The organism is Ensifer sp. R1-3 (assembly GCF_056739175.1).
The window spans coordinates 2542662-2598638 of record NZ_CP096515.1; the positions used below are offsets into that span (position 1 = coordinate 2542662).

General features: G+C 64.1%; 54 protein-coding genes, 1 tRNA gene and 1 other RNA gene (2 of these 56 running past the window's edge). 24 read left to right on the forward strand and 32 right to left on the reverse strand.

Features of this window, described 5'->3' with window-relative positions; genetic code table 11:
- The 10 genes from M1D43_RS12280 to rimP all read right to left on the reverse strand — a co-directional run.
- Window positions 1-441, reverse strand: the start of a protein-coding gene (locus M1D43_RS12280; RefSeq protein WP_153313210.1) for a class I SAM-dependent methyltransferase. 576 nt of this gene lie to the left of the window's left edge; the window shows 441 of its 1017 coding nt (coding positions 1-441); the start codon lies at window positions 439-441; the stop codon falls past the left edge of the window.
- A 79-nt stretch (window positions 442-520) separates the two neighbouring features.
- Window positions 521-2674 (reverse strand): polyribonucleotide nucleotidyltransferase, encoded by a 2154-nt coding sequence (gene pnp, locus M1D43_RS12285; RefSeq protein ID WP_027990437.1) that lies wholly within the window; start codon window positions 2672-2674, stop codon window positions 521-523.
- Window positions 2675-3041: 367 nt separating this feature from the next.
- Window positions 3042-3311: a 30S ribosomal protein S15 gene (gene rpsO, locus M1D43_RS12290; protein WP_003534369.1), complete on the reverse strand. Its 270-nt coding sequence runs from the start codon at window positions 3309-3311 to the stop codon at window positions 3042-3044.
- A 238-nt stretch (window positions 3312-3549) separates the two neighbouring features.
- Window positions 3550-5268, reverse strand: a complete 1719-nt coding sequence (locus tag M1D43_RS12295; protein WP_010968446.1) for a sensor histidine kinase — start codon at window positions 5266-5268, stop codon at window positions 3550-3552.
- A gap of 308 nt (window positions 5269-5576) precedes the next feature.
- The gene (gene truB / locus M1D43_RS12300; RefSeq protein ID WP_153313212.1) at window positions 5577-6512 is read right to left on the reverse strand and encodes a tRNA pseudouridine(55) synthase TruB; all 936 of its coding nucleotides are present in this window, start codon (window positions 6510-6512) and stop codon (window positions 5577-5579) included.
- Between the two features lie 12 nt (window positions 6513-6524).
- Window positions 6525-6932 (reverse strand): 30S ribosome-binding factor RbfA, encoded by a 408-nt coding sequence (rbfA, locus tag M1D43_RS12305; RefSeq protein ID WP_003534366.1) that lies wholly within the window; start codon window positions 6930-6932, stop codon window positions 6525-6527.
- Between the two features lie 159 nt (window positions 6933-7091).
- Entirely contained in the window at window positions 7092-9761 is a 2670-nt protein-coding gene (gene infB, locus M1D43_RS12310) for a translation initiation factor IF-2 (protein WP_027990434.1), read from the reverse strand.
- Window positions 9762-9866: 105 nt separating this feature from the next.
- A complete protein-coding gene (locus M1D43_RS12315; RefSeq protein ID WP_003534364.1) occupies window positions 9867-10559 on the reverse strand; it encodes an RNA-binding protein in 693 nt (230 codons plus the stop codon).
- Between the two features lie 5 nt (window positions 10560-10564).
- Window positions 10565-12193, reverse strand: coding sequence for a transcription termination factor NusA (nusA, locus tag M1D43_RS12320; RefSeq protein ID WP_010968444.1), 1629 nt, complete (start codon window positions 12191-12193; stop codon window positions 10565-10567).
- Window positions 12194-12238: 45 nt separating this feature from the next.
- Complete coding sequence (gene rimP, locus M1D43_RS12325) at window positions 12239-12856, reverse strand: ribosome maturation factor RimP (RefSeq protein WP_003534362.1); 618 nt, start codon at window positions 12854-12856, stop codon at window positions 12239-12241.
- A gap of 222 nt (window positions 12857-13078) precedes the next feature.
- Between rimP and M1D43_RS12330 the strand changes: the two genes are divergently transcribed.
- Window positions 13079-14734, forward strand: a complete 1656-nt coding sequence (locus M1D43_RS12330) for an MFS transporter (RefSeq protein WP_010968443.1) — start codon at window positions 13079-13081, stop codon at window positions 14732-14734.
- 207 nt (window positions 14735-14941) lie between these two features.
- On the opposite strand, the gene M1D43_RS12335 is transcribed toward M1D43_RS12330, so the two are convergent.
- From M1D43_RS12335 to ffs, 6 genes are all read right to left on the reverse strand, one after another.
- Window positions 14942-16180: a lytic murein transglycosylase gene (locus tag M1D43_RS12335; protein ID WP_027990394.1), complete on the reverse strand. Its 1239-nt coding sequence runs from the start codon at window positions 16178-16180 to the stop codon at window positions 14942-14944.
- 37 nt (window positions 16181-16217) lie between these two features.
- A complete protein-coding gene (recR, locus tag M1D43_RS12340; RefSeq protein ID WP_003533410.1) occupies window positions 16218-16823 on the reverse strand; it encodes a recombination mediator RecR in 606 nt (201 codons plus the stop codon).
- A 50-nt stretch (window positions 16824-16873) separates the two neighbouring features.
- Entirely contained in the window at window positions 16874-17485 is a 612-nt protein-coding gene (locus tag M1D43_RS12345; RefSeq protein WP_107607899.1) for a LysE family translocator, read from the reverse strand.
- Between the two features lie 75 nt (window positions 17486-17560).
- Window positions 17561-17884 carry a YbaB/EbfC family nucleoid-associated protein gene (locus M1D43_RS12350; RefSeq protein WP_003533413.1) on the reverse strand — a complete coding sequence of 108 codons (324 nt, stop codon included), beginning with the start codon at window positions 17882-17884 and terminating at the stop codon, window positions 17561-17563.
- 108 nt (window positions 17885-17992) lie between these two features.
- Window positions 17993-19873, reverse strand: a complete 1881-nt coding sequence (locus M1D43_RS12355) for a DNA polymerase III subunit gamma/tau (protein ID WP_107607898.1) — start codon at window positions 19871-19873, stop codon at window positions 17993-17995.
- Between the two features lie 97 nt (window positions 19874-19970).
- Window positions 19971-20068, reverse strand: an RNA gene (gene ffs / locus M1D43_RS12360) — signal recognition particle sRNA small type.
- 64 nt (window positions 20069-20132) lie between these two features.
- Here ffs and M1D43_RS12365 point away from each other — a divergent pair.
- The 4 genes from M1D43_RS12365 to M1D43_RS12380 all read left to right on the forward strand — a co-directional run bounded on the left by M1D43_RS12365 (window position 20133) and on the right by M1D43_RS12380 (window position 22722).
- Window positions 20133-20579: an HIT domain-containing protein gene (locus M1D43_RS12365; protein WP_013844995.1), complete on the forward strand. Its 447-nt coding sequence runs from the start codon at window positions 20133-20135 to the stop codon at window positions 20577-20579.
- Window positions 20580-20581: 2 nt separating this feature from the next.
- Complete coding sequence (gene nudC, locus M1D43_RS12370) at window positions 20582-21562, forward strand: NAD(+) diphosphatase (protein WP_003533418.1); 981 nt, start codon at window positions 20582-20584, stop codon at window positions 21560-21562.
- Window positions 21563-21568: 6 nt separating this feature from the next.
- On the forward strand, window positions 21569-22261 hold the full coding sequence (locus M1D43_RS12375; RefSeq protein WP_027990396.1) for a helix-turn-helix transcriptional regulator: 693 nt from the start codon (window positions 21569-21571) through the stop codon (window positions 22259-22261).
- Window positions 22262-22353: 92 nt separating this feature from the next.
- Window positions 22354-22722, forward strand: coding sequence for a VOC family protein (locus tag M1D43_RS12380; protein WP_027990397.1), 369 nt, complete (start codon window positions 22354-22356; stop codon window positions 22720-22722).
- Between the two features lie 131 nt (window positions 22723-22853).
- Here the strand turns inward: M1D43_RS12380 and M1D43_RS12385 are convergent, their stop codons facing one another.
- The 3 genes from M1D43_RS12385 to M1D43_RS12395 all read right to left on the reverse strand — a co-directional run bounded on the left by M1D43_RS12385 (window position 22854) and on the right by M1D43_RS12395 (window position 24793).
- Window positions 22854-22991, reverse strand: coding sequence for a DUF1127 domain-containing protein (locus M1D43_RS12385; protein ID WP_003533421.1), 138 nt, complete (start codon window positions 22989-22991; stop codon window positions 22854-22856).
- A 170-nt stretch (window positions 22992-23161) separates the two neighbouring features.
- On the reverse strand, window positions 23162-24016 hold the full coding sequence (locus M1D43_RS12390; RefSeq protein WP_127597058.1) for a prephenate dehydratase: 855 nt from the start codon (window positions 24014-24016) through the stop codon (window positions 23162-23164).
- Between the two features lie 24 nt (window positions 24017-24040).
- Window positions 24041-24793 carry a 3-deoxy-manno-octulosonate cytidylyltransferase gene (locus tag M1D43_RS12395; RefSeq protein WP_027990398.1) on the reverse strand — a complete coding sequence of 251 codons (753 nt, stop codon included), beginning with the start codon at window positions 24791-24793 and terminating at the stop codon, window positions 24041-24043.
- Between the two features lie 155 nt (window positions 24794-24948).
- Between M1D43_RS12395 and M1D43_RS12400 the strand changes: the two genes are divergently transcribed.
- Both M1D43_RS12400 and M1D43_RS12405 read left to right on the forward strand, forming a co-directional pair.
- Window positions 24949-25719: a c-type cytochrome gene (locus M1D43_RS12400; protein WP_027990399.1), complete on the forward strand. Its 771-nt coding sequence runs from the start codon at window positions 24949-24951 to the stop codon at window positions 25717-25719.
- 171 nt (window positions 25720-25890) lie between these two features.
- Window positions 25891-26988 (forward strand): branched-chain amino acid aminotransferase, encoded by a 1098-nt coding sequence (locus M1D43_RS12405; protein WP_028011506.1) that lies wholly within the window; start codon window positions 25891-25893, stop codon window positions 26986-26988.
- Window positions 26989-27209: 221 nt separating this feature from the next.
- On the opposite strand, the gene M1D43_RS12410 is transcribed toward M1D43_RS12405, so the two are convergent.
- Window positions 27210-28154, reverse strand: a complete 945-nt coding sequence (locus M1D43_RS12410; RefSeq protein WP_127597060.1) for an AEC family transporter — start codon at window positions 28152-28154, stop codon at window positions 27210-27212.
- Between the two features lie 203 nt (window positions 28155-28357).
- On the opposite strand from M1D43_RS12410, the gene M1D43_RS12415 reads away from it, so the two are divergent.
- Entirely contained in the window at window positions 28358-28627 is a 270-nt protein-coding gene (locus tag M1D43_RS12415; protein ID WP_010968434.1) for a BON domain-containing protein, read from the forward strand.
- A 13-nt stretch (window positions 28628-28640) separates the two neighbouring features.
- Here the strand turns inward: M1D43_RS12415 and M1D43_RS12420 are convergent, their stop codons facing one another.
- The gene (locus M1D43_RS12420) at window positions 28641-29567 is read right to left on the reverse strand and encodes a LysR family transcriptional regulator (protein ID WP_153313213.1); all 927 of its coding nucleotides are present in this window, start codon (window positions 29565-29567) and stop codon (window positions 28641-28643) included.
- Window positions 29568-29699: 132 nt separating this feature from the next.
- Between M1D43_RS12420 and M1D43_RS12425 the strand changes: the two genes are divergently transcribed.
- Window positions 29700-31178, forward strand: coding sequence for an MFS transporter (locus M1D43_RS12425; RefSeq protein ID WP_107607894.1), 1479 nt, complete (start codon window positions 29700-29702; stop codon window positions 31176-31178).
- 86 nt (window positions 31179-31264) lie between these two features.
- On the opposite strand, the gene M1D43_RS12430 is transcribed toward M1D43_RS12425, so the two are convergent.
- Genes M1D43_RS12430 through M1D43_RS12440 form a run of 3 tightly spaced genes read right to left on the reverse strand, consistent with a single transcriptional unit; the run spans window position 31265 to window position 35708 of the window.
- Window positions 31265-32425 (reverse strand): FAD-dependent monooxygenase, encoded by a 1161-nt coding sequence (locus M1D43_RS12430; RefSeq protein WP_127597063.1) that lies wholly within the window; start codon window positions 32423-32425, stop codon window positions 31265-31267.
- A gap of 11 nt (window positions 32426-32436) precedes the next feature.
- Window positions 32437-34437, reverse strand: coding sequence for a TonB-dependent receptor (locus M1D43_RS12435; RefSeq protein ID WP_127597065.1), 2001 nt, complete (start codon window positions 34435-34437; stop codon window positions 32437-32439).
- Entirely contained in the window at window positions 34434-35708 is a 1275-nt protein-coding gene (locus M1D43_RS12440) for an MFS transporter (protein WP_164819174.1), read from the reverse strand. Before M1D43_RS12440 ends, M1D43_RS12435 begins: the two co-directional genes overlap by 4 nt.
- A 108-nt stretch (window positions 35709-35816) precedes the next feature.
- On the opposite strand from M1D43_RS12440, the gene M1D43_RS12445 reads away from it, so the two are divergent.
- Complete coding sequence (locus tag M1D43_RS12445; RefSeq protein WP_127597068.1) at window positions 35817-36839, forward strand: helix-turn-helix transcriptional regulator; 1023 nt, start codon at window positions 35817-35819, stop codon at window positions 36837-36839.
- Window positions 36840-36857: 18 nt separating this feature from the next.
- Here the strand turns inward: M1D43_RS12445 and M1D43_RS12450 are convergent, their stop codons facing one another.
- Window positions 36858-37079, reverse strand: coding sequence for a hypothetical protein (locus tag M1D43_RS12450; RefSeq protein WP_027990407.1), 222 nt, complete (start codon window positions 37077-37079; stop codon window positions 36858-36860).
- Between the two features lie 17 nt (window positions 37080-37096).
- On the opposite strand from M1D43_RS12450, the gene M1D43_RS12455 reads away from it, so the two are divergent.
- Window positions 37097-37225, forward strand: a complete 129-nt coding sequence (locus M1D43_RS12455) for a toxin-antitoxin system HicB family antitoxin (RefSeq protein ID WP_153313214.1) — start codon at window positions 37097-37099, stop codon at window positions 37223-37225.
- A 125-nt stretch (window positions 37226-37350) separates the two neighbouring features.
- Here the strand turns inward: M1D43_RS12455 and M1D43_RS12460 are convergent.
- A tRNA-Ser gene (locus M1D43_RS12460) sits at window positions 37351-37440 on the reverse strand.
- A gap of 229 nt (window positions 37441-37669) precedes the next feature.
- Here M1D43_RS12460 and M1D43_RS12465 point away from each other — a divergent pair.
- From M1D43_RS12465 to M1D43_RS12475, 3 genes are all read left to right on the forward strand, one after another.
- Window positions 37670-37987, forward strand: a complete 318-nt coding sequence (locus tag M1D43_RS12465; protein ID WP_153313215.1) for a hypothetical protein — start codon at window positions 37670-37672, stop codon at window positions 37985-37987.
- Window positions 37988-38039: 52 nt separating this feature from the next.
- The gene (msrA, locus tag M1D43_RS12470) at window positions 38040-38693 is read left to right on the forward strand and encodes a peptide-methionine (S)-S-oxide reductase MsrA (RefSeq protein WP_003533440.1); all 654 of its coding nucleotides are present in this window, start codon (window positions 38040-38042) and stop codon (window positions 38691-38693) included.
- 284 nt (window positions 38694-38977) lie between these two features.
- On the forward strand, window positions 38978-39970 hold the full coding sequence (locus M1D43_RS12475) for a BMP family lipoprotein (protein WP_003533441.1): 993 nt from the start codon (window positions 38978-38980) through the stop codon (window positions 39968-39970).
- 75 nt (window positions 39971-40045) lie between these two features.
- On the opposite strand, the gene M1D43_RS12480 is transcribed toward M1D43_RS12475, so the two are convergent.
- Window positions 40046-40255, reverse strand: coding sequence for a SlyX family protein (locus M1D43_RS12480; RefSeq protein ID WP_003533442.1), 210 nt, complete (start codon window positions 40253-40255; stop codon window positions 40046-40048).
- Between the two features lie 79 nt (window positions 40256-40334).
- Complete coding sequence (locus tag M1D43_RS12485) at window positions 40335-41069, reverse strand: sulfate transporter family protein (RefSeq protein ID WP_153313216.1); 735 nt, start codon at window positions 41067-41069, stop codon at window positions 40335-40337.
- Window positions 41070-41454: 385 nt separating this feature from the next.
- Between M1D43_RS12485 and M1D43_RS12490 the strand changes: the two genes are divergently transcribed.
- From M1D43_RS12490 to M1D43_RS12500, 3 genes are read left to right on the forward strand one after another with little or no spacing between them, the layout of a single operon-like run.
- Window positions 41455-42816, forward strand: a complete 1362-nt coding sequence (locus tag M1D43_RS12490) for an amidase (protein ID WP_153313217.1) — start codon at window positions 41455-41457, stop codon at window positions 42814-42816.
- Window positions 42813-43724, forward strand: a complete 912-nt coding sequence (locus M1D43_RS12495; protein WP_010968421.1) for an ROK family protein — start codon at window positions 42813-42815, stop codon at window positions 43722-43724. The genes M1D43_RS12490 and M1D43_RS12495 overlap by 4 nt, the downstream gene beginning before the upstream one ends.
- Window positions 43721-44458 (forward strand): copper homeostasis protein CutC, encoded by a 738-nt coding sequence (locus M1D43_RS12500; RefSeq protein ID WP_153313218.1) that lies wholly within the window; start codon window positions 43721-43723, stop codon window positions 44456-44458. Before M1D43_RS12495 ends, M1D43_RS12500 begins: the two co-directional genes overlap by 4 nt.
- A gap of 283 nt (window positions 44459-44741) precedes the next feature.
- Here M1D43_RS12500 and nagA read toward each other — a convergent pair whose 3' ends face one another.
- The 4 genes from nagA to M1D43_RS12520 all read right to left on the reverse strand — a co-directional run bounded on the left by nagA (window position 44742) and on the right by M1D43_RS12520 (window position 48659).
- The gene (nagA, locus tag M1D43_RS12505) at window positions 44742-45902 is read right to left on the reverse strand and encodes an N-acetylglucosamine-6-phosphate deacetylase (RefSeq protein ID WP_153314798.1); all 1161 of its coding nucleotides are present in this window, start codon (window positions 45900-45902) and stop codon (window positions 44742-44744) included.
- Window positions 45899-46921: an SIS domain-containing protein gene (locus M1D43_RS12510; RefSeq protein ID WP_127597080.1), complete on the reverse strand. Its 1023-nt coding sequence runs from the start codon at window positions 46919-46921 to the stop codon at window positions 45899-45901. The genes nagA and M1D43_RS12510 overlap by 4 nt, the downstream gene beginning before the upstream one ends.
- A gap of 92 nt (window positions 46922-47013) precedes the next feature.
- Window positions 47014-47778, reverse strand: coding sequence for a GntR family transcriptional regulator (locus tag M1D43_RS12515; RefSeq protein WP_127597082.1), 765 nt, complete (start codon window positions 47776-47778; stop codon window positions 47014-47016).
- Window positions 47775-48659, reverse strand: a complete 885-nt coding sequence (locus M1D43_RS12520; RefSeq protein WP_010968417.1) for a glucosamine kinase nucleotide-binding domain-containing protein — start codon at window positions 48657-48659, stop codon at window positions 47775-47777. Before M1D43_RS12520 ends, M1D43_RS12515 begins: the two co-directional genes overlap by 4 nt.
- A 199-nt stretch (window positions 48660-48858) precedes the next feature.
- Between M1D43_RS12520 and M1D43_RS12525 the strand changes: the two genes are divergently transcribed.
- The 7 genes from M1D43_RS12525 to M1D43_RS12555 all read left to right on the forward strand — a co-directional run.
- Window positions 48859-49755, forward strand: coding sequence for an N-acetylmuramic acid 6-phosphate etherase (locus M1D43_RS12525; RefSeq protein WP_127597084.1), 897 nt, complete (start codon window positions 48859-48861; stop codon window positions 49753-49755).
- Window positions 49756-49810: 55 nt separating this feature from the next.
- Window positions 49811-51070, forward strand: coding sequence for an ABC transporter substrate-binding protein (locus M1D43_RS12530; RefSeq protein ID WP_010968416.1), 1260 nt, complete (start codon window positions 49811-49813; stop codon window positions 51068-51070).
- 267 nt (window positions 51071-51337) lie between these two features.
- A complete protein-coding gene (locus M1D43_RS12535; protein ID WP_027990416.1) occupies window positions 51338-52285 on the forward strand; it encodes a carbohydrate ABC transporter permease in 948 nt (315 codons plus the stop codon).
- A gap of 12 nt (window positions 52286-52297) precedes the next feature.
- A complete protein-coding gene (locus tag M1D43_RS12540; RefSeq protein ID WP_003533465.1) occupies window positions 52298-53137 on the forward strand; it encodes a carbohydrate ABC transporter permease in 840 nt (279 codons plus the stop codon).
- Window positions 53134-54198 (forward strand): Gfo/Idh/MocA family protein, encoded by a 1065-nt coding sequence (locus M1D43_RS12545; protein ID WP_003533467.1) that lies wholly within the window; start codon window positions 53134-53136, stop codon window positions 54196-54198. Before M1D43_RS12540 ends, M1D43_RS12545 begins: the two co-directional genes overlap by 4 nt.
- 16 nt (window positions 54199-54214) lie before the next feature.
- Window positions 54215-55225 carry an ABC transporter ATP-binding protein gene (locus tag M1D43_RS12550; RefSeq protein WP_018093823.1) on the forward strand — a complete coding sequence of 337 codons (1011 nt, stop codon included), beginning with the start codon at window positions 54215-54217 and terminating at the stop codon, window positions 55223-55225.
- Window positions 55226-55716: 491 nt separating this feature from the next.
- Window positions 55717-55977, forward strand: the 5' end (the start) of a protein-coding gene (locus M1D43_RS12555; RefSeq protein WP_481133378.1) for an efflux RND transporter periplasmic adaptor subunit. The gene runs 951 nt beyond the window's last position; 261 of the gene's 1212 nt are visible here — the first part of the coding sequence; the start codon lies at window positions 55717-55719; the stop codon falls past the right edge of the window.

Below are 55977 nucleotides of genomic sequence, written 5' to 3' on the forward strand. Positions count from 1 at the left end.
CTCCGGCCGCGTGAACCAGAAGGCGACGCCGTGATATTTCGGCATCGAGTCGCCATCCCAGCCGAACTTGTCGATCCTCTTGCGCAGCGACTGAATGCCGTCCTCCTTGCCGCCGGCGACTACGATCAGGGCACCGGCGCGGGTGCGTTCCAAAGCCTGTGCAATGCGGTCTTCGTTCTCGCCCTTGTGCCTGCCGCAGAGAACGAGGGCAGCGTCGTAGCCGTCGCCGGCCGCGACGGGCACCACATCGGCGCGAGCGGCCGCCAGCGCGCGGTAGAGCGGCTTGAGCGGCTGCACCGCGGAGACGTCCGCAGCAAAGCCTTCCGGCAGGCGGTAGCCCGCCTCGGCGCCGAGGAAGAGTACCCGCTCGCCCTCTCCCGGCGGATCGATGATCCCCATTGCGAAGGGATGGAACAGTGTTTTCAGCGCGTCGCGGCTCATGGTTCGATTCCGTTTTCGTCACAAGAAAGGGCGCGAAGCGATCCGCTCCGCGCCCTGAATGGTTTCAGCCGAGGCCGGCTTACTCGGCGGCTTCGCCGCCGTCCTTCTTTTCGCTCTTCTCGGCAACGATTTCCTTGCCGGTCGCCTGGTCTACGACCTTCATGGAGAGGCGAACCTTGCCGCGCTCGTCGAAGCCCATCAGCTTGACCCAGACCTTATCGCCTTCCTTGACGACGTCGGTGGTCTTGGCAACGCGCTCGGAAGCGAGCTGCGAGATGTGGACGAGGCCGTCGCGGGCGCCGAAGAAGTTGACGAAGGCGCCGAAATCGGCCGTCTTGACGACAGTGCCTTCATAGACCTGACCGACTTCCGGCTCGGCGACGATCGAGTGGATCCACTTGCGGGCGGCCTCGATCTCCTTGGCGGAAGCCGACGCGATCTTCACTGTGCCGTCGTCGTCGATATTGATCTTGGCGCCGGTCTTTTCGACGATTTCGCGGATGACCTTGCCGCCCGAGCCGATGACTTCGCGGATCTTGTCGACCGGAATGTTCATGACTTCGATGCGCGGTGCGAACTCGCCGAGCTGGCCGCGGCTCTCGGAGATGGCCTTGGCCATTTCGCCGAGAATGTGCAGGCGGCCTCCCTTGGCCTGGTTGAGGGCAACACCCATGATTTCTTCGGTGATGCCTTCGATCTTGATGTCCATCTGCAGCGAGGTGATGCCGGCATCCGTGCCCGCGACCTTGAAGTCCATATCGCCGAGGTGGTCTTCATCGCCGAGAATGTCGGAGAGGACGGCGAAACGGTCGTCTTCCTTGATGAGGCCCATGGCAATGCCCGCAACCGGCTTGGCGAGCGGAACGCCCGCGTCCATCAGTGCAAGCGACGTGCCGCAGACGGTTGCCATGGAGGACGAACCGTTGGACTCGGTGATCTCGGAAACGACGCGCAGCGTGTAGGGGAACTGTTCCGCGGTCGGCAGCATCGGATGGATGGCGCGCCAGGCGAGCTTGCCGTGGCCGATTTCGCGGCGGCCCGGAGAACCCATGCGGCCGGTTTCACCGACCGAATAGGGCGGGAAGTTGTAATGCAGCATGAAGTTTTCCTTGTACATGCCAGTCAAGGAATCGACATACTGCTCGTCTTCGCCGGTGCCGAGCGTGGCAACGACGATCGCCTGCGTTTCACCGCGGGTAAAGAGCGCCGAACCGTGCGTGCGCGGCAGGATGCCGACTTCGGCGACGATCGGGCGAACCGTGACGAGGTCGCGGCCATCGATGCGGCTCTTCGTGTCGAGGATGTTCCAGCGAACGATCTTGGCCTGCAGGTGCTTGAAGACAGCGGCGATCTCTTCTGCGGTATGGGCCGGGTTCTCGACGCCTTCCGGCAGGAAGTGTTCCTTGACCTTTGCCTTTACCGCATCGACGGCGGCATAGCGCGCGGCCTTCTCGGTGATCTTATAGGCGTTGCGCAGCTCGTCTTCGGCGATCGAGAGCATCGCATTTTCGAGAGCGGAGTGATCTTCCGGATTGAATTCGCGCGGCTCCTTGGCGGCAACTTCCGCAAGCCTGATGACAGCGTCGATCACCGGCTGGAAGCCCTTCTGGCCGAAAACGACGGCGCCGAGCATGACATCTTCCGGCAGCTCTTTCGCTTCCGATTCCACCATCAGCACCGCTTCCTGCGTGCCGGCGACGACGAGGTCGAGCGTGGATTCGTCCATTTCGTCGAGATGCGGGTTGAGAACGTACTGGCCGTTGATGTAGCCGACGCGGGCACCGCCGACCGGGCCCATGAAGGGAACGCCGGAAAGCGTCAATGCAGCGGATGCCGCAACCATAGCGACGACGTCCGGGTTGTTCTCGAGGTCATGCTGCATGACCGTGATGATGACCTGGGTGTCGTTCTTGTAGCCGTCCGGGAAGAGCGGACGGATCGGCCGGTCGATCAGACGCGACACCAGCGTCTCGTTTTCGCTGGGGCGGCCCTCACGCTTGAAATAGCCGCCGGGGATCTTGCCCGCAGCGTAGGTCTTTTCCTGATAGTTGACGGTGAGCGGGAAGAAATCCTGGCCTGGCTTCGGTGCCTTCGCCGAAACCACCGTGGCGAGCACGACGGTTTCGCCGTAGGTCGCGAGAACGGCACCATCGGCCTGACGCGCGATTTTTCCGGTTTCGAGCTTGAGCGGACGCCCAGCCCATTCGATTTCTACCTTGTGTGTCTCGAACATGTTCTGTCCTTCGTGTGCGACAGACCTTCCGCGGCTCATTAAGCGCGGGCGATCTCAAAGCCGCCTGGTGGCGCATCACGGGCAAGACAACGGGAGGCTTCAAAGAAAACCGGCCGCATACCGCTTTGCCGCGCTGCGTATAGCAGCCGCTTCGGCAAGCAGGCGCCGAAGCATCCTGCAATCCTGCCCCATGACGGGCCATTGGTTGATCCGCGATCCCGGCCCATCCGGTCCGCTGGACGTTGCGCGTCCGATAAGACGCGCGGCGCTGTGGCGCCCTTTACAATACCCTAGGCTTTTTGAAGAGCGCACGGGCTGCAGAAAAAAAAGCCGGCGGGTTGCCGAGGCAACCCGCCGGACCAGTCGTTTAGCGACGGATGCCCAGGGCACCGATCAGCTTGGTGTAGCGCGCCTCGTCCTTCTTCTTCAGATAGTCGAGGAGCGACCGCCGGCTGGAAACCAGCGCGAGGAGGCCACGTCGGGAGTGATTGTCCTTCTTGTGGTCCTTGAAGTGTTCGGTCAGGTTGTTGATCCGTTCCGTCAGGATGGCAACCTGAACTTCCGGAGAACCGGTGTCGCCTTCTACGGTTGCGAATTCCTTGATGATCTGAGCTTTGCGCTCTGCAGTAACCGACATCGTTTGATCCTTTCGTTCGAGGATTTGAGGGTCGCCGGCAGCCGGGATGTCGTCCAGCTACGGCCGTTCGCACGAAGAGGCGGCGCCTTTCGCTGGCGTGCCTATAACCGAATCCGTTCCAAAAGGAAAGGGTCATGAAAGCGCTGCGCGGCACCGCCTCCCGCGCACCGTCAATTCCGGTTGCGCACAGATGCTCCGGCATCCATTTGAGGCGGTTTGCTGCAGGACGATCCGCCTCTCAACCGCCTGCCTCCTGCGAGGAATGATCCTTGCCGCGCGGGATGCGTATCCGCCATTCGATGCCATCCGCATGCATCGTCCTTTCCAGCTCCGCACGAAGGGCCAGGCCGAGCATGCGCTCGAGCACGACCGTGCCGAAACCTCTGCGGGCCTTCTTCCCCGAAGGCGCGACGATATCGGCACCGCTCTCGCGCCAGCGGATATCGATCGCACCCTCCCCCACCGACCACTCGACCTTGATCATACCGGTCTGGTTGGCGAGCGCACCATGCTTTATGGCGTTGGTAGCCAGTTCATGCAGCGCCATGCCGAGGGTCTGCGCCATCTGCGCGTCCAGCCGCAGGGCAGGTCCGCTGAGCACGACGCGGTCGGACTCGGCCGGCATGAACGGCTGAAGCTGGTTGCGCACGAGCTCGCGGAAGTCGACTCCGGAGGCGGCGTTCGCCACCATGAGGTCGGTCGAGCGCGCGAGGCCCGCAAGGCGCTTGCGAAACGCCTCGACGAAATCCGACGGCTCCTCCGCCGAATTGGCCGACTGCGCCAGCATCGACTGGATGACGGTGAGCTGATTCTTCGCCCGATGCGCGACCTCCCGCATCAGCAGGCGGATTTCGCTTTCGGCCTTGGCGCGGGCCGTAGCAGCGCTTGCGAGGGCGGTGGATACCGCTTCGACTTCAGTGATCATGTAGCGGCGCGGTTCCACCGGCTCGCCCGCCCCCAGCCGCCGGGCATCCATGGCCAAGAGCCGGACACCCTGCGTGAGCAGCCGCGCAATGGTCAACGAACCGGCGACCGCGATGCTTGCGAAGATGATCCCACCGAAGGACAGCCAGAGGAACGACCAAAGCATCGGCTGATCGACGATCTCGCTCGGCGCCCAGGCGACGATGCGCCAGCCGGTCACCACCGAAAACTCCGACGCGACGCGGTAGTCGACGCCGCCGGCACTGATATTGCCGACACCGATGCTGATCAACGGCAATTCGTCGAGAAAGAACGGGTCGCCGGACTTCACCGAGGAGTCCGAGGAGACGATGACCCTGCCTTTGCCGTCGACGAGCGCGGCATTCCATCCGGGAGAAAGCGTGTCACGATTGACGGCCCTCGTCATCCGTTCGGCATCCTGCCTGAGGCCCAGCAGATACTTCTTTCCGTCGGGCGTCGTCACCGGAAGATAGACGGTGAAGACCCAGCCCCTGCCCACTTCGGATGGAAACACGCCCGAGACAAGCGGCGCCGTACTCTGCAAAGCGAGATCGATCTCCGGATCCGATGCCCGCCCGAGCGGCGTACCGAAAGGAACGCGGGTGCTCAGAAGAAGGTCGTGGTTGCCGTCGACGATGATCAGGTGGGAATCGGTGTCCGCCAATGCGACCGATGCCCGTTCGTAGAGACCTCGCATGTCGGCGAGATCGACGGCGCCGGATTTCGCCAGGACCCGAAGCGTCGTCAGCATGCCGTCGACCTCGCGCTCGACGATGCGTGTGACCGACCCGGTAGAGGCGCGCAGCAGAGAAGTGACTTCTTCTCTCTGCGCGTCCAAATTGCGCTGCAGGATGACAAAGGAAAAGATGAAGGGCGGTATGATGGCTATCAGCAGCAGCGAAATCAGATAGAAGCTGAACGGCCGGCGAAGATAGTCGCGGACGAAGCCGGCGGCGGCCTGCAGGCTGCCCGATGAAGCATCTTCCCGGCTCTTCTCTGACGCTTCGACCATATTTTACCGCCTCTACCGATCACTACCGCGTTTTGCCGGAGCGGGTACCATGCGCTTCCTGCCCGCCGCCCCCGTTCCAGATTTCCCGAGCGCAGCCGGCGGCCCATGGCAACATGGGCTCCGGAGCACAACGAGTATACGCCGCGTCCGCCGCTCCGCTCGACTTTAGATCACGATGATTCAGTTCGGGTCGACCTGAATCATGAACGTGGTCGATTCTAGCAAGTTAGAGCGGAATGCGGGCGGAAAACCGCACGCACTTCCTCATCCCGCTCTAAACGCGTGAGATCGGTTTTCGACCAGCAGGATTATTGGGTGGCGAAAACTCGCTTCGGCCGGAACTCGCCCTCGGCGATTTCGCCGATCGCCACGAGCTTGCCTTGGGCCGTGGCATAGGCCTCTGGCGTGGGCAGCGGAGCGTCGCGTCCACGCAGGATGATCGGGTTGCCCATCCGCAGCCGGTGCGCCTGGTCGTCGTTGACGGCGATATGCGGCAGGTCGGACAGGGCCTCTCCCGTGTCGATCAGATACGCGTCGAGCGCGGCGAGACGTTCCGCATCGTCCTCGATCGCCTCCAGGGCGACGAGATCGGCGAGCGGTACCATGTCCTCCTCGCCGAAGGGGGCGACGAAGGTTCGGCGCAGCGACGCGATATGGCCGAAGCAGCCGAGATCGCGGCCCATGTCGCGGGCGAGCGAACGGACATAGGTGCCCTTGCCGCATTCGATCTCGAAATGAGCGAGATTCGGAGCCGATCCGATGAGCGACAGACGGAAGACCTCCACCTCGCGCGCCGGGATCTCGACGGTTTCGCCGTCGCGGGCGAGATCATAGGCGCGCTCGCCGCCGATCTTGATCGCAGAGAACTGCGGCGGCACCTGCGCGATTACGCCGGTATATTTCGGCAGCAGGGCGCGGATCGCCTCTTCCTCCGGACGCGCGGCGGAAGAGCGGACGGCTTCGCCTTCGAGATCGTCGGTGGAGCGCTCCTCGCCCCAGGCCACCGCGAATTCGTAGATCTTGCGGCCGTCCATGACGTAGGGAACGGTTTTCGTCGCGTCGCCGAGCGCGATCGGCAGCATGCCCGAGGCGAGCGGATCGAGCGTGCCGGCATGGCCCGCCTTCTGCGCCTTGAACAGCCACTTGATCTTGGATACGGCCTCGGTCGAACCGAAATCGAGAGGTTTGTCGAGGATCAGCCATCCCGAAATCGGGCGGCCCTTCGGTTTGCGGGGTCTGGACATTGGTTCTGTCGCTTACTCTTCGTCGTCGGCGTCGCGATCGAGGTCGCGACTGACCTCCGGCGAGCGCAGCAGCGAGTCGATCTTCTGATAGTTGTCGAAGCTGGTATCGTCCCGGAACCGGACGTCCGGCATGTATTTCATCTGCCGCAATTGCGGGCCGAGCCGTCCGCGGATGAATTTCGCATGCTTGTTCAGCGCTTCGATGACCGCCGCGTGGTCGGCGACCCCGAGTGGGGTCACATAGGCCGTGGCGATCTTCAGATCGGGCGACATGCGCACTTCGGAAATGGAAATCACCGTATTTTCGATCAGCGGATCGAGTACTTCACCGCGCTGCAGCACCTGCGTGATCGCTGCGCGCACCTGTTCACCGACGCGCAGCATGCGCTGGGACGGAGCGGAGGATGTGGATTTGGCCATCGTTTCACCCTGGACCGCGCCGATCGGACCGTATCAAGCCCCATCGAAACGCGATCGGTTCCAACATGCGAGAGGCGGGCGGCATCGCGCGCCTTCTCACTCAAAAAAAAGCGAGCGCCGGAGCCGATCCGGCGCTCGCCAATACCCTGCCGGATCGGATCAGAGCGTCCGCGTGACGTGTTCGACGCGGAAGCACTCGATCGTGTCGCCGGCACGGATGTCCTCGTAGTTCTCGAAGGCCATACCGCATTCCTGGCCGGACTGGACCTCGGAGACTTCGTCCTTGAAGCGCTTGAGCGTCTTGAGCTTGCCTTCGTGGATGACGACGTTGTCGCGTACCAGACGGACGCCGACGCCACGTTCGACCTTGCCCTCGGTGACGCGGCAACCCGCGACCTTGCCGACCTTGGTGATGTTGAACACCTCCAGGATCTCGGCATTGCCGAGGAAGGTCTCGCGCCGCTCCGGCGACAAGAGACCGGACATCGCCGCCTTCACGTCATCCACCAGGTCGTAGATGATGTTGTAGTAGCGGATCTCGATGCCGGCACGCTCGGACGCATCCCGCGCCTGCTTGTTGGCACGGACGTTGAAGCCGATGATGGCAGCGTTCGAAGCTTCCGCAAGCGAGACGTCCGACTCGGTGATGCCGCCGGCACCCGAATGAACGATGCGGGCGCGCACTTCGTCGGTGCCGAGCTTGTCCAGGGCGCCGGAAATCGCTTCGATCGAGCCCTGCACGTCGCCCTTGATGACCAGCGGGAACTCCTTGACGCCGGAGGTCTGGAGCTGGGTCATCATCTGCTCGAGCGAACCGCGCGAACCGGACTGGCGGGCAACCGCCTTCTCGCGGGCGAGCCGCTGGCGATATTCCGAGATCTCGCGCGCCCGGCTCTCGCTCTCGACGACGGCGAAGCGATCGCCCGCAGCCGGCGTTCCGGAGAGACCGAGAACCTCGACCGGTGTCGATGGCCCGGCGGCCTTCACATGTTCGCCCTTGTCGTTGACGAGTGCGCGCACGCGGCCCCACTGGTCGCCCGCAACGATGATCTGGCCCGGAGTGAGGGTACCCTTCTGTACGAGGACGGTCGCAACCGCACCGCGGCCTCGGTCGAGCTCGGCTTCCACCACCGTGCCTTCGGCCGTCCGGTTCGGATTGGCCTTGAGATCGAGGATTTCGGACTGCAGCAGGATCGCCTCGAGCAGCTTGTCGAGGTTGGTCTGGTTCTTCGCCGAAACCTCGACGTCGAGAACCTCACCGCCCATGGATTCGACGAAGACCTCGTGCTGCAGCAGCTCGGTGCGGACCTTCTGCGGATTCGCGGACGGCTTGTCGATCTTGTTGATCGCCACGATGATCGGAACGCCGGCCGCCTTGGCATGGTTGATCGACTCGATCGTCTGCGGCATCACGCTGTCATCGGCCGCGACGACGAGGACGGCGATGTCCGTCGCCTGGGCGCCGCGGGCGCGCATGGCCGTAAAGGCCGCGTGGCCGGGCGTGTCGATGAAGGTGATCTTCTGGCCGTTCTGCTCGACCTGGTAGGCACCGATGTGCTGCGTGATGCCGCCTGCCTCGCCGGCAACCACGTTGGCGTGGCGGATGGCGTCGAGCAGCGACGTCTTGCCGTGGTCGACGTGACCCATGATCGTCACGATCGGCGGCCGCGACTGCATGTCGTCGTCCACGTCGGAGATATTGAAGATGCCTTCCTCGACGTCCGATTCGGAAACGCGCTTGACCGTGTGGCCGAATTCGCCGGCGATGAGCTCCGCGAGATCGGCGTCGATCAGGTCGCCGGGCTTCATCATCTGGCCTTCCTTCATCAGGAACTTGATGACGTCGACCGCGCGCTCGGACATGCGCTGCGACAGTTCCTGAATCGTGATGGTTTCCGGCAGGACGACTTCGCGGGAGATCTTCTCGCGCGTTTCCTGCATCTGGCTGCGCTTGAACTTCTCCTGGCGGCGGCGCATCGCTGAAAGCGAACGGCCGCGCTGGCTGCCATCCTCGTCGACGGCAGCCGTCGTAAGCGTCAGCTTGCCCTGGCGTCGGCCCTCGTCACCCTTTGCACGGGGAGCAGGCTTTGCCGGCTCCGGACGCACGACCTTGCCGCGGGGAGCACCGGCACCGCTGCGGCGGCGTTCGTCTTCCTCGCTCTCGGTCCCGCGGCGGCCGCGAAGTGCTGCACCGTCCGGCGCCGCCGGCGTTGCAGCCGGAGCCGGGCGTCCCGGCTGCGGGCGCGTCTCGGCACGACGTTCGCCGACTGCGGGACTTGCAGCCTCGACCTTCTCCTCGGTCTTTTCAGCCTCTACTGGCGGACGTGCGGCCTCTTCGGCGGCACGGCGCGCGGCCTCTTCCTTCTCGCGGGCGAGACGCTCTTCCTCTTCGCGACGGCGGCGCACTTCGTCCTCGGCGCGGCGTTTGGCTTCCTCGGCGTCGCGAATCTGGGCTTCCGCCAGGGCGCGACGGCGGGCTTCCATCTCACCGGCAGAGAGATCGTTCAGGACAACACCGCCGCGGGGGCGGTTCTGTTCCTGGCGCGGCTGATGCGGCTGCGGCTGAGGAGCCGGACGACCCGAGGGCTGCGGCGGCATCGGACGCTGCTCGGCCGGGCGGGCGGCAGGCGTCGCGGCAACCGGCGTGATCGGGCGCTCGTCCTTGTGCTTCAGCGGGCCGCGCGTTCTCTTGGTCTCGACCACGACCGCCTTGGTGCGACCGCGGCCCATATCCTGACGCACCGTACCCTGTGTCACCCCGGAGGGCTTCAGGGTCAGCGTCTTCTTGCCCGCTACGCTGAGTGTCTTGTCGTCTTTGTTGTCCGTCATTCCGTTCCGTTCCTAGCGATCAGGGCCGGATACGAAACCCCTGACCCTGTCTTCCAAATTGTCTCAAACAATGCTCGCTATGCCGGCCTCTGCCGGTGACGCGCTTCATTGCTGTGGCTTGCCAGCGCCGCCTTCGGCCCGGACCGGGACGGATCCTCGGTACTTTTCGAGCATGATTGCGCGCTTCACTACACCTTCACCGGCCTGCCCTGCAAGCGCTGCGGCATGGATAAAGGCATTACTTCCCAAAAGTCCCTCCATTTCCGCCCCCGTGAAGGGGCGGAAAGCGGGTATTTCCGTTTCGTCCTCGCTGACGAAGCTCATCGCCTTGCGGGCCTGATCGATCTTGCGGACGCCATCCGCGGCCGCATCGATCGCATGAAAGACAGCTAGCGCGGCAAGGCCGCGCACCGCCTGCTCCGTCTTCGTCGCGCCGGAGATGAACTGGCCCGCCTTGCGCGCCATGTTCATCATGCCCGCGAGCTGCTCGGCGAGAAGTCTCTCGACCTCGTCCGCGAGCCCGGCATTCGCCTTTACTTCGGCGCGAAGAGCGCGGGCGAAGAGCTTCTTCGCCACCGCTTTTTCCACGAGCTGCCGCTCGGACTTGACCCAGCATCCGCGCCCCGGGAGCTGCCGCTTCAGATCCGCGACGACGACGCCGTCGGGTCCGGCGACGAAGCGGATCAACTCTTCAGGAGAGCCGCTCTCACGCGTGACGATGCAGGTCCGGTTGTTGCCGTTCCGGTCCTTCGGACCCTTGTCCGCAGGCAGGCTGTCGGCATCGATCTCGACGATCATCGCGATCAGGCGTCCTGATCCGCGCCTTCGGCGACCTCGATCGTCTCATCCTGCTCCTGTTCCTCCTCCTGCTGCTTGACCAGGTCCTCTTCGGTGATCCAGCCGGCGGCCAGACGAGCCTGCACGATCATCGTTTCGGCCTCTTCCCGGGTGACTTCGAACTTCGAGAAGATGCCTTCGAAGCGCTTGGTCTCGCCATCCTTGCGCTCGGTCCAGCCGACCAGGTCGTCGGCGGCGCAGCCGGCAAAGTCCTCGATCGTCTTGATGCCTTCCTCGCCGAGAGCGACCAGCATCTGGCTGGTGAGGCCATCGATCGTGCGCAGCTCGTCGGAAACGCCGAGCTCCTTGCGCTTGGCATCCATTTCCGCCTCGATCTTTTCGAGATATTCGCGGGCGCGGGTCTGGAGCTCGTTTGCCGTATCCTCGTCGAAGCCCTCGATCGAGGAGATTTCGTCGAGTTCGACATAGGCGAGCTCTTCGACCTGGGCAAAGCCCTCGGAGGCGAGCACCTGACCGACCATCTCGTCGACGTCCAGCGCATCCATGAAGAGCTGCGTGCGCTCGTTGAATTCCTTCTGGCGACGCTCGCTCTCCTCCTGCTCGGTGAGGATATCGATGTCCCAGCCGGTCAGCTGCGACGCAAGGCGCACGTTCTGGCCGCGGCGGCCGATGGCGAGCGAAAGCTGCTCGTCCGGAACCACGACCTCGATGCGTTCCGCGTCCTCGTCGAGAACCACCTTGGCCACTTCCGCCGGCTGCAGCGCATTGACGATGAAGGAAGCCGGATCCGGCGACCAGGGAATGATATCGATCTTCTCGCCCTGGAGCTCGCCGACCACGGCCTGCACGCGCGAGCCGCGCATGCCGACGCAGGCGCCGACCGGATCGATCGACGAATCGTTGGAGACGACGGCGATCTTGGCGCGCGAGCCCGGGTCGCGGGCAACCGACTTGATCTGGATGATGCCGTCGTAGATTTCCGGCACCTCCATGGTGAAGAGCTTCACCATGAACTGCGGATGCGTGCGCGACAGGAAGATCTGCGGTCCGCGCTGCTCGCGGCGGACGTCGTAGACGAAGGCGCGGACGCGGTCGCCATAGCGCATGTTCTCACGCGGGATCATCTCGTCGCGGCGGATGATGCCCTCGCCGCGGCCGAGATCGACGATGACGTTGCCGTATTCGACGCGCTTGACAGTGCCGTTGACGATCTCGCCGACCCGATCCTTGAACTCGTCGTACTGACGATCGCGCTCGGCTTCGCGCACCTTCTGCACGATTACCTGCTTGGCGGACTGGGCGGCGATACGGCCGAAGTCCATGGGCGGCAGCGGATCGGCGATGAAATCGCCGAGCTTTGCATCGGGATTGCGGTCGCGGGCGAGCTCGATCGGGATCTGGGTCGAATAGTCCTCGGCCTTCTCGACCACTTCCAGGAGACGCTGCAGACGGATTTCACCGGTCTTCGGATTGATGTCGGCGCGGATGTTCGATTCCGAACCGTAGCGCGAACGAGCCGCCTTCTGGATCGCGTCCGCCATCGCGGCCAGAACGATCTCGCGGTCGATCACCTTTTCGCGTGCCACAGCATCTGCGATCTGCAGAAGTTCGAGCCGGTTAGCACTGACTGCCATGTCTTGTCTCCGTCTGTTGCAGGCGCATCGAAAGCGCACCCAGCCTTATTCGTTATCCGTGTCTTCGTCTTCGAAGTTTTCGTTGGCGGCGCGCGCGGCCTTGGCTTTCTTGTCGGCCGTCAGCGCGTCGCGGATGAGCTCGTCCGTCAGGATCAGCCGCGCCTCCGAAAGCGCCGTGAACGGGATCGCGACTGCCGCCTCTTCGCCATAGGCGGGCTGATCGCGCTCGAGCCGGAAACCATCCTCGTCCACCGAAACGATCTTGCCGCGGAAGCGCTTGCGCCCGTCGACCATGACCGACGTCTCGCACTTCACAAGATGGCCCTGCCAGCGGATGAAGTCGGACCTGCGCACCATGGGGCGATCGATGCCCGGGGACGACACTTCGAGATGATACGCCTTGTCGATCGGATCTTCCACATCGAGAACCGGCGAGATCGCTTTGGAGACCTCCTCGCAATCCTCGACGGTCATGGTGCCGTCGTTGCGTTCGGTCATGACCTGCAGCGTCAGGCCGTTCTGACCGGACATACGCACGCGCACCAGGCGGAAACCCATATCCACGAGCACCGGCTCGATGATGTCGGCAACACGCCGGTCGAGGCCTGTTTCGGTAATCAGCCGGGGTTCATTCGTATTTTCAGCCGTTGTCGTGTCGGACAAACGATCCTCTCCTCGTCGGACCGGCTAATAAAAAAGAGCGGGTCCTCACGGCCCCACTCTTCATCTAACCGATCAAGAATTTGAGGCTCATATACGCTTCATCGCCGTAAATTGCAAGGGTCGCGCAGGCGCCGGGCCGGACCTTTCGGCCCGATCGCAAGTTTCAGCGTCTGGCGCATCGCATTTCGAGGTTTATAACGAAGCAATCCAGAAGCAATCCATATTACGATCAACCGAAAGAGATCAGAGGTGACGAACCGCATATCGCCGTTGGCGCCCTTCAGGCACGACATCTTCCGCACCATCTGGATCGCGAGCCTTGCCTCCAATTTCGGCGGGCTGATCCAGGCCGTGGGTGCGGCCTGGCTCATGACGTCCATTTCGCAATCGGTGAACATGGTGGCGCTGGTGCAGGCGTCGACCTCGCTGCCGATCATGCTCTTCTCGCTGGTTTCCGGCGCACTTGCCGACAATTTCGACCGGCGGCGGATCATGCTCGTCGCGCAGAGCTTCATGCTCGCCGTCTCGGCGCTGCTCACCGTCTGCGCCTATTACGGTATCGTTACGCCGTGGCTCCTGCTCATCTTCACCTTTCTCCTCGGCTGCGGCACGGCTCTCAACAATCCGTCCTGGCAGGCCTCGGTCGGCGACATGGTTCCGCGCGACGACCTGCCGGCGGCGGTGGCGCTGAACAGCATGGGATTCAATCTTACCCGCAGCGTCGGTCCGGCGATCGGCGGCGCCATCGTCGCGGCCGCGGGTGCGGCGGCCGCCTTCGCCGCCAATACGCTCAGCTATTTCGCGATCCTTTTCGCGCTCGCCCGATGGAAACCGGTCGCTCCGGAAAACCGGCTGCCGCGCGAGACGCTCGGGCGCGCCGTTTCTGCAGGGCTGCGCTACGTGGCGATGTCGCCCAATATCGGCAAGGTGCTCGTGCGCGGCTTCGCCTTCGGCCTTTCGGCGAGCGCCATACTTGCACTGCTGCCGCTGGTGGCACGCGACCTCGTCGGCGGCGGCCCGCTCACCTATGGCGTCATGCTCGGCGCCTTCGGCGTCGGCGCGATCGGCGGCGCGCTCCTGAGCGCAAGACTAAGGGAATTCCTCACGAGCGAGGCGATCGTGCGCTATGCCTTCGCCGGCTTCGCCTTCAGCGCCCTGGTCACGGCCATCAGCCCGCAGGCCTGGCTGACCTGCCTCGTGCTCGCCGTTTCCGGCGCCTGCTGGGTGCTGGCGCTGTCGCTCTTCAACACGACGGTGCAGCTCTCCACGCCGCGCTGGGTCGTCGGCCGGGCGCTTTCGCTCTACCAGACCATGACCTTCGGCGGGATTGCCGGCGGCAGCTGGCTCTGGGGCGTCACTGCCGAACAATACGGCGCGGCAAACGCACTCATCGGCTCCTGTCTTCTGATGCTCGCGGGGGCGGCAATCGGACTGCGCTTCGCCCTGCCGGAGTTCAAGTCGCTCAATCTCGACCCGCTCAACCGCTTCAACGAGCCGCTGCTCGAGCTCGACCTGAAGCCGCGCAGCGGCCCCATCGTCGTCATGATCGACTACGAAATCGCCGATGAGGATATCCCCGAATTCCTGAAGACCATGGCGGAGCGGAGGCGTATCCGCATCCGCGACGGAGCCGGCCACTGGGCGCTGATGCGCGACCTCGAGAACCCGACCACCTGGACCGAGACCTACCACGTGCCGACCTGGGTCGAATATGTCCGCCACAATCAGCGGCGCACCCAGGCCGATGCCGCCGTCGGCGACAAGCTGACCGCATTCCATCGCGGCCCGAACCCGCCGCGTGTCCATCGCATGATCGAGCGCCAGACGATCGTCCCCGATCACTACGAGCGCTACAAGCGGTCCGTCGAGATGCATTGAGACCGAGGGGCGTGATCAAGCCCCTCTCCTCGGGTTTAACCCGAGGACTAACCCTCTTCCCGCATGCGGGGAGAGGGAACGTGGCACCGTGAAACGCTGGTGATTATGATGGCCGAGGCGATCGCCGCTTGTGCCTTCGCCCCGCCTGCGGGGAGAAGGTGCCGGCAGGCGGATGAGGGGCGGACGCATGCCGCACCCAACCGAAGATCACCGCAGCTTTGCTTTCAGCGAAACATCCGGAAAGCAGGTCGGCTCGAGGCCGCTCTTCGCCTGCCAGTCGCCGAGCGAGCGGCGCGTCTTGTAGCCCGGCAGCCCGTCGGCCTTGCCGACGTCGTAGCCTTTCGCGACCAGCGCCTTCTGCATGCCGAGCACATCGGATCGCAGCATGCCGCCGACGTCGCCCCATCTGCCGCGGAAGGCACCGCCTCCGGAAGCGATGCGATCGGCCAAATTGCCGATGTAAAGCGCGTAGAGATCGGAATTGTTGTATTCCTTGATCACGTAGAAATTCGGCGTGACGATGAATTGCGGTCCATGGGTCCCCGCCGGGACGAGCATCATGCCTGCGGCGGCACGTTCTGCTGCCGGGAAGGCCTTGCCCGAAATACGGCCGATCCCCATGCCGGCCCATTCGGCGATCGGGCGGGCAAGGTCCGGGCCCTCCTGGGCGCAGGAGACGCCCGAGGGGATCGCAACCTCGAAACCCCAGTCGCGCCCGCTCTGCCAGCCCTTCTGCGCCAGATAATTGGCAATCGAAGCGAGGCTGTCCGGCACGGAATTCCAGATGTCGCGGCGTCCGTCCCCGTCGAAATCGACCGCATATTTCAGAAAGCTCGAAGGCAGGAACTGCGGCTGGCCCATGGCACCCGCCCAGGAGCCGCGCATCTGCGCCTCCTTGACGTCACCGCTGTCGAGAATGTGCAGCGCCGCGATCAGTTCGCGCCGGAAAAGCTCCGGCCGGGTCGACATGAAAGCCTTGGTCGCCAGCACATCCATGATCGGATGCGGGATCTTCGCCCGACCGAAGCCGGATTCCTTGCCCCATATGGCAAGGACGATCTGACCGGGAACACCATAGGTCCGCTCGATCCGCTTCAAGGTCGAGGCGTGGGCGGAGGCGAGGCTGCGGCCCGTCGCAGCAAGACCCTGCAGGCGCTTTTCCGAGAAATAGGATCCGGGAGAGGAAAACTCGGCCTGGCTCTGCTTGCGCTGCTTCGGTTTCGGGAAGCCGGGCGGCGCGAGGTCGGGCAGATCCCAGTCGAGCCTGACGCCCTTGAAGGCTGCTTCGAAGGCCGCGTTCGATATGCCGGCCTTCTGCGCCTCCGGCCAGAGATCGTTTCGAAGCCACTGCCGGAACTGCGTTTCGACGTCGGCCTTGGAAGCGGCGAAGGAGAAGGTGGCGAAAGACAGGCAGGCCAGGAGCAGAACGGAAAGGAATCTCAGCATCTCTTTTCCTTGAAACTGAAGCTGCGGAGGCGAATGCTCAAATCACCGTTCTCGCCCTAAGCGCGGCGGCCAGCGTTCCCTCGTCGAGATAGTCGAGCTCGCCGCCGACGGGCACGCCATGGGCGAGGCGCGTGATTCTCACCTCCATGCCTTCGAGTTGATCGGTGATGTAGTGCGCCGTCGTCTGGCCCTCGACGGTCGCGTTGACGGCGATGATCAGCTCGCGCACGCCACCCTTGGCGACGCGGTCGATGAGGCCCCTTATGTTCAGATCCTCAGGCCCGATGCCGTCGAGCGGCGACAGCGTGCCGCCGAGCACGTGATAGGCGGCATTCATGGCGCCGGCGCGCTCCAGCGCCCAAAGATCGGCGACGTCCTCGACCACGATGATCACCGCCTGGTCGCGCCGTTCGTCGGTGCAGACCGTGCAGGGGTCGATGGTGTCGACATTGCCGCAGCAGGAGCAGATCTTGACCTTGCGATGGGCTTCGCCCATAGCCTCGGCAAGGGGGCCGAGCAACTGCTCCTTCTTCTTGACGAGATGCAGCGCCGCGCGGCGGGCGGAACGGGGCCCGAGGCCCGGGACTTTCGCCAGGAGCTGGATGAGTTTCTCGATTTCCGGACCGGTGACTCGCTTTGCCATGCCCGGCTTTTAGACCAACCGTCTATCGCCGCCAATCGGAATCGTAGCGTTTAGCGGGTGGCGATAGCCACCGCCGCGCCGGCCATCGTGCCCGCACTGGCACGGTTGACGATCCTGACCGCGCGGCGGCTCCTCAGGAACTGCCGTGCCTTTGCGGCCATCAGCACCCAGGCGAGATCGATGACGACGAGGACGACGAACATGGTGGCGACCAGCTCGGCCCAGCCGAAGAGGCCGACCGAGCCGAGATCGATGATCGAGGGCAGCAGCGCCACATAGAACATCATGATCTTGGGATTGCCGAGCGTAACCGTCAGCCCGGCGAAGAACATCTTCGATGCCGATCGCGACTCCGGCAGGCTTTCGCCCGGCATTTGAGGCTCAGCCGACCACATCTTCCAGGCGAGGAAGAGGAGATAGGCGACGCCCGCCCATTTGATTGCGACGAACATCCAATGGAACGTCTCGGCGATCGCCGCGAGACCGGCAACCGCAAAGGAAAGCCAGATCGCCTCGCCGATCCACATCGCCGAGAGGAAAGGCAAGACGTCGCGCGCGCCCTTGGACAGCACCCGGGCGACAAGCGCGGCAATGCTCGGCCCCGGCGACCCGGCGGCAATCAGCAGCGCCCCGGCAAAGACGAGCAGCGATGCGACGGTCATGTCATTCCCTCCTCCGGAAAACGGTCCGCAAGATAGCACGCATCTCGGCTGGCGCCAGCCTCTGCGGGGCGAGGATCAGAACGGCAGCTTCATGCCCGGAGGAATCGGCAGCCCGGCCGTCAGTTCGCGGGTCTTTTCCGCCTGCACCGCCTCGGCCTTGTCCTTGGCATCCTTATGGGCCGCGACGATCAGGTCTTCGAGGATCTCGACATCGTCTTCCTTGAAGAGCGAGGGATCGACCTTCAGGCTCTTCATGTGGCCCTTGCCGTCGAGACGGACGGTGACGAGCCCGCCGCCGGAGGTGCCGTCGATTTCGAGCGCGGCGATCTCCGCCTGCATCTTCTCCATCTTGGCCTGCATTTCCTTGACCTTGCCCATCATGCCCATGATGTCGCGCATCGTCGTCTCCTGTTCTCTGGTATTCTTTGTCCCTATGCACTTCCGGACGGAAAACCGTTACACATTTTTCCTGGAAATGCTCTGAAGCGCCGCGTCTGTACGACGCGGCTACTCGATGTCGTCGCCCGGGACGATGTCGCCGTCCTCGGATTCGGCCGCGGCCGGAGCGAGGCTCTCGAGCTCCTCATCCGCCGCGCGGATGCGCACGTCGGTGATCCTGGCCCCGGGAAAGCGCGCAAGAATGGCAGCGACGTCCGGGTCCTGGCGCGCATCGTTGACGCGCTGCTCCTGCGCGCGCTGCTCTGCCTCGACAAGGGTCGGCTCGCCCTGCTCCCGGCTGTAGCTCACGACCCAATGGATACCCGTCCATTCCTTGAGCTTGACGGCGAGTTCGTTCAGCAGCGTCTTCGGTGCGTCGTCGGGCAGATTGACGTCGAGCCGGCCGGGTTCGATATGCACGAGCCTCAGGAAACCGCGCACCATCGTCTTCAGCTTGATGTCGCGATTCTTGGCGCAGAGATCGGCGATGTCGCCGATGGAATTGACGGGAACCTTCGGTTCGGGCTTCGCAGCGGCGCTCGCGACCGTGCGCTCTTCGATGCGGCCGACACTGATCGGCTGGGGCGGCGCGGAGCTCGGCACGGCGCGCAGCATGGTCGCGCCATTACCGCTTGGACGCGAGACTGCCGTCTCCACGGCGCGAGCCTCGACGGGGGTGCCTGCAGGCGCCTGCGCACCGCCGCCGCCACCACCGCCGTTCGGGGCCGGGCGACCGCCGCCTTCGCCGCCCGAAAGATCGAGAAGCCGCCGCGCGGCCTCTTCGGGCGAAGGCAGATGGGCGGCATGGGCGAGCCTGATCAGCACCATCTCGGCAGCACCTGCGGGGCGCGCCGAGCTCTCCGCCTCGGGAATGCCCTTGAGCAACATCTGCCAGACGCGCGAAAGCGTCGTCACGGCAACGCTGCCGGCGAATTCGGCCCCGCGCGTGCGCTCGATCTCGCTCAGCGACTGGTCGTTGACCGCGTCCGGCACATATTTCAGCCTTGTCACGAGGTGGGTGAAGTCGGCAAGGTCGGTGAGGACCACGGTCGGATTGGCGCCGGCTTCGTATTGCGCGGCGAACTCGTCGAGCGCGCCGGCGACATCGCCCTTGATGACATGCTCGAACAGGTCGACGATCCGCGCCCGATCGGCAAGGCCGAGCATCGAGCGCACGGTTTCGATCTCGACCGAACCGCCGCCATGGGCGATCGCCTGATCGAGCAGCGACAGGCCGTCGCGCGCCGAGCCTTCCGCTGCCCGCGCCACCATCGCCAGCGCCTCCGGATCGAAGGGCACGCCCTCCTTGCCGAGAATGGTGGAGAAGAGGCCGACCAGATCGGAAGCGCTGATGCGCCGGAGATCGAAGCGCTGGCAGCGCGACAGGACGGTAATCGGAACCTTGCGGATTTCGGTCGTGGCGAAAATGAACTTCACATGCTCCGGCGGCTCTTCGAGCGTCTTCAGCAGGCCATTGAAGGCCTGCGTCGAGAGCATGTGCACTTCGTCGATGATATAGACCTTGTAGCGCGCGGAGACCGGCCGATAGCGTACCTGCTCGATGATCTCGCGGATATCGTCGATCCCGGTATGCGAGGCGGCGTCCATCTCGATCACGTCGACATGGCGGCCGTCCATGATCGCCTGGCAATGTTCGCCGGGGACGCGCAGGTCGATGGTGGGCTTGTCGATCTCGGCGGTCTTGTAGTTCAGCGCCCGTGCCAGGATACGCGCCGTCGTCGTCTTGCCGACGCCGCGAACGCCGGTCAGCATGTAGGCCTGGGCGATGCGGCCGGTTTCGAAGGCGTTGGTGAGCGTGCGCACCATCGGCTCCTGGCCGACCATCAGGTCGGAGAAGTCCTTGGGGCGGTATTTGCGCGCCAGAACACGGTAGGCGGCCGGTTTCTCGACGGGTAAAATCGGGGATGAAGTGGGCGCTTCGTCGCTCATCGACCCTGCCGCTGTTCGAACTCTTGCCCCGACAGGGACAAAGAAAGTGGTGCCCCGACAGGGACGAAGAAGGTGGTGTCCCGACAGGACGGAGAAGGTGGGAGGCTGGCACGATGACCCGTGCCGGGGCTCGTTAGGGCTGCTTCCTTCCGGACCTGACCCGGTTGGCGAGTGGCTCGTCCACCACCAACCTCCCGGCTTTCATATCGGCAATATCCGCAGCAAATGCAAGCCAAGCCTTCAAAAAACTGGTATCGATATGCAAAACAAAGCGAATCCGTTTGATGCCGAGGAGAATTTCTTGACGACCTTCACGCTTGACGAGCGACTTGAGCGCGACGGCATCCCGATCGGCACGCTCGGGCTGTGCCAGATGCGGCTGATGAACGATCGGCGCTGGCCTTGGCTGATCCTCGTACCCCAGCGCGCCGACATAAAGGAGGTCTTCGAACTGACGCCGCTCGACCAGGCGATGCTGACCTTCGAGACCAATCTGGTGGCGGCGGGCCTGAAGAAGGCGACCGGCGCCGAAAAGATCAATATCGGCGCGCTCGGCAACATCGTCCGGCAGCTTCACGTGCATGTCATCGCCCGCCGCGAAGGCGATCCGAACTGGCCGGGCCCGGTCTGGGGCTTCGGCAAGGCCGAGCCGTGGCCGGAGGAGGAGCATAGGACATTCGCAGCACGCATCATGGAAAATCTCTGAGCATGACGAAAACGATTTTCGACCTTCACAGCCCGCACCCCGAGCCGAGCACGCTCGTCGCCTTCGCGGAGAACCACCTGGATCGCAAGTCCGAGCATCGTCCCGACGATTGCATCGAGGCGGCGCTCAAGCATCCCGGCGCGCATTTCCTGGCTTTCTCCGGGGCGAAGCTGATCGTCAAGCACGACGAGAAGATCATCGATCCGCTTTTCGCGCCCTATGAACTGGCGGGGCTCGAGCCGACCATGGACGATGCGGTCCTGCTCGGCTTTCTGCCGAACGGCGAGCCGCGTCTTGCCGTGCCTTCGGGGCTGACGGAGGAGACGGTGCCGGAGCCCTTCAAGATCGCCGATGCCCGCATGCTCTATCGCCAGCAGATGCTGCCGGAGAACCTGCTGGGACAGTTTGCGCAAGCGTCGAGCCTGATCGTCTGGAACGCCGGCAATCGGTTCTGCGGCCGCTGCGGCGGCCCGATGGACGGTGCGGCCGGCGGCTACAGGCGCATCTGTACGGCCTGCGGGCACATGGTCTTCCCGCGTACCGATCCGGTCGTCATCATGCTGACGATCGATATCGAGCGCGATCAATGCCTGCTCGGCCGCAGCCCGCATTTTACGCCGGGCATGTATTCCTGCCTCGCCGGTTTCGTCGAACCGGGCGAGACGATCGAAAATGCGGTGCGGCGGGAAACGCTGGAGGAGTCCGGCATCCGGATCGGGCGCGTGCGCTATCATGCGTCGCAGCCCTGGCCGCTTCCCCATTCGCTGATGATCGGCTGCTATGCGGAAGCGAAGTCGACCGCCATCAAGCGCGACGAACAGGAACTGGAAGACGTCCGCTGGTTCACGCGGGCGGAAACCGAGGCGATGCTGGAGCGTGCCACGGGCGTCGCCGACACCGGAGACGAGCACATTCCGCCGCCGAAGGGCGCCATTGCGCACCAGCTCATGCGCGACTGGCTCGCCTGGCCCGAGCGCAGCTGAGGTGCCATGTCCCGATCGGAACGCCTGCTCGATCTCATGCAGGTGCTGAGGCGTTATCGCCAGCCGGTCAGCGGCCGGCGGCTCGCCGAGGAAACCGGCGTCAGTCTCAGAACCCTCTACCGGGACATAGCCAGCCTGCAGGCCCGGGGCGCGCACATAGAAGGCGAGCCCGGCATCGGCTACGTGCTCAGGCCCGGCTTCATGCTTCCCCCCATGATGTTTTCCGAGGAGGAGATCGAGGCTCTGGTGCTAGGGTCACGCTGGGTCGCCAAACGCGGCGATCCAAGGCTCGCGGCCGCAGCCGCCGATGCGCTGGCGAAGATCGGCTCGGTGCTTCCGGCGGACCTGAAAGAGAAACTCGAGCATTCGACCCTACTGGTGGGCCCGCGAAAACCGGGTGGCGAAACGATCGACCTCAGCCTCTTGCGCAAATCGATCCGCAGCGAACACAAGCTCGCACTGCGCTACGTCGACAATGACGGCCGCGATAGCCGCCGGACGGTCTGGCCCTTCGCACTTGGTTTCTTCGAAGAGGTCCGGGTGCTCGCGGCCTGGTGCGAACTGAGGCAGGATTTCCGGCATTTCCGGACGGACCGGATTGCAGAAGCGGCGATGCTCGACGATCGCTATCCGCGCCGCCGCCAAGCCCTGCTCAAGGACTGGCGCGCCGTGAACAGCATCGATCCCGCCGGAATCTGATCCCCGGAGATTTCTTTGCTGCCCCGCACACTGCTGACAGAAACTGGCAGCATGCCGGGCTAGCCTTCAGGTCTCGAAACAAGGAGACCATCATGGCAACACCCAATCTCATCGTCCTCTACGTCATGGACCCACCGGCCAGCGTCGAATTCTACAGGAAGCTCCTGGGCAAAGAGCCGACCGCCACCTTTCCGACCTTCTCATCCTTCGAGATGCAGGACGGTTTCGTTCTCGGCCTGTGGGCAAGGGAGAAAGTGCAGCCTCAGCCTATCGGCGACGGCAGCCGAGCCGAAATCGCCTTCATGGTAAAGGGGGAAGAGGCTGTGCGTGCGCGTTACGAGGAATGGCGCGCAATGGGCCTGCCGATCGCCCAGGAACTGACACGGATGGATTTCGGGCCGACCTTCGTCGCACTCGATCCGGACGGGCATCGCCTGCGTGTCTGCCTTTACGACGAGTAGCCATGCCGCGTGAGAAACGTTGAACGCCCGTAAGCAACCGTGCGTATAAAACGCTCACACCCCGCACGGAGGCGGGGTGTGGAAGACTTCGGATGTCGCGCGGTCAAATGCGGCGCGCGGTCATCCCGGTATTAGCGGCCGTAAACGGCAGCCTGAATCTGGGAACGGGAAATACCGATATCGCTCAGGGCGTGATCGTCGAGGGCGTTCAGCTCGCGGACCGCACGGCGCATCTTTACGTATTCCGTAATCTTCTGACGGATTTTCATCTTTTTAGCTCCTTCTTTGTACGAGAGCTAAATAGGCATTTGCCCAAGATTTAAGTAGTTCCATGATTGCAAATTAGGCATGCACTGGACGCGTAGCCGGTTAACGAGTTTTGCCATTTTCTTGTGCCGCCCCGAAGGTGGCGTGGGTCGGTCGAAACCGCACCGCGTGGTCAGAGCACGCCGCGCATCGGATGCGCCGGATAGGTGCCGAGGATGCGCACATTTTCCGAGAAGAAGCGCAGCTCGTCCATCGCATGGCGCACGCCTATATCGTCCGGATGCCCCTCGATGTCCGCATAGAACTGGGTGGCCACGAACTTGCCGCCGAGCTGGTAGCTCTCGAGCTTGGTCATGTTGATGCCGTTCGTCGCGAAACCGCCCATCGCCTTGTAGAGCGCCGCCGGGATATTGCGCACGTTGAAGACGAAGGTCGTGATGATCAGTTCGTCCTTCGAGGTGCGGGCGACCCTGCTCTCCTCTCTGGACAGCACGACGAAGCGCGTTACGTTGCTGTCGGTATCCTCGACGTTCTCGGCAATGATGTCGAGGCCGTAGAGGTCGGCGGCAAGGCGCGGAGCAAGCGCCGCCATCGAGCGGTCGCCCACTTCCTTGACGAGCTTGGCGGCGCCGGCCGTATCGCCCGCGACCACCGGCTTCCACCCGTTGGCACGCACGATCTTGCGGCACTGGCCGAGCGCGTGGATATGGCTGTGCACGGTGTGGATTTCCTCGCGCCCGACGCCGGGCAGCACCATCAGCTGGAAGCGAATCGGCATGAAATATTCGCCGACGATATGCAGGCGCGATTCCGGCAGGAGGTGATGGATGTCGGCGACGCGTCCGGCAATCGTGTTCTCGATCGGGATCATGGCGAGATCGGCCTCGCCGTTTTCCACCGCCAGGAAAGCGTCCTCGAAGGTCTGGCACGGCAGCGGTTCCATCGACGGGAACATGTCGCGGCAGGCCATGTCGGAATTGGCGCCGTAGTCGCCCTGGAATGAAATCCGGTTGGTCTTGGCGGTCACTTTGGTCCCCTTGCTGTCGGAATGTCAGACGCGGGCGGAAAGGATGCGGCGGGCCTTGTCGAGATCGGCCGGCGTGTCGACCCCGAGCGGCACTGAGTCCACGATCTCGACATCGATGCGCATGCCCGCTTCGAGCGCCCGCAATTGCTCCAGCGATTCGCGCTTCTCGAGCATCGACGGCTTCAGCGAAACGAAAGTCTCCAGCGCCTTGCGACGATAGGCATAAAGCCCGATGTGGTGATAGAGGGGCCCTTCGCCATAGGGCGCGGTGGCGCGGGTGAAATAGAGCGCGCGAAAGCGACTGTCGGAAAGCGGGGAGCCGACGACCTTGACGACGTTGGGATTGGTCTTTTCGTGTTCGTCGGTGATCGCCACGGTCAGTGTGGCGATGTCGGTCGAGGGATTTTCCAGCGGCTTCAGCGCGGCACGAATCGGACCGGGCTCGATGGTCGGAAGATCGCCCTGCACGTTGATGACGATTTCCGCTTCGCCATGCGGATCGGCCTTCAGGAGCGCCTCGTGGATCCGGTCGGAGCCGGACTGGTGATCGACACGCGTCATGATCGCCTCGAAGCCGGCGCCGGTCACGGCCGCGAAGACATCGGGATGATCGACCGCCACCACGATCCGCCCGACCTCGGCTTCCGCCGCCCGCCTTGCCACCTGCACGATCATCGGCAGGCCGCAAATATCGGCAAGCGGCTTGCCGGGAAGGCGCGTCGACGCCATGCGCGCCGGAATGAGTACGAGGGTTTTGCCCGTTTGTTCACGATTCATCGTCCGGCCTTCAAAAACCCGGAGAAAGTGTCAAAACGTCTCACTCCGGGGTTGATAATCTCTGTTGCAACGCAGAGCCAAAAGACATAGGTTCCGCGCGATTTCAAGATGGGCCGGCTTTTTGTTTGTGCCGGTGGCTAAGGGAGCGTTTGCAGATGAATCCATATGTGAACATGGGTGTGGGTGCCTTGTTGGGTACGGTCTTCGTTCTGATGTCCGTATCCATTGCGTCGGAAGGCATTTTCCATTCCGAAGCTCCCGAGAAGGAAGGGTTCGCCATCGTCGCCGAGGAAACGGCAGGCGAGGCGGGTGCTGCCGGCGGCGAGGAAGCGAAGTCCGAGCCGATCGGGCCGCTGCTCGCCAGCGCCGATGCCTCCGCCGGCGAGGCCGTGTTCAAGAAATGCGCAAGCTGTCACACCGTGGAGAAGGGCGGACCGAACAAGGTCGGCCCGAATCTCTGGAGCGTCGTCAACCGCCCGGTCGCCTCGCATGAGGGCTTCAGCTATTCCGCGGGCATGCAGACCTTCGCAGAAGGCGGCAAGGTCGTGTGGGACTACGATCATCTGAGCTACTTCCTCGAAGCGCCGAAGAAGCACGTGCCCGGCACGGCGATGGGCTTCGCCGGCATCAAGAAAGTCGACGAGCGCGCCAACCTGATCGCCTGGCTGCGTGAGCAGGCGGACAGCCCGGCCCCGCTGCCGGACGCCGGCGCGGCAGGCTCGACCGAGGCGGCACCGGCAGCTGGTCAGGAGGGACAGGCCCCCGCCGCTGCCGAAGGTGCCGCAGCTCCCGCTCCAGCTGAAGGCGGTGCGGCCCCTGAAGCCAGCCCGGCCCCGGCCGAAGGCGGAGAAGCTCCCGCCCCGGCTGAAGGCGAGGCTGCTCCGGCAGGTCAGACCGGCGCTCCAGCGCCGGCTCCGGCAAACTGATTGCGGCCAGCACACGGCCAGTCTTCCTGAAAACCCGGTCGGTCGATCGGGTTTTTTCACATCCCGCAGGTGTGATGAGCCTGGGCGCATCATGATATAGAATGGCCTCCACCATTCGACATATGCAATGCGAGCGACACCAACCGCTCGGAACGAAGGAGCAGACGACAGATGACCGGTAGCGGTGAGCAGACTTTCCTGTTCGAGCAGAACCCGACCAGAGTGGCGACCAGCGAGCGCGATGCGCTGCTTGCGAATCCGGGCTTCGGGCGCGTGTTCACCGATCACATGGCGACGATCCGCTATTCCGAGGGGCGCGGCTGGCACGATGCGAAGATCGGCCCGCGGAAGGCGTTCGATCTCGATCCGTCGACACTGGTGCTGCACTATGCCCAGGAGATCTTCGAGGGTATGAAGGCCTATCGCCTGCCCGACGGCGGCGCCACGCTGTTTCGCCCTGATGCCAATGCGCGCCGTTTCCGCAACTCCGCCCTTCGGCTCGCAATGGCGCCGCTGCCGGAGGAGCTGTTCGTCCAATCCGTGCGCGAGCTGGTTCGTATCGACCGCGACTGGATACCCGCCGGCGAAGGAGCCGCGCTCTATCTCCGGCCGTTCATGATCGCCACGGAAGTGCTCCTCGGCGTGAAGCCTTCGGCTGAATATCTCTACTGCGTCATTGCTTCCTCGGTCGGTTCCTACTTCAAGGGCGGCGCCCCGGCCGTTACCATATGGGTTTCGGAGAATTACACCCGGGCAGCGCCCGGCGGCACCGGCGAGGCCAAATGCGGCGGCAACTACGCCGCGAGCCTCGCGGCGCAGGCGGAGGCGATGCAGGAGGGCTGCGAGCAGGTGGTGTTCCTCGACGCGGTGGAACGCCGCTTCGTCGAAGAGCTCGGCGGCATGAACGTTTTCTTCGTTTTCCGCGACGGCTCGCTGCAGACGCCGCCGCTGACGGGCACGATCCTGCCGGGCATCACGCGCGATTCGCTGATCACGCTTGCCCGCGATATGGGGCTTACGGTGCGCGAAGAGCCCTATGCCATCGACCAGTGGCAGGCGGATGCGGAAAGCGGCCGCCTCACCGAGGCCTTCGCCTGCGGGACGGCTGCGGTCGTAACGCCGATCGGCAAGGTCAAGGGCCGCGAACACAGCTTCACCATTGGCGACGGCGGAGCCGGTCCGGTAGCCAGCCGCCTGAAGTCAGCCTTGCTCGACATCCAGAACGGCCGCGCGCCGGACCCGCATGGCTGGCTCGACCGGCTGTTCTGAGCACAGCCTTCGGTCCGGAATGCCGCCCCTATCCGCCTGCCGGCACCTTCTCCCCGCAGGCGGGGAGAAGGGACAAGCGGCGCCAACTGAACCCCGCATTCGCCGCCCGCCCGAGGGAGCGAGCGAGCGCGGCATATCCCTTCTCCCCGCCTGCGGGGAGAAGGTGGCGGCAGCCGGTTGAGGGGCAGGGGCAGAACTCGAGCAGGCGAGTGGGCACCCAGTCACATCAGCAGATAGGCCCATACCGACACGCTGACGACGCCGAGTGCGGTGGTCAGCGTGATGGTCGAGGAGGCGAGTGCGTGCCCGACATTGAAATGGTTGGCGATCAGCCAGGCGTTGACGCCGGTCGGGACGGATGAGGTGAGAACCAGCGCCGCGGTCCAGCTGTCGTTCAGGCCCAGCAGGTGGCAGGCGGCGAAGACGGCGCCCGGCAGCACCAGGAGCTTGAGGGTGCTCGTCACGGCCGCGAGCCCGGTATTGCCGGCAAGGCCGTATTTGTCGAGCGCCATGCCGATCGAAACGAGCGCTGCGGGCGCTGCCACGCCCGCAAGCTGATCGACCACGATCTTCACCGGCCCGCCGAGGGGTTGTCCGAGGAGATGGAAGAGAGCGCCGAAGGCAAGGCCGATCACGAGGGGATTGCGGACGAGATTGCGGGCAACTCCGCCCATGAGCTTCCAGATGCCCTGCCCCGGTGCACCGGTCGTCTGGCGTTCCGCACGCTCCATCATCACCGTTCCGGCAATCATCATGACCGGCAGATGGACGGAGAGCAGGATCGACAGCGCAACGATCCCGTCTTCCCCGACAAGGCGGGAAACAAGGGGCAGGCCTATGAAGACCGTATTGGCGAAGGCTGACGAAACGCCTGCAAGCACGCCCATGCGCGCGTCCCGGCCGAAGCCGAGCGTCGCCGCCAGATGGCCGATGGTCCAGGTCACCGAGACGCCGGAGAAATAGGCGACCCAGAGCGGCCAGGGCGACCCTTCCTTGAAATCCGCCTCGGCGATGGTACGGAAGAGAAGCACCGGCACCGCGACGCGGAAGACGAAATCGCCGAGCGCCTCGCCGACGGCCGGCTTCAGGTAGCCGAGCCGGACGATGAGCCAGCCGGTCAGAATCAGGACGAAGATCGGTAGAACGTTCAGGAAGACGTCGGACATGGAAGAGCCTTGATGGGTTTCCAAGCCATAGCCCTGTTCGAGCCGCGGAAGCAAGGGAGGCGCATGCTGCAGGTCTCCTTGATTCGAGGACAACCCAAGCCAACATGCAGCAATTACAGATGAATCAGCGCGAGCGCGGTCATGCGCGACCGGAACATTCCGGGGCTGCCAAGCGTTGCGATCAAGGACGGGAACGACCAGAAATGCCGAGCGAATACCCGAACTATTCTCACAAGGACGACGATCCTCATCTGACCGATGACGATCTGGCGGAGAAAGTTCTGCACTTCCTTCGCTACGCGACTGCGATCGATACGAGCGATATGGAGGTGATCGCTTTAGGCAACATCGTCGTGCTCTCCGGTACGGTTGGAAGCGAAGCCGACATCGCCTCTGCCGGCGAGGCAGCCGCCTCGGTCATCGGTGTTTCGAGCGTGGAGAACGGCCTAAGGGCGCGCGAAGGTAGAAGTTGAAGCGCGCCGCTTCTCAACTTGCCGAGGCCGGCATGTCTGAGCCTTGCGCAATGCAAACCTCGCGAATGCAGCCGCGCAGCCAGCGATGCGCCGGATCGGCATCGAGCCGCGGATGCCAGAGCAGCGAAACCGTGATCTGCGGTAGGGAGAAGGGCAGCGGAAAGCTGTGCATTCCCTGACGCAGGGCGCTCGTGTGGCGTTCAGGAACGCTGGCGATCAGGTCCGAGGAACGAGCCAGCGCCAGGGCGCTCGAAAAGCCGCCTACGATGGTAACGATCTCGCGCTCCAATCCGATCGACTCCAGGGTATCGTCGATGCCGACAGCCGCCTTCTCCGGCCCCCGCCGTGAAACAAGGATGTGCCTGCCGGCGGCGTAGCGGGCCGGCGTAACCTCGTCCCCGCTCAAAGCGTGGCCATTGCGCACGACGCCGATGAACCGGTCCCGGAACAGAGCCTGCGTCCGCAACTCCGGCCCCGTCGCCTCACCCACCACACCTGTCTCGAGATCGACGCTCCCGTCCCGAAGCGGGCCGCTGCCCTTGTCCGACTTCTGCACGAAGGCCAGGCGTACCCCGGGGGCTTCCGCGCCGAGCCGTGCAAGGAGGCACGGCCCGAAGTTTTCGACGAAGCCGTCGCTGGTTCGCAGCGTGAAGGTCCGGACGAGCCGTCTCAGATCGAGTTTCTCCTGCGGCCGCAGGACGGCTTCCGCCTCCTCCACCAGCCGGCCCACCTTCTCGCGCAGATCGAGGGCACGCGGCGTGGCAACGAGGCCGCGCCCAGCCCGAACCAGAAGCGGGTCGCCGGTCGTCTCGCGCAATCGCTGGAGAGACCGGCTCATTGCCGAGGGACTCAAGCGCAGCCGCTTGGCTGCGCGCGCGACGCTGCCTTCTGCGAGCAGCACGTCGAGGGTGACGAGGAGATTGAGATCGGGCTTCGGCATGCAACGACAGTAGCACAGGTTTCATCCAGGCACGGCGTCAAATGCACGAGTGAAGTGCAAATCGTGCGTGTTCCGCCATGACGGTCGCGCGGCTAGCTTCTCCTCGGAATGCTTCAAGGTCCTCAGGAAGGAATGTTCATGCCGAAACCAGCCGTTGCCGCAGCAGACGATGCCGCCGGTGGAAATCCGCACACGGGCGCCTCGGCCGGATGGGCGCTCGCCAGTCTTTCGCTCTCCATGCTGCTGTCCTCGCTCGGCACCAGCATCGCGAATGTCGGCCTGCCGAGCCTCGCCACGGCGTTCTCCGCCTCGTTCCAGCAAGTCCAGTGGGTCGTCCTCGCCTATCTCCTTGCCATCACCACCCTGATCGTCGGTGTCGGCCGGCTCGGCGACATGGTCGGGCGCCGGCGGCTGCTGCTTGCCGGAATCCTGCTGTTCACGGTGGCTTCGGGGTTGAGCGGCGCTGCACCGAGCCTGCCGCTCCTCATTGCCGCCCGGGCGGTTCAGGGGCTCGGAGCGGCGGTCATGATGGCGCTCGCCATGGCCCTGGTCGGCGAGACCGTGGCGAAGGAAAAGACCGGTGGCGCCATGGGCCTGCTGGGCACCATGTCTGCGATCGGCACCGCGCTGGGGCCGTCGCTCGGTGGCGTTCTGATCGCCGGTCTCGGCTGGCAGGCGATCTTCCTCGTCAACGTGCCGCTCGGCGCCCTGGCCTTTCTTCTCGCTCGTCGCTCGCTGCCAGCCGATCGCCAAGGGTCTGCGGCGGAGCGCGCTGGCTTCGACGTTCCGGGCACGCTGCTGCTCGGCCTGACGCTCGCCGCCTATGCACTCGCCATGACGGTTGCGCACGACAGTTTCGGTCCGCTCAACATGGCGCTCCTGACTGCTGCCGTCGTCGGCGCCGGTCTCTTCGTACTGGCCGAGCGGAGAGCGACCTCCCCCTTGATGCGGCCCGAGGCTCTCCGTGACCCGGTGCTCGGTGCGGGGCTTGCCATGAGCGCACTCGTCTCGACGGTGATGATGGCAACGCTGGTGGTGGGGCCGTTCTACCTCTCGCGCGCGCTCGGGCTCGGCGAAGCGCTCGTCGGGATCGTCATGTCGGCGGGTCCGGTCGTCTCCGCCCTGAGCGGTCTGCCGGCCGGCCGTGCCGTCGACCGCCTGGGAGCCCCGTTCGTGATCGTCACAGGCCTCCTCGCAATGGCCGCCGGCTCATTCGCCCTGTCGGTGCTTCCGGAGATGTTCGGCGTCGCCGGCTACCTGGCCGCCATGCTCGTCCTGACCCCGGGTTACCAGCTGTTCCAGGCAGCCAACAATACGGCCGTGATGGTGGATGTCCGCCCGGACCGGCGCGGCGTCGTCTCCGGCATGCTCAATCTCTCGCGCAATCTCGGGCTCATCACCGGCGCATCGGTCATGGGAGCCGTCTTCGCCTTCGCATCGGCTGCACCCGACATCGCGGCCGCACCAGCCGTGGCCGTTGCCGCCGGCATGCGGATCACTTTCGCCGTCGCGGGCGTCCTGATCGTGAGCGCACTCGTCATCGCGCTCCGGAGCCGCGCTCTCTTCATGCGCGCTTGCGCCGGCGCGGCACTACGCGATGAAGGTAGGTGAGGTACGGTTGCCGGCACCATCTTGTTGCGTCTGGAGCGGGATGAAGTGCGTGCGGTTTTCCGCCTTCTTCTCGAACAGCCCGGCACCTATGGCACATCCAGTTCGAGTTCCTCGGCCGACATCCGTCGTGCAAGAAATCCGGCAAACGGCCGCGAAAGAAGGAGCGGGAGGGTCCATGACTGGATGCGCAGGCCGAGCTTGCTTTCCGGTACGAAATGGCCACCGATGCGGCGCGACGTGGCCTGCATCCTCGTGACCATCGGTTTCAGGCGGGATTCGTAGGCCTCGAATGCCTGAGCATGCGGCTTTGCCGCCAACTCCGACGCGAGAATCCAGGCGCCGGCTAATGCGGTGGACGTTCCCTGACCGGACAGAAAGGTCAAACACCAGGCGGCATCTCCCAGAAGCACCACGCGGCCGCTCGACCATCGGGGCACCTCGATTTGTGCAATCGTATCGAAGAAACCCCGCTGCCAGTCGACCGGCGTCGAGAGCGCCAGCGAAACGGGATGAGACCATTGGCCGAAGCGCTCCATCAGCATCTTCTGCCGCGCCTCCGGAGCCACGCGCCCGGTCGAGGAATCGCGCCAGCAGAACAGGGTCGCGGCAGTTCCGTCGCCAACCTCGTAGAGCCCGCCCTGGTGATCGACGTCCATCATGCCGACGAAGCTGGAGTCGAGCGGAGTGGCTAGCGGCATTCGCCATGCGGCCGCGCGAAAACCCAGAGGCCTCAGAAAGGTCTCATGCGGGCCGAAACACATCTGGCGGATCGCGCTGCGCCAGCCATCCGCTCCCACGACGATGTCGAAGCTTTCCGTCGAGCCTGTCGACAGCACGACATCGACACCGTCTTCCCTGTTTGCGAGCGCGGTCACCGTCGTCCCGTATCTCAGATCGGTGCGATCCCCAACGGCCTCGAGCAGGACGTCCTGTACGGCGTCCCGCATGATGGAAAACATCTTGCCGTTCACCGCCCGCGCCAGAGCATGATAACTATAGGAGAAGAGGCGCCGGCCCTCCGGGCTGCGATATTCCGCCGTGCCCAGGGAAACGGCGCGCGCCCTGAACGCGTCGAGAAGGCCCAGCCGTTCCGCCGCGTTCCAGCCATTGACGTGAACACCTATCGCATAGCCGGCGGCGCGGTTCTGCTCGACCCGTTCAACGACCACGGCCGTCATGCCATGTGCCCGCAATGCTGCAGCGAGGGCGAGACCCGCCGGTCCCGCGCCGACGATCAGGATACGCATCGTTTCTGCTTTCAGAACTTGAAGCTCACACGGCCGCCGAAGGCGCGCCCGGTGCCAAGCTGATAGAGATTCCCGTAGGTTGCTTCGGTGAAGCCGTAGACCGCATACGTCTCGTCGAAGACGTTGTTGACGAACACATCGGCGACCACCTGCTCACTCACTTTCCAGCTCAGGCCAAGATCGACCAGGAAGAACCCCTTCTGGCCAATGGTATTGGTTTCGTCGAAGAACACTGATCCGGCATAGGTCATTCCCGCACGAGGAATGAGCTGTCCCCAGCCTTCGGCCAGATCGAATGCGTAGTCCAGCGCGAGATTTGCCGTGAATTCCGGTGCGTAAGGCACCCGATTACCGGTGTAGTCGATGCCAGGATTCACCGAGTTCTCGTATCTGGTGAACGTCGTGCGGTTGAAGCCGAGGCCTCCGGCGATGCCCAGCCGCTCGGTCGGATTGGCGCGGACGGCGAGATTGATGCCCTTCGCGGTGACTTCGCCTGCGTTCTGAAGGTACTTCAGGTACACATCGCCGACGAACAGCTGATAGTCTTTCGTCACATTGTAGTAGGCTGAAAGCGACGCCTCCAGCGATCCGTCGAGCGCTCTGTACTTGATGCCGGTTTCGCCATTGTAGGTGTTCTGCGGATCGTAGGTGAAGGCGATGTTCTCGGGCGTCACATTGCGGGTGAATCCGCCGGCCTTGTAACCCGTCGAGAACAGGCCATGCACGCGCCATTCGTCGTCAAGCGCGTAGCTCGCGCCGAGCTTGGGCGAGACGCCGCCGAAGCTGCGCTCACCGGCGATCGTCACGGCGCCGTCGGCACGCGCCCATGCCTTTTCATAATCGAACCGGAGGCCCGGCGAGATGTCGAGCCTGTCTGTCGCATGCCACGCCAAGTCTCCGAATATTGCATAGGAATCGATCGTCTGCTGCGAAACCTGACCGATCAGCGGGGTCCGCCGCTCGAAATCGAGACGCTGCCCGTATACGCCAACCACATAGTCGAGCGCGTTGCCGAGTTCCGGATCGGAAGCGATACGCAATTCCTGGCTGAATGTCGTCTGGTCCTCGGGCGTCTGAAAACCGAGCGTGGTGCGGTCGAGCTTACGGTCCTGATAGCCGGTCAGCGCCGTGATGGTGGCGAAGTCAAGGTCGTAGGATGCATTGACCCCGAAGCTGGCGGTGTCCAGCCGGTAGCGTGAGTCGATAGGCAGTGCGATGCGGTCGTTGAACATCGATTCCATGACGAATTGCTCTTCGGTAGAATCGACGCGGCCGCGCTGGGTGCTCACCATGACATCCAGCGGGCTGTCATCGGGCGCGTAGCGCAGGCGGATGCGGCCGTTCAGGTCATCGGTTCCGCCGATCTCCTGTCCGCTGCCCAATAAGGTGTACTGGTCGGCCTCCCGTCGGAAGGTCAGGGCCGCGTCACCGTATATCACCCCGTCGATGATCGGCGTATTGAGCAGCAGGCTGGCGTCTCCTCCCTGCGTGTGCAGCGCCCCGGCGGTATCGACACGCAATTCATTGTCAGGCTTGCGCGTCACCACGTTGATGACCCCGCCGATCGCGCCGCGACCATAGAGCGTGCCTTGCGGCCCGTAGAGGAGTTCGACGCTGTCCAGACCGGCAGGGAGCAACTGGCTGAAGATCGAGGGGTCCTGGGGGAGGCCATCGACATAAAGCTGGACGCTCGGCTCATAGTAATCGACCGAGGACTGCCCACGAACGGTGACGTTGGTATAGGCGCGGTTGGAGCGGGACCGGATGTTGGTATCGACAAAAGCCCTGTCCAGTTCGCCGGCGCTGGCAATCCCTCGATCCTGCAATTCCTGCGCCTCGACGATCGCGACCGTGGCCGGCACCTCGAACGCTTCCTGCACGCGCTTCGTGGCCGTGACCGTAATAGGTTCCAGAACGGTGGTCTCCTCTTTCTGCTGCGCGCCGGCAATGCCGGGCCAGGCGAGAGAGGAAAGCGCCAAGACGGATACGCTGGCGAGAAGGGTTCGGCTCATGGGCGGGACTCCTGAACGGGTAAGGATGGGACGACGGCCGTCGACGAATGGCGCGGAAGGAGGATGGCGATGGATCGGGCGCGTCTCAGCGAGCGCCACGCGGCAAAAGCCAGGAGCAGGGCCGTTGCCGCGAACACGACGCCATAGCCGGCGTGCTGGGCGATGACGCCGGCAATCACTCCCATCGCAACGGCGAGGGCCGCATCGAGGCTTTGCAGAACCGCAAAATCCGTCGCTGCCTGCTCGGTGTCGGACCAGTTCATCATCATCGCGTAGAGCGCGACAAAGGACATCGCGACGGCGGCGGCCTGGACCAGCAGCAGGACAATGGCGGCGATGTCCCCCTGCCAGATGCCGAAGGCGAACAATGCGAGACCCGCAAATGCAAGAAGATTGACGGCGGCGAACGCAGCAAGCGTTCTTCCTGATCCGAATCGCTGGACGAGGGCGGCGCCGGCCAGCGCCCCGATGAGCCCGACCACAGCGCCACCGGCGCCCCTGACCCAGCCGATCGTCGCCACAGGGAAGCCGATATCCACCATGAACGGGCTGAGCATCGACGTACCGAGGCGTACGCCGCATTGATAGAGGATAAGAAAGCCGATGCCGCCGACCAGCGGCCGGTTGGAAAGGACCGCGCGGAACCCTGGCCGCCCGCGCGGTCGGGACGCATGGCGTCCAATATGGGTAGCGGCGAGCGTCGGCAGCGTAAGCACCGCGATGAAGCTGGCCATTGCCCACATCGAAGCGGCCCATCCGGCATAGGCATAGATCGGCAGCCACAAACCGCTGCCGATCAGGAATCCAAGATAGCCGCCGGCGGTGCTTGCCCCGCTGGCCTTGCCGCGGGTCTCCTGCGTCGTGGCGCGAACGGCGAGAGAATCGGTTGCAACGTCTTGGGTCGCGGCAACGAAAGCCATCGCGAGGAGAACAATGGAAAGCGTCGGCAGATGGGTCTCAGGGGGAAGATAGGCCGCAACGCCGAAAAAGAAGATCAGGGCAAGCTGGCAGACCAGGATCCAGTTGCGCTGTGTCCCGAACCTGTCGACAAGCGGAGCCCAGAGAAACTTGAGAGCCCAGGGCATTATCAGGATGGCGAGAAAGCCGATCCGGTCGAGCGGCACACCGGTATCGCGCAATGCGACGGGGAGCGCCGTCTGCACCATGCTGCCCGTCACGGACTGGGCAGCGTAAAGCCCGGTCAGCAATCCGAGAACGATGTAGGGTGTGGCCCGTGTGCTGTGTTCGGCTATTCCAGTCAAGTGCAGCATTCCTGTTCGGCGAACGGATTACTGCAGTCGAAAAAACTTGACTATTGCATTCAGGGTTTCCGATAGTGCGATCCGGTCCGTTATTTTTGCGATGACACAGAATCCGGTATGACATTCCATATCCAGCGCCGCACCCTGATCCAGTCCGAGTTGGAATCGGCCGCCTCGATCGGCGTCGATCCCGCCGACGTGGCATCGGCGCAGCCGGTATCGGGCGGCCTTTGCAAGGTGTTCGGGATTCATGCCGGGCTGAATTTGACGGTCTTCGACGTCATCGCAGGAACCGCGCTGGGGGAGCCCGTGCGGAGCGCCCCTTGCTTGGCGATCGACATTCTGTTCAATGCAACCGGACGTGGATGGATATCGCCGCCGGACGGCGGAGAAGACCTGTCCATACCCTACCGGCGGGGGATGATGTATCTCACCTTCGCGCCCCAGGGAGCCACGGGCAGATACGATGTTCCCGCGGGAGCACGGTTTCATGGAATCGACATACGCATTGGGCTCGATTTCCTGGAGCGCTTGGGATGGCTCGGGGCCTTCGCCGTCCTGACCCAAGGGCATCCGCACCATGTCGCTTCCTGCGGCGCCTGCTGGATCGGCGCGCTATCTCTGCCGGAGCGCATCGCAGGACAGGCGAAAAGCCTGCTCGACAGCAGTCTTTTGAACGAGAACGATCTGGCGATGGAGGCGCGTTGCCTCGACATCATCGACGCTGCGATCGCCTGCGTGTCCTCGCCGGCTCCGCTTCCGGCGCCGACCAATCGCGACCGCCGCCGTATCGAGGCCGCTCGCGATATCTTGCTCGATGATCTTTCCCGGACATGGACCATCGCAGAACTGGCCCGGAGATGCGGTCTCAGCGAAAAGCGGCTCAAGGCAGGATTCCAGAAGGAGTTCGGAAAGCCGGTCTATCGCTATCTTCAACTCGCGCGACTGACCGAAGCCAGGCGCATGTTGGCCGAGACGGACAGAAATGTGACGGAGATATCACTTGAAGTGGGCTACACCAGCACGAGCCATTTTGCGCGTGTATTTTTGAGAGAGTTCGGTGTCCTGCCGTCGGCGATCAAGTCGGAAACCCGTAATTCATCGAAAACTCGGCGCCATCTGATCCAAACAGCGTGGTGATCAGACGAAGTGGGCGTCTTACACCGCCCTCATCAAAGGTGCTGCTGCCAGCATCCGTAAATGGCTCGACGAACACGGAGTAAAGCCATGAACAATGTCGTCGAGATCAATGGCGAGAAGGCGGTTGTCGCTTTCGACCCCGAGATTCAGATGCTGCGCGGCGAGTTTGCCGGCCTGAATGGCGGTGCCGACTTCTATGCCGAAAGCGTCCACGATCGATCGAGGAAGGCCGTAGGTCACTGGACGTTTATCTCGAAATGTGCCGGGAAAAGGGCATCGAGCCACGCCGGAAATTCTCCGGCAAGTTCAATGTCCGCCTCGATCCCGAAGATCATGCCGCAGCGGCCGTCGCTGCCGCAGCAGCGGGCAAGAGCCTGAATGAATGAGTCATCGGAGCGATCAGGGAAGCCGCCGCTGAATAGCGGAGACGGGCGCTCGGCACTGGCAGATAGCGTCAAGAATGCTGGTGGCGAATAAAGGACTAACTCAGTGCCCACGCAGTGGACTGAAGTGGCGGACAGAGAGGGATTCGAACCCTCGATACGCTTTCACGTATACACGCGTTCCAGGCGTGCGCCTTCAACCACTCGGCCACCTGTCCATCCTTCTGCAGCCGGCGGTCGATCCGGCTGGATGGGGAAAAGCGAAGCTTCTCCGCGTCACCGGTGAAACCGGGAGACGGGCGCGATATATACCGATGATGCGCGCGGGATCAACTGGTTTCTGACATATTATTGACATGCCTTGAAAGGTGCTGCGGATGACCGGCCATTGCGCTTGCCCGCCCTTGCGCCTATCTCTTGCGCAGGACGAGCCGAAAGGGGGAGCGGATGCGGTTGCTGCTGCGGTTTGCGAGCTTTCTGGCGCTGATGGCTGCGGTCTTTGCAGGGACGATCGATTCCATTCAGTCGGTCGCGGCGTCGGAGCCGGTCATCACTTCGCTTGCCGACGGCATAGCTGCGATCGGATCCGATCAACTGAACTGGGTTCAGTCGCTGCAGCGGACCGGAGCCGGGCCTGCAATGTGGCTCAGGGCGCTGCACTGGGTTCTGGCGCAGCCCGCCTTTGCCGTATTCCTTGCCCTCGCCCTCCTCCTGTGGGTGGCCGGATACAGGAAGAAACCCGCTGCCGGGCGCTTTGCCGCCTGAGCGCCGGAGCCGCACGGCTCGCTCCCATGAGCGCTGACGAAAGGAGCCTCAGATGTTTCTGATCGACATGTTCAACAAGAAGACCATCCTGCCCGATGCCGCAACCGCGCTGCCCGGCCGAGAGGAGGAGATCCCGACCGCGACGACGCATTTCGTGTCGGGACGGCCGCTCAAGGGCCCTTATCCGGAGGGCATGAAGAAGGTCCTCTTCGGCATGGGCTGCTTCTGGGGGGCCGAGCGTCTCCTGTGGGAGATCCCCGGCGTCTACGTGACCGCTGCCGGCTACTCCGGCGGGCTCACGCCCAATCCGACCTATCAGGAGACGACGACAGGGTTGACCGGCCACACGGAGGTGGTGCTGGTGGTCTACGATCCGGCCAAGGTCTCGCTTCAGCGCCTGCTGAAGACATTCTTCGAGGAGCACGACCCCACCCAGGGCATGCGCCAGGGCAACGACGTCGGCACCACCTATCGCTCGGCGATCTACGTCTATGACGAGGAGCAGCTCGCCGAGGCGAATGCTGCGCGCAACGCCTTCCAGAAGGCGCTACGGGTCTACAACCATGATCGCGAGATCACCACCGAAATCGCGAAGGCGGGGCCATTCTACTTCGCCGAGGACTATCACCAGCAATATCTCGCCAAGAATCCGGACGGCTATTGCGGATTGCGCGGCACCGGCGTCAGCTGCCCGATAGGCGCCTGACCCCTCCGCGGCGCGCGAAGCCGACGCTCTCGACATGCCTACGAACTAATGGGGTGCGGACCTATGTCCGCTCCCCTTTTTTGCGCCGTGAGCCGCCTCCGCCGGCCATTTCAGCGGCCGGACTGCTTTTTTACCATCCGAAAAAATTTGGATGTTTTTTTGCCGAAGCCGTGCAAGGATGCGCCCACCCAAGCCTTAAAGAGAGGGGCGGGTTCCGCGGTGGGGGCCCCGTTCGGGACCGGCGGAAGACCCGAAAAGATCAATAGCGACAACAGGGCTTTACAATGAAAAAAACCATCCTCGGTCTCCTTGCATTCTCGATGATGTCCGCGACGGCACTGGCCGCCGACATCAAGCCGGCGATCATCTACGACCTCGGCGGAAAATTCGACAAATCCTTCAACGAAGCGGCCTTCAACGGGGCCGAAAAGTTCAAGACCGAAACCGGCATCGAATATCGCGAGTTCGAGATCGCCAACGACGCCCAGCGCGAACAGGCGCTGCGCCGCTTCGCCAGCGACGGCAACAGCCCGATCGTCATGGCCGGCTTCAACTGGGCCGCGTCGCTCGAGAAGCTCGCCGGCGAATATCCGGATACGAAGTTCGCGATCATCGACATGGTCGTCGAAAAGCCGAACGTCAAGTCGATCGTCTTCAAGGAGCAGGAAGGCTCCTATCTCGTCGGCGTTCTCGCCGGCCTCGCCTCCAAGACCAAGACGGTCAGCTTCGTCGGCGGCATGGACATCCCGCTGATCCACAAATTCGCCTGCGGCTATGTCGGCGGCGCCAAGTCGACCGGCTCGGACGTAAAGGTGCTCGAAGCTTACACCGGCACCACGCCCGATGCATGGAACGACCCGGTCAAGGGCGGCGAAATCGCCAAGTCGCAGATCGATCAGGGCTCCGACGTCGTCTATCATGCTGCCGGCGGCACCGGCGTCGGCGTGCTGCAGGCGGCAGCGGATGCCGGCAAGCTCGGAATCGGCGTCGATTCCAACCAGAACATGCTGCAGCCGGGCAAGGTGCTGACATCCATGCTGAAGCGCGTCGACGTCGCGGTCTACGACTCCTTCATGGCCGCGAAGGACGACAAGTTCGAATTCGGCATCTCCAACCTCGGCCTCAAGGAAGACGGAGTTGGCTACGCGCTCGACGAGCACAACCAGGCGCTGATCACGCCGGAAATGAAGGAAGCGGTCGAGAAGGTGAAGGCCGACATCATCTCCGGCAAGGTCCAGGTTCACGACTATATGACCGACGAGACCTGCCCGTACTGATCGTCGCACATCAGACCGTATTCAAAGGCCTCCGGTTCATCCGACCGGAGGCTTTTTTCGTCGGATCATGAGGCATCAATAATGCGGCGGGCGCGTCACCGGAGTCGCATCTTGCGCCTGTTCTTCGAGGCTCAGGAACCGTTCGGTCAGACGATCGAGCTTGGCGCGCGTCTGCTCGACCACCTTCCATTGCTCCGCCAGTTGGTCCGAAAGCTCCTCGATGGTCTTCAATTGATGGGCCACCGTCTCTTCGAGCCGGGTGATCCGCTCTTCCGCGTCGCGCATCATGCTTCTCCGTCGGTCGGGTTCAAAGTCGGGCGCAGAATGTCGGCGCGTGGCCGGGTGTCAAGGGACAGCGGTGCGATCAGCTTCTCGCAGCCGCAGCCGTGCCCGCAAAACCGGTGTCCCGCGCCGAGAGCATCTTGTGCAGGTGCACCATCATGCCGGCGGCAAAGAGCGGCGTCAGCAGGTTGAGCAGAGGCACGGCGAGGAAGGCCGCCAGCACTAGGCCGGCGAGGAATACGGTCGAACGGTGTTTGGTACGGAAGAGCCGCGCCTCCGCCGGCGGACGATGGCGCATGGCGGCGAACTCGAAGAATTCTCGACCGAGCAGATAGCCGTTGACGAGGAAGAAGGCGACAAGATTGACGCCCGGCACCAACAGCAGGAAGAGCGCGACGATGTTGCCGAGAATGACGACGCCGAGGAACTTCGCCGAACCGGTGATCGCCTCGGCGAGAGGCAGCGGCGTGCCGGGCGCCTCGCCGGGATAGTCCCTTTTCTCCACCACCTCGGCGACATCGTCGAGGAAGAAGCCGGCAATCAGCGCCGTCACCGGCGCCAGCAGCAGCGCCAGCGCGAGCGCGAGCCCCAGGCTCGCGAAGATGCCGACGACGAAAGTGAGCCACCCCGCCCAGTCGGGCGTGCCCGGCATCAGCGCATCGATCCAGGGCAGCGCAAGCCAGACGAAGAGCTCGCGCAGCGCGAACCAGAGCGCGACGAGCGCCAGCAGCGTCAGCCCGATGACCTTCCAGAAGACCGTGCGGGTCTCCGTCGCGAAAAGATTGGCGAAGGCAAGGCGCGCCGCATCGAGAATCATGACCGTCTCCCTGGCCGATAAGTGCAACCGGAAGGCATGTAGGCAGAGCGACCGGCAGGGGCAAGCCGGCAGGAGGCGGTTTTTGGGCCTGCTGCTGCTTCCTTCTGTAGCGACAGCCCTCAAGCCGCCGGTTGCCTTACCGTCGGAGAAGAGCCCCGCCAACTCTACCGCGATAACGAGGAGGGCATTGTCGTGTGCGTCGAACGAATGCGATATGCTGGAGCGGGATGAGGAAAAGTGTGTGCGGTTTTCCGCCGCATCCCCCGTCTCAACTTCTTGGAATCGATCACGTTCATGTTTTTAGGTCGACCCGACCTAAAAACATCGTGATCTAGGGGAAGGAAAATCGTATCCGAGCGCTGGAACGCCAGCCGGAAAAGGTGCCATGATCAACCAACGAACACTTGCGAGCCTCGCCGTTCTCGTGCAGTCCGGCAAGCTCGATCCCGTCGCGCTTGTCGCGGAAACCCTGACGCGGATCGAAGACCACCCCGACCGATCGATCTTCGTCGCGCTCACGCAGGAGCGTGCGGCGCGCGAAGCGAAGGCTGCCTCCGCGCGCATCAAGACCGGCCGCTCCCTCGGGCTGCTCGACGGCTTGCCCGTCGCCTGGAAGGACCTCTTCGATCTTGCCGGCAGCATCACGACCGCAGGTTCCGTCGTTCTGGCTGAAGGGTCGCCGGCCGCCGCCGACGCAACGGTGGTCGCGGACCTCGGCAGCGCCGGCATGGTCAGCATCGGGCGGACCAATATGAGCGAATTCGCCTTCTCCGGCCTCGGTATCAATCCGCATTACGGCACGCCGCGCAATCCGAGGTCCGAGGATGTCCATCGTATCCCCGGCGGCTCCTCCTCCGGTTCCGCCGCTGCGGTCGCTGCCGGCCTCGTACCGCTGGCGATCGGCACCGACACCGGCGGCTCGGTCCGTATCCCGGCGGCAATGACCGGCATCGTCGGCTACAAGGCGACACGCGGCCGCTACGCGATGAAGGGCGTCTTCCCGCTCGCGCAAAGCCTCGATTCGCTTGGCCCCCTTTGCCAGACGGTGCAGGATGCAGTCTGGGCCGACGCCGCCATGCATGGGCTGACCGCGCCGGTGATCCGCCGCGCCGAGATCGCCGATCTTTCCATCGTCGTTCCCGAGACGATCGTCTTCGACGATGCCGAAGCGGAAGTCGTGGCCGCATTCGAGGAAGCGATCAAGCGCGTCGAAACGGCGGGCGCGAAGGTCCGGCGGCAGGCCTTCCCGAGCTTTGCGGAAGTTTTCGAGCTTACCGCCCGCCACGGCGCTCTGGTGACGGCAGAGGCCTATGCGCTGCACCGGGAACGGCTGGCAGCGCCTGAAGCGGAGCGCATGGACCCGCGCGTCGTCGCCCGCACCCGCCTCGGCGAGAAGATCACCGTCAGCGATTACATCGCCCTCCTCGACGCCCGAGACCGGCTGATCCATGAGACCATCGAGACTCTCAAGGCCGGCGAACTGATCGCGCATCCGACCTTGCCGCATGTGGCGCCGCCGCTTGATCCGCTTCTTGCCGACGACGATCTCTTCTTCAAGGTCAATGCCAGGACGCTGCGCAATACCTCGATCGGCAACTTCCTGGATCTCTGCGGCGTCTCCATTCCCTGCGGGACGGGTGCGGCCGGCATGCCGGCCGGCTTCCAGCTTGCAGCACCTCATCACCAGGACGACCGCCTGCTTTCCGCAGCACTCGCCGCCGAGGCGACCATCCGGGGCGACGCATGATCGTCTGTTTCGACATCGGCGGCTCGGCGATCAAGGGCGCGATCACCCATTCGCCTGAGCGGATATTCCCGCTGCCCCGGCGCGCGACGCCGCTCACGGATTTCGGCCGCTTCGTCGAGGCGATGGAATCCGTGCTCGACGAAGCGGGGGGCCTGCCCGAAAGGGTGGCGATCTCGATCACCGGGGTGATCGATCCGGAGACGCGCCGGATCAAGTGCGCCAACATTCCCTGCATCGACGGGCGTGAGCTCGTCGCCGAACTCGAAGCGGCACTGCACCTGCCGGTGGTGATCGCCAACGACGCCGATTGTTTCGCGCTTGCCGAAGCCGGTGTCGGCGCCGGGCGCGGCCATCGCATCGTCTTCGGTGCCATCCTCGGCACCGGCGTCGGCGGAGGGCTCGTGATCGACGGCCGGCTGATCAATGCCGATGGCGGCTTTGCCGGCGAATGGGGCCACGGCCCCGCCGTCGCGGCCGCGGCCGGACACCCGCCCATTGCCATACCGGCCTTTCCCTGCGGCTGCGGCCAGAGCCGCTGCGTCGATACGGTCGGCGGTGCACGCGGGCTGGAACGGCTTCATGAGACGGTCCACGGCAAGGCGCTCTCCAGTCACGACATAATCGAAGGCTGGCAGAACGGAAACGCCGAGGCGGCGCGGACGATCGACGTCTTCGTCGATCTGGTGAGTTCGCCGCTGGCGCTCGTGATCAACATCACCGGGGCGACGATCGTGCCGGTGGGCGGCGGCCTTTCCAATGCCGAAGCGCTGCTCGCCGAGATCGACCGGGCGGTGCGGGCGCGCATCCTCAGGCGTTTCGATCGGCCGCTCGTCGTGCGTGGCGAGTGCCGGGTGGAGCCCGGCCTGATCGGCGCCGCCCTGCTCGGCTTCGGAGGGAGATCGGCATGAGCCGCATATCGCTGGAGGTCTGCGTCGACGATCCGGATGGTCTGGAGGCAGCCGTTGCCGGCGGCGCCGATCGCATCGAACTCTGTTCGGCACTTGGCGCCGGAGGGCTGACCCCAAGTCCCGGCCTGATGGCCGTCGCCGCTCCGCCGCCGGTGCCGGTCTATGCGATGATCCGGCCGCGGGCGGGCGATTTCATCTATCACAGGGCAGACCTCGAGGTCATGCGACGCGACATCGATGCGGCGCGGCATGCCGGGCTCGCAGGCGTCGTGCTCGGCGCATCGCTCGCCGACGGCCGCCTGGACGCGCGCATGCTGACGAAACTCGCCGGCCACGCGGCAGGGATGGGGCTCACGCTACACCGCGCCTTCGATCTGGTGCCGGATTTCGCCGAAGCGATGGAGATCGCCGTCGATCTCGGCTTCGAACGCATCCTGACCTCGGGCGGCGCGAAAACGGCACCGGAAGCGGTCGATACGCTGGAACGGCTCATCGAACTGGCGGCGGGACGGATCTCGATCATGCCCGGCTCGGGCATTACCAGCGACACAATCGAAGCGCTCGTCCCTCGGCTCGCCATCACCGAGGTCCATTCATCCTGCTCAAGTGCTGAGCCGGCTAATGACATGCGCCTCGTCGAGATGGGATTCGCCGCGCCGGAGCGCCGCCGCACGGACGCGGCAAAGATCAGGGCGATGCGGGCGCGGCTCGATGCGCCGGCGGCAAAGGCTTGAGAACAAAGGCTTCCGCCGGCGTCCGCCCCTCATCCCGCTGCCGCGACCTTCTCCCCGCAGGCGGGGAGAAGGGACAAGCGGCGCCGACTGAACCCCGCATTCACCGCCCGCCCGAGGGAGCGAGTGGGCGCGGCATATCCCTTCTCCCCGCCTCCGGGGAGAAGGTGGCGGCAGCCGGTTGAGGGGCAACCCCGACCGAGCGGGGTTGAGGCGGTTGGGTTCCCGAGGGATCCCGCCAGCGTTCCAGGGGCACGTCCTCTCGCCTGCGAGGAGCCAAAACAGCTCAAGCCGCAAAAACCGTCTCCCCGCCGATCCAGGTCGATTTCATTGCGAGTTCCGGCGTGAGCAGCACGAAATCCGCATCCGTACCCGGCAGGAGCCGGCCCTTGTGCGAGGCGATCCCCATGGCGTCGGCGGGATAGGCGGAGGCCATGCGGACCGCCTCCTCGATCGGCAGGCCAAGCTTTTGGTGGACGAAGCGGACCGACGAAAGCATGTCGATATCGGCGCCGGCAAGCGTGCCGTCGGCAAGCGTCAGGCGCCCGCCCTGGCGCAGGATTTCCCGTCCGTTCAGGAAGAAACTCGTCTGATCGGTGCCGATCGGCGACATGGCGTCGGTGACCAGAAAGATCTGTCCCGGGCCTTTCTTGCCGCGCAGCGCGATGCCCATCGAGGCCGGGTGAACGTGAAAACCGTCGGCGATCATGCCGGCGTGGAGCGTGCCGGTCGAAAGCGCCGCGCCGACCACGCCAGGCTCGCGATGGCCGAGTCCGCTCATGGCGTTGAAGAGATGCGTGACGGTCCGGGCACCCGCTTTGGCATAGGCGCAGGCGGTGTCGTAATCCACGTCGGTATGGCCGAGGCTCACCACGACGCCGGCATCGGCCAGCGCCCGCACCTGCTCCTTGGTGGCGTTTTCCGGGGCCACGGTGAGCATCAGACGGCTGAGCGCCTTTGCGCAGGCGAGTATCTCGGCAAGATCGTCATCGCCCATCGGTCGGATCAGCGACGGATCGTGAGCCCCCTTGCGCGCGACGGAAAGATGCGGGCCTTCGAGATGCAGGCCTAGGAAGCCGGGAACCGCCGCGGCTTTCGCCTCGATGCCTGCGGCGATGGCCGCGGTCCTGACCGCGCGCGTGTCGGTGATCAGCGTCGGCAGCAGCGCCGTCGTGCCGAATTGCGCATGCGCCGCGCAGATCTGCCGGATACTTTCGAGGGACGGCTTTTCGTTCAGAAGCGCGCCGCCGCCGCCGTTCACCTGCAGATCGATGAAGCCGGGCACGAGAAGCAGGCCACGCGCGTCGATGGTCTCGCCACCGGCGGGGACGCTTCCCGCCGGCGCAATCGCCTTGACGTGTCCTGCCTCGATCACGAGGGCTGCCCCGTCGTGCCAGTCGATGCCGTCGAAAATCCGCGCTCCGCTGATCGTCTTCTTCGCAGTCATCGTGTCTCCGTCACCTTCTTGAGGTTCTCCGGTGCGTCGGGGTTCAGACCGCGAGAGCGGGACCAGGCCTCGACGAAGCCATAGAACGGCAGGATCAGCGCCAAGGCGTCGGTGAGCGGGTGCCCGGTCTCGACGAAGGGCAGGCGCTTTGCCTTGCCCGCGCGTGCCGAGGTCACGTGCACCACCGCGCCCTTGGCGCTCATGCCGTCCGCGATATCGGCGACCGAGGCCTCGGCAGCATCGCGGGCGGCCAGCACGAGCACCGGGAATCGGGGCCCGACCAGCGCCACCGGTCCGTGCAGCACCTCTGCCGCGGAATAGGCCTCGGCATGCATGCCGGACGTCTCCTTGAACTTCAGCGCCGCTTCGCTGGCGATCGCCAGCGCCGGACCGCGGCCCAGCACATAGAGCGATTCGGCTTCTGCGAGATCGCCGGCGAAATCCTGCCAATCGAGCTTCACGGCCTTGGCAAGCTGGTTCGGCAGATCGGCGACCGCGTGCTTGAGCGTCGCGTCGCCGGTCCACTCGCCGAGCACGGCAAGACCCGCGACGATCGAGTTAACATAGGACTTGGTCGCCGCCACGGCAATTTCGGGTCCGGCGAGAATGTCGAGCGGGTGGGTGCAGGCCTCGGCAATCGGCGACGGCAGCGTGTTCGTCAGCGCGATCGAAACGGCGCCGGCGCGCGTCGCGGCTTCGGCCATGGCCACGATGTCCGGGCTCTTGCCGGACTGCGAGATTGCAATCGCCGCCGCACCTCCGAGTTTCAGATCGGCACCGTATATCGACGCCAGCGAGGGTCCGAGCGAGGCGACCGGACGGCCGGTCGTGAGCTCGATCGCGTATTTCAGGAACAGCGCGGCATGGTCGGAAGAGCCCCTGGCGATCGTTACCAGAAAGGCCGGATCCTTGGCGCTCAGCGCCGCGCCGGCTTGCGCCAGCCCCGTGGCCGAGCGCTCCAGCAACCGGGCTGCGGCCTCGGGAATCTCGTCGATTTCTCGCCGCATGTTGGTCTGCATCGTCATATCCTTTCATCAAATAGGCGAGATGCGGGCGGAGAACCGCTTTACACTATTCCTCATCCCGCCTTCCCTCGACCGGCCACGCCGGCTCAGTTTTCCGGGATCGTCAGCTCCGCAACGAAATCATAGGCATCGCCGCGGTAGAGCGACCGGGTGAATTCGACCACGCGCCCGGAGGCAAGATAGGAGACGCGTTCGATCGAAAGACCGGCGGCGCCGACGGCGACGCCGAGCATGGCCGCCTCCGGTTCCTTGATATTGCAGGCGGAGATCCGCTGCACCGCGCGCACCGGCCGAGCCTGTTTCTTCTCGAGCTCTGAATAGAGCGAGGAGGTGACGGCGAGCGGGTCGGGGACGAATTCCGCCGAAACGCAGGCGCGCTCGATCGCAAGCGGCATGTCGTCGGCAATGCGGAGCCGCCCGAGTCGCGCCACAAGCGCGTCGGCCGCAAGCCCGAGGGTCATCGTCTCGTCGGGCGAGGGATGGAAGAGACCGCGCTCCAGCCATTCCGCACGCGTGTTGAGTCCGCGCCGGGCCATGTCCTCGGTGAAGGAGGTCAGGCGCGAGAGCGACTGCTCGACGCGCGAAACCGGGCGGACGACGAAGGTGCCGGAACCGTGGCGGCGCACGAGGAGCCCGTCACGCACGAGATCGTCGACGGCTTTGCGGACGGTGACGCGGCTGACATTGGCATAATCCGCGAGATCCCGCTCCGGCGGCAGCGCATCTCCGTGATTGAGCTTGCCCGACAGGATCGCCTCCTCGAGCGATTGCCTGAGCTTCAGATAGAGCGGACCGGCGCCCCCGGACTGCAGGGTTTCGAGCGGCAGAATGGCGGCGAGCTGCTGGTTCATGCCGATACCCCGGAATGGGAGCCGAAACGGGCCGCCGCGAGCGCGACGGCGCCGGTCAAAGCGTCGGCCCGCGCCTCGACGAAGCGCGGCTGATGCCGGTCGGCGAGCCAGCGGCGATAAAGCGGCGCCAATCCTCCGAGCAGGCACAGCTTCTCGCTCCCCCTCGAAACCACCACGTCGAGCGCCTCGTCCACCGTCGCGGCGGCAGCCTTCAACAGGCTGATCGCCACAGGGTCGCCGCGCTCGGCAAATTCGAAGACGCGCGGCGCATAGCGGCCGAACTCGCCGGGCTTGGCGAGCCGTGCGAAATCCACGATGTCGCGCGGGTCGTCGTTGAACTCGGCAAGAACGGCATCCGTCACGCCCGAGCCTTGATGTATGCCGTCATAGGCGAGCAGGCTCTCCTGCAGCAGCGCGTGACCGATGCGTGCGCCGCTGCCGTGATCTCCGATCGTGAACCCCCAGCCGCCGACATAGCTGACCTCATCGCCCCGGCGCGCGATATAGATCGTGCCCGTCCCGAGTATCGCGACGGCCCCGTCCCCGTCGCCGAGAGCGCCCTGCAGCGCGATCAGCCCATCGGATTCGATATCGGCCTGAGCAAAGGGAAGCCGCCTCTTCACGTAATGAACGGCATCGCCCACATTGTGGCCGGCGACGCCGACGATCGCGCGCGATGCCCCGATTCCGGCCGGGTCGAGGCCCGCATCCCCGAAGGCGTCGCGCGCCGCATCCGTTATGTTCTGCAATGCCGTTTCCGGATCGGTAAGGATATTCGCGGCGCCCGCCTTGCCGCGGCCGAGAATACGGCCGTCGAGGGCTGCTACAGCCGCACGGCAGCTCGTTCCGCCGCCATCAATTCCGATCAGGTAAAACGTCATGGGCACCTCCGTCGTCACAAGATACCAAAAAAATACCATTAACCAAGCGAGATTTCCGACTACAGATCATTCCCCAGCCTATTTCCTTGAAAAAGCTGAATTTATTTCTATACGCAGCGGTTTCTTGCGGTAAAAGTTAAATTTCTCCTAGACAAGTGGTATTTTTTTGGCATTAATTCCAGAAGAGGAGAACGACGCCATGCCGCCAGCCAAGACCGAAGAGCGCCGCGACAATGCCAAGGGCCTGGACGTCATGCGTCCGGAGCTCGCCCTTCGCTTGCTCGCAGCCGGCCAGCAGGAGGCGGCAAAGTCGGTGGAACAGGCGATCGAGCCGATTTCAGCGGCAGCCCGCCTTGCCGCGGACAGCCTCGCCTCCGGCGGCCGGCTTGCCTATGCCGGCGCCGGAAGCTCCGGGTTGATGGCGATGGCGGACGCACTCGAACTGCCTGGCACCTACGGCATAGCTCGGGAGCAGGTCGTCATTCTCATTGCCGGCGGCGCCGCAAGCCTCACCGATCTTGCCGGCGGCTATGAGGACGACATGGAACTTGCGCGCGCCGATGTGCGAAGTGCCGGCGTCGGGGCGGGCGACTGCCTGATCTCGGTTTCCGCCAGCGGCTCCACGCCCTATGCCATCGCAGCCGCCGACGAGGCGGGGAAACGCGGCGCCCGCGTCATCGGCATGGCCAACAATGCCGGCGCACCGCTCCTTCTGAACGCCGACGTCTCCATCCTCCTGGAGACGCCTCCGGAAGTCGTGTCCGGGTCGACGCGCATGGGTGCCGGGACGGCTCAGAAGATCGCCTTCAACATGTTCTCGACCATGGTCGGCATCCATCTCGGCCACGTGCTCGATGGTCACATGGTCAATCTGCGTGCCGACAACATCAAGCTGCGCGGCCGGGCGATCCGGATCGTCTCGGACATAGCCGGTATCGGCGCCGCCGACGCGGACAGGCTGCTCGGCCTTGCCGGCGGGTCGGTCAAGCTGGCGATCCTGCTCGCATCCGGAGCGAGGGACAGCACCCATGCCGAAGACGCGCTCGAGCGCGCCGATCAGAATTTGCGCCGGGCGATCGCCATCGTCAGGACGTGAGGGATAAACTGGGAATTCAAAACCGCGCGACACGCGCCTAAAGGGGAGAAACTGAATGACCCGCACTACAATGAAAGGCTTGCTGCTCGCATCGAGCATTCTCGGCTCGGCCGGGCTTGCGCAAGCCCAGGACGCAACGCTGACGATCGAAAGCTGGCGCAATGACGACCTGGCGATCTGGCAGGAAAAGCTGATCCCGGCCTTCGAGGCGAAGAACCCGGGCATCAAGGTGGTATTCGCTCCCTCGGCCCCCACCGAGTATAACGCCGCCCTCAACGCCAAGCTCGACGCCGGCTCCGCGGGTGACCTCATCACCTGCCGCCCCTTCGACGCCTCGCTCGAACTCTACAACAAGAAGCATCTTGCCGACCTGACCGGTCTTTCCGGCATGGAGAATTTCTCCGACGTCGCCAAATCCGCCTGGACGACCGACGACGGCAAGGCGACCTTCTGCGTGCCGATGGCTTCCGTCATTCACGGCTTCATCTACAACAAGGATGCCTTCGACCAGCTCGGCCTTTCCGTTCCGGCGACCGAGGAGGAGTTCTTCGCGGTCCTCGAAAAGATCAAGGCGGACGGCAACTACATCCCGATGGCGATGGGCACCAAGGATCTCTGGGAAGCCGCGACGATGGGCTACCAGAACATCGGTCCGAACTACTGGAAGGGCGAGGAAGGCCGTCTGGCTCTTCTGAAAGGCGAGCAGAAACTGACCGACGAGCCGTGGGTCGAGCCTTTCCGCGTACTGGCGAAGTGGAAGGATTATCTCGGCGACGGCTTCGAGGCACAGACCTATCCGGACAGCCAGAACCTCTTCACGCTCGGCCGGGCGGCGATCTATCCGGCCGGCTCCTGGGAAATCTCCGGCTTCAACACGCAGGCCGAATTCAAGATGGGCGCCTTTCCGCCACCGGTGAAGAAGGCGGGCGATACCTGCTACATCTCCGACCACAACGACATCGGTATCGGACTCAATGCCAAGAGCAAGAATGCGGATGCCGCCAAGACCTTCCTCACCTGGGTGGCCTCGCCGGAGTTCGCGGAAATCTATGCGAACGCCCTGCCCGGCTTCTTCAGCCTGAACTCGACGGCGGTGAAGATGTCCGATCCGCTCGCCCAGGAATTCGTCTCCTGGCGGGAGAAATGCAAGCCGACCATCCGCTCGACCTATCAGATCCTGTCGCGCGGAACCCCTAACCTCGAAAACGAGACCTGGGTCATGTCGGCCAACGTCATCAACGGCACGGACACGCCGGAGGCGGCCGCCAAGAAGCTCCAGGACGGACTCGACAGCTGGTTCAAGCCGGTAAAATAAGACCGAACCGGGGTGCGTGGACGCTGTCTGCGCACCCTCCCCGACATGTGCAAACGTGTCGCTGCGGGACGGCGTCATGGATTGCTCGGGCACCGGCGCTACGGCGCCGCGCGCCTGTAACGGGCGGATCGAAGCGGCTTGCCGGCTCTCCGCTCCCGCGGGACGCCTGACGGAAGCACGGTGCACGGCAGGAAGCCGCGCCGCATTTCGAGCGAAATCGAGGCTGCGCCCTGAAGGGCAGCCGGTTTGAGAACGGGCCAGAGGCCGATGAACCCACGTGAAATCACGACCGACGTCACCGAGATCAAGCGCCCGCGGCGCTGGCACATCCTCGTCTTCCTGCTGCCGGCGCTCGTCGTCTACACGGCGGTGATGATCCTTCCGCTTTTCGAGACGCTGCGCCAGTCCTTCTACAACACGGTCGACGGTCAGTTGACCTTCGTGGGCCTGGGCAATTTCAAGGTTCTGTTCGGCGACCCGCGCTGGGCGGCGGATTTCTGGAACGCGCTCAAGAACAATTTCGTCTTCTTCCTGATCCACATGGCCGTGCAGAACCCGATCGGCATCGCGCTCGCCGCCATGCTGTCCGTCCCGAAGCTGCGCTTCGGCGCCTTCTACCGCACGGCGATCTTTCTGCCGACGCTGCTCTCCTTCGTCATCGTCGGCTTCATCTGGAAGCTGATCCTGTCGCCGATCTGGGGCGTCGCACCCTATCTTCTCGACACGGTCGGCCTGCGATCGCTGTTCGGGCCCTGGCTCGGCAAGCCCGACACCGCGCTCATCGCAGTCTCGCTGATTTCCGTCTGGCAATATATCGGCATCCCGATGATGCTGATCTATGCGGCGCTCCTCAACATTCCCGACGAGGTGACCGAGGCGGCGGAGCTCGACGGCGTCACCGGCTGGAGCCAGTTCTGGAAGATCAAGCTTCCGCTGATCCTGCCTGCCATCGGCATCGTGTCGATCCTCACCTTCGTCGGCAATTTCAACGCCTTCGACCTGATCTATACGGTGCAGGGGGCGCTGGCCGGCCCGGACAAGTCGACCGACATCCTGGGCACCCTGCTCTATCGCACCTTCTTCGGTTTCCAGCTTCAGCTCGGCGACCGTTCGATGGGCGCGACGATCGCCGCGATCATGTTCCTGATCATTCTCGCCGGCGTCGCGCTCTATCTCTTCGGCATACAGCGCCGCATGCGCCGCTATCAGTTCTAAGGAGGATAAAAGATGTCGAAAGCACGCGCCTCCTTCATGCGCACGGGCGCCGTTCACGCGGCTCTGATCGCCTACACGCTTATCGCACTCTTTCCGGTGTTCCTGACGATCGTCAATTCGTTCAAGAGCCGCAACGCGATCTTCCGGGAACCTCTGGCGGTCCCGACACCCGAGACCTTCAGCCTGATCGGCTACGAAACGGTGCTGAAGCAGGGCGACTTCATCGGCTATTTCCAAAACAGCATCATCGTCACCGTCGTCTCGATCGCGCTCGTCCTGCTGTTCGGCGCCATGGCCGCCTTCGCGCTTTCCGAATACCGCTTCCGCGGCAACACGCTGATGGGGCTCTATCTGGCGCTTGGCATCATGATCCCGATCCGGCTCGGAACGGTGGCGATCCTGCAGGGCATGGTGGCGACCGGTCTCGTCAATACGCTGACCGCGCTGATCCTCGTCTATACGGCGCAAGGCCTGCCGCTGGCGGTATTCATCCTGTCCGAGTTCATGCGCACCGTATCCGACGACCTGAAGAATGCCGGACGCATCGACGGCCTGTCGGAATATGCGATCTTCCTTCGGCTGGTGCTGCCGCTCATCCGCCCGGCCATGGCGACGGTCGCCGTCTTCACCATGATCCCCATCTGGAACGATCTCTGGTTCCCGCTGATCCTCGCACCCGCCGAGGCGACCAAGACCGTCACCCTCGGCTCGCAGATCTTCATCGGCCAGTTCGTCACCAACTGGAACGCGGTCCTCTCGGCGCTGTCGCTGGCGATCTTCCCGGTCCTCGTCCTCTACGTCATCTTCTCGCGGCAGCTGATCCGCGGCATCACGGCAGGAGCAGTCAAGTGAATTCATCCGCACCCCCGATCCGCGTGCTCAGCGCCGGGCTCGGCAATATGGGCCGCAGCCACGCGCTCGCCTATCATCAGAACCCCGGTTTCGAAATCGCCGGGCTGGTCAACCGCTCGAAGGTGGCGCTGCCCGAGGCTCTTGCAGGATACGAGATTCTGCCGTCCTTTCCGGAGGCGCTCGCCGAACTGGAGCCGGAGCTCTGCTCGATCAACACCTATTCGGACACGCATGCGGACTACGCCGTGATGGCGATGGAGGCGGGAGCCCATGTCTTCGTGGAGAAGCCGCTGGCAACGACGGTCGCCGATGCCGAGCGCGTCGTCGCCTGTGCGCGGGCCAATGGCCGCAAGCTGGTCGTCGGCTATATCCTGCGCCACCACCCGTCCTGGATGCGGCTGATCGCGGAAGCCCGCAAGCTCGGAGGGCCTTACGTCTTCCGCATGAACCTGAACCAGCAATCGAGCGGCCCGACCTGGGCGACGCACAAGTCGCTGATGCAGACGACACCGCCGATCGTCGATTGCGGCGTCCACTATGTCGACGTCATGTGCCAGATCACCGATGCCAACCCCGTCGAGGTGCGCGGCATGGGCTTGAGGCTCTCGAACGAGATAGCCGCGGATATGTACAATTACGGGCATCTGCAGGTGATCTTCGAGGACGGCTCGGTGGGCTGGTACGAGGCGGGCTGGGGGCCGATGATCTCCGAGACGGCCTTCTTCGTGAAGGACGTGATGTCTCCGAACGGCTCCGTGTCGATCGTCATGGACCAGAACGCCAAGTCCGACGACATCGACGTGCACACGAAAACCTCCGTCATCCGCGTGCACAGCGCCGCTACGGGACCGGACGGCCGGTTCCTGAAATCCGACGAGGACCTGGTGATGGAGGGCGAGCCCGGCCACCAGGAGCTTTGCGACCGCGAGCAGGCCTTCGTGCTCAAGGCCATCCGAGAAGACATCGATCTTGGCCGGCACATGGACGATGCGGTGCAGTCGCTGAAGATCTGTCTCGCCGCCGACGACAGTGTGCGCACCGGCAAGCCGGTCAAGCTTTAACCCAAGAGGGCGACACGTGGGATCACTTCAACTCAAAACCATCCGCAAGGCCTTCGGCAGTCATGAGGTGCTGAAGGGCATCGACCTGGACGTGAAGGACGGCGAGTTCGTCATCTTCGTCGGTCCGTCCGGTTGCGGAAAGTCGACGCTTCTGCGCACCATCGCCGGCCTCGAGGACGCGACCTCGGGCAGCGTACAGATCGACGGTGTCGAGGTCGGCCATGTGGCGCCGGCCAAGCGCGGCATCGCCATGGTGTTCCAGTCCTATGCGCTCTATCCGCACCTGACCGTCAAGGACAATATGGGCCTCGGGCTGAAGCAGGCGGGTGTGCCGAAGGCCGAGATCGAAGAAAAGGTCGCCAAGGCGGCCGGCATGCTGTCGCTCGAACCCTATCTCGCCCGCCGTCCGGCCGAGCTATCCGGCGGCCAGCGCCAGCGCGTGGCGATCGGCCGCGCGATCGTGCGCGAGCCGAAGCTCTTCCTCTTCGACGAGCCGCTGTCGAACCTCGACGCGGCGCTGCGCGTCAACACACGCCTCGAGATCGCCCGTCTTCACCGCAGCCTCAAGGCGACGATGATCTACGTCACACACGATCAGGTCGAGGCGATGACGCTTGCCGACAAGATCGTCGTGCTGAATGCCGGCCGGATCGAACAGGTCGGCTCGCCGATGGAGCTCTACAATCGCCCGGCCAACCTTTTCGTCGCCGGCTTCATCGGCTCGCCGCAGATGAATTTCATCGAAGCCGCAAAGCTCGGCGACGGAGAGGCAAAGACGATCGGTATCCGTCCGGAGCATATCGGCCTCTCCCGTGAAAGCGGCGACTGGAAGGGCAAGGTGATCCATGTCGAGCATCTTGGCGCCGACACGATCATCTACATCGAATCGGAGACCGTCGGCCTGCTGACGGTGCGCCTCTTCGGAGAACACCGCTATGCCGCCGACGACATCGTCCACGCGACGCCGGTAATCGGCAGCATGCACCGCTTCGATGCGGACGGGCGGGTGATCAAGTCGGGACAATAGCGGACGGAGCGCCTATGATTTGGCCCTCCTCGGGTTAACCCCGAGGACCAGCCACCTGCCGGCGCGGGGAATTGCCCCTCACCCTGACCCTCTCCCCGCGCGCGGGGAGAGGGGACTTACGACGCGGAACCCCGAGGCATCGTGCCGCGGGCGGGTCCCACCTGCCCCCTTCTCCCCGCCTGCGGGGAGAAGGTCGCGGCAGCGGGATGAGGGGCCGCTCGCCGAGCGTCCTATAATCCAATTCAAATCTGCGTGACCTCCAGCAAGCCCCAAGGCCGAAAGTACTGCTGCTCTTCACTTTTTTGCCTCCCCTGCCGGCGCGTCGAAACTCTGTTGCACTGCGGCAGAAATTAACATACATTGGCGTCTGTATATTAGCTTTCCGGTATTTTCCACGCCGATACCGGCTCCGCTTCACCTCACTTTGGGACCGCGCAGCGCTTGCGAAACGCCGCGACTGCGGCCGGTCCTTTGACAATATGGACATTGCGATGCGCATGAACCGACCGATATTGGCCGCCGCGCTGGCATCCGTGATTTTTCTCGCGGGCTGCCAGAAGAATGAAGAACAGCAGGCAGCGGCTGCCGCCCCTCCGCCGTCGCCGGTCGCCGTCTTCACGACGAAGGCGGAACCGCTGCCGATCACCAACGAACTGCCGGGCCGCATCACCGCCACCCGCATCGCCGAAGTCCGCCCGCGCATCTCCGGCATCGTCGTCGAGCGGGTGTTCGAGCAGGGCACCATGGTCAAG

Excerpts from the sequence above, each read along its gene's own strand:
- M1D43_RS12475 (WP_003533441.1), top strand. The coding sequence starts at position 38,978 with ATGAAAAAAACCATCCTCGGTCTCCTTGCATTCTCGATGATGTCCGCG.
- M1D43_RS12335 (WP_027990394.1), bottom strand. The coding sequence starts at position 16,180 with ATGCTGAGATTCCTTTCCGTTCTGCTCCTGGCCTGCCTGTCTTTCGCC.
- M1D43_RS12465 (WP_153313215.1), top strand. The coding sequence starts at position 37,670 with ATGCGGTTGCTGCTGCGGTTTGCGAGCTTTCTGGCGCTGATGGCTGCG.
- M1D43_RS12445 (WP_127597068.1), top strand. The coding sequence starts at position 35,817 with ATGACATTCCATATCCAGCGCCGCACCCTGATCCAGTCCGAGTTGGAA.
- M1D43_RS12530 (WP_010968416.1), top strand. The coding sequence starts at position 49,811 with ATGACCCGCACTACAATGAAAGGCTTGCTGCTCGCATCGAGCATTCTC.
- M1D43_RS12420 (WP_153313213.1), bottom strand. The coding sequence starts at position 29,567 with ATGCCGAAGCCCGATCTCAATCTCCTCGTCACCCTCGACGTGCTGCTC.
- M1D43_RS12430 (WP_127597063.1), bottom strand. The coding sequence starts at position 32,425 with ATGCGTATCCTGATCGTCGGCGCGGGACCGGCGGGTCTCGCCCTCGCT.
- M1D43_RS12385 (WP_003533421.1), bottom strand. The coding sequence starts at position 22,991 with ATGAAAATCCGTCAGAAGATTACGGAATACGTAAAGATGCGCCGTGCG.
- M1D43_RS12350 (WP_003533413.1), bottom strand. The coding sequence starts at position 17,884 with ATGCGCGACATCATGGGCATGATGGGCAAGGTCAAGGAAATGCAGGCC.
- nudC (WP_003533418.1), top strand. The coding sequence starts at position 20,582 with ATGACGAAAACGATTTTCGACCTTCACAGCCCGCACCCCGAGCCGAGC.
- M1D43_RS12485 (WP_153313216.1), bottom strand. The coding sequence starts at position 41,069 with ATGATTCTCGATGCGGCGCGCCTTGCCTTCGCCAATCTTTTCGCGACG.
- M1D43_RS12515 (WP_127597082.1), bottom strand. The coding sequence starts at position 47,778 with ATGAACCAGCAGCTCGCCGCCATTCTGCCGCTCGAAACCCTGCAGTCC.
- nusA (WP_010968444.1), bottom strand. The coding sequence starts at position 12,193 with ATGGCAGTCAGTGCTAACCGGCTCGAACTTCTGCAGATCGCAGATGCT.
- M1D43_RS12345 (WP_107607899.1), bottom strand. The coding sequence starts at position 17,485 with ATGACCGTCGCATCGCTGCTCGTCTTTGCCGGGGCGCTGCTGATTGCC.
- M1D43_RS12540 (WP_003533465.1), top strand. The coding sequence starts at position 52,298 with ATGTCGAAAGCACGCGCCTCCTTCATGCGCACGGGCGCCGTTCACGCG.
- M1D43_RS12315 (WP_003534364.1), bottom strand. The coding sequence starts at position 10,559 with ATGATCGTCGAGATCGATGCCGACAGCCTGCCTGCGGACAAGGGTCCG.
- M1D43_RS12500 (WP_153313218.1), top strand. The coding sequence starts at position 43,721 with ATGAGCCGCATATCGCTGGAGGTCTGCGTCGACGATCCGGATGGTCTG.
- M1D43_RS12295 (WP_010968446.1), bottom strand. The coding sequence starts at position 5,268 with ATGGTCGAAGCGTCAGAGAAGAGCCGGGAAGATGCTTCATCGGGCAGC.
- M1D43_RS12375 (WP_027990396.1), top strand. The coding sequence starts at position 21,569 with ATGTCCCGATCGGAACGCCTGCTCGATCTCATGCAGGTGCTGAGGCGT.
- infB (WP_027990434.1), bottom strand. The coding sequence starts at position 9,761 with ATGACGGACAACAAAGACGACAAGACACTCAGCGTAGCGGGCAAGAAG.
- M1D43_RS12440 (WP_164819174.1), bottom strand. The coding sequence starts at position 35,708 with ATGCTGCACTTGACTGGAATAGCCGAACACAGCACACGGGCCACACCC.
- M1D43_RS12455 (WP_153313214.1), top strand. The coding sequence starts at position 37,097 with ATGTGCCGGGAAAAGGGCATCGAGCCACGCCGGAAATTCTCCGGCAAG.
- rpsO (WP_003534369.1), bottom strand. The coding sequence starts at position 3,311 with ATGTCGGTTACTGCAGAGCGCAAAGCTCAGATCATCAAGGAATTCGCA.
- M1D43_RS12525 (WP_127597084.1), top strand. The coding sequence starts at position 48,859 with ATGCCGCCAGCCAAGACCGAAGAGCGCCGCGACAATGCCAAGGGCCTG.
- rbfA (WP_003534366.1), bottom strand. The coding sequence starts at position 6,932 with ATGGCCAAATCCACATCCTCCGCTCCGTCCCAGCGCATGCTGCGCGTC.
- M1D43_RS12535 (WP_027990416.1), top strand. The coding sequence starts at position 51,338 with ATGAACCCACGTGAAATCACGACCGACGTCACCGAGATCAAGCGCCCG.
- nagA (WP_153314798.1), bottom strand. The coding sequence starts at position 45,902 with ATGACTGCGAAGAAGACGATCAGCGGAGCGCGGATTTTCGACGGCATC.
- M1D43_RS12425 (WP_107607894.1), top strand. The coding sequence starts at position 29,700 with ATGTTCATGCCGAAACCAGCCGTTGCCGCAGCAGACGATGCCGCCGGT.
- M1D43_RS12495 (WP_010968421.1), top strand. The coding sequence starts at position 42,813 with ATGATCGTCTGTTTCGACATCGGCGGCTCGGCGATCAAGGGCGCGATC.
- M1D43_RS12405 (WP_028011506.1), top strand. The coding sequence starts at position 25,891 with ATGACCGGTAGCGGTGAGCAGACTTTCCTGTTCGAGCAGAACCCGACC.
- M1D43_RS12400 (WP_027990399.1), top strand. The coding sequence starts at position 24,949 with ATGAATCCATATGTGAACATGGGTGTGGGTGCCTTGTTGGGTACGGTC.
- M1D43_RS12395 (WP_027990398.1), bottom strand. The coding sequence starts at position 24,793 with ATGAATCGTGAACAAACGGGCAAAACCCTCGTACTCATTCCGGCGCGC.
- M1D43_RS12480 (WP_003533442.1), bottom strand. The coding sequence starts at position 40,255 with ATGCGCGACGCGGAAGAGCGGATCACCCGGCTCGAAGAGACGGTGGCC.
- recR (WP_003533410.1), bottom strand. The coding sequence starts at position 16,823 with ATGGCAAAGCGAGTCACCGGTCCGGAAATCGAGAAACTCATCCAGCTC.
- M1D43_RS12415 (WP_010968434.1), top strand. The coding sequence starts at position 28,358 with ATGCCGAGCGAATACCCGAACTATTCTCACAAGGACGACGATCCTCAT.
- M1D43_RS12410 (WP_127597060.1), bottom strand. The coding sequence starts at position 28,154 with ATGTCCGACGTCTTCCTGAACGTTCTACCGATCTTCGTCCTGATTCTG.
- M1D43_RS12490 (WP_153313217.1), top strand. The coding sequence starts at position 41,455 with ATGATCAACCAACGAACACTTGCGAGCCTCGCCGTTCTCGTGCAGTCC.
- M1D43_RS12355 (WP_107607898.1), bottom strand. The coding sequence starts at position 19,873 with ATGAGCGACGAAGCGCCCACTTCATCCCCGATTTTACCCGTCGAGAAA.
- M1D43_RS12380 (WP_027990397.1), top strand. The coding sequence starts at position 22,354 with ATGGCAACACCCAATCTCATCGTCCTCTACGTCATGGACCCACCGGCC.
- M1D43_RS12510 (WP_127597080.1), bottom strand. The coding sequence starts at position 46,921 with ATGCAGACCAACATGCGGCGAGAAATCGACGAGATTCCCGAGGCCGCA.
- msrA (WP_003533440.1), top strand. The coding sequence starts at position 38,040 with ATGTTTCTGATCGACATGTTCAACAAGAAGACCATCCTGCCCGATGCC.
- truB (WP_153313212.1), bottom strand. The coding sequence starts at position 6,512 with ATGTCCAGACCCCGCAAACCGAAGGGCCGCCCGATTTCGGGATGGCTG.
- M1D43_RS12365 (WP_013844995.1), top strand. The coding sequence starts at position 20,133 with ATGCAAAACAAAGCGAATCCGTTTGATGCCGAGGAGAATTTCTTGACG.
- pnp (WP_027990437.1), bottom strand. The coding sequence starts at position 2,674 with ATGTTCGAGACACACAAGGTAGAAATCGAATGGGCTGGGCGTCCGCTC.
- M1D43_RS12435 (WP_127597065.1), bottom strand. The coding sequence starts at position 34,437 with ATGAGCCGAACCCTTCTCGCCAGCGTATCCGTCTTGGCGCTTTCCTCT.
- M1D43_RS12520 (WP_010968417.1), bottom strand. The coding sequence starts at position 48,659 with ATGACGTTTTACCTGATCGGAATTGATGGCGGCGGAACGAGCTGCCGT.